The sequence below is a fragment of the Eudoraea sp. genome (assembly GCF_039969275.1).
Taxonomy (GTDB): Bacteria; Bacteroidota; Bacteroidia; order Flavobacteriales; family Flavobacteriaceae; genus Eudoraea.
In genome coordinates this window covers 230685-288355 of record NZ_JBDVOC010000007.1, presented here as the reverse complement: position 1 = coordinate 288355, position 57671 = coordinate 230685, and the positions used below count along the sequence as shown (strand labels likewise).

The following is a 57671-nucleotide window of genomic DNA, read 5'->3' as shown; positions in this document are numbered from 1 at the left end:
AAATCGTCTGCAATATCGGCTATAGGTCTTCGTATATAACCACTCTCATCAACACTACCAACCAAAAATTCAGCTATGGCCCATTCCTGGTCATTAAGATTTACGGTATTTAATTGATTAATCAGGTATTGATTGAACGAGATACCAGCCGCATAAGGAATGCTCTTTTCATCATCATCCGGGCTGTAATTATTAGCCCTCGTACGATAATCGGGTACTTCGTCATCGCTTAAATAGTCATCAATATTAATATCTTCTGCTGCTATACTTTCACCATCTGATTCCCCTTCATAGTCTTCACTAAAATCATCTTCTAATGAACTCTTTTCTTCTTTGCCTCTCTCTAAGGCCGGATTTTCCTCAAGTTCCTGATTTAAACGTTGTTCAAATGCCTGCGTAGGAAGCTGAATTAGCTTCATCAACTGAATCTGTTGAGGAGATAGCTTTTGCGATAATTTAAACTGTAAGTGTTGTTTTAGCATAAGCTTGTATTCTTTTCCTATCTATAAAGTTAAAGAATTAATATCATGTAATGACTTAGCCGTTAAAACTCAGCATTTTGAGGTGTTCTTGGAAAAGGAATCACATCTCTTATATTCCCCATTCCCGTAGCAAATTGTACCATTCGTTCAAAGCCAAGTCCAAATCCACTGTGAATAGCAGTTCCAAATTTCCTTAGATCAAGATACCACCAAAGTTCTTTTTCATCGATCCCTAAAGCGGCTATTTTTTCTTTTAAGACATCCAGTCGTTCTTCACGCTGAGACCCTCCTACAATTTCACCTATTCCAGGGAATAGAATATCCATGGCTCTTACTGTCTTCCCGTCTTCATTCAAACGCATATAAAACGCCTTTATTTTAGCAGGATAGTCAAATAAAATAACTGGGCATTTAAAGTGTTTTTCTACTAAATAGCGCTCGTGTTCACTTTGTAAATCTGCACCCCATTCGTCAATTTGGTATTGAAATTTTTTCTTTTTGTTTGGTTTGCTATTCCTTAAAATCTCGATTGCTTCGGTATATGTAATTCTTATAAATTCATTATCCACCACAAATTTCAGCCTATCTATAAGCGCCATTTCACTTCGTTCCGCCATAGGTTTTGTTTTCTCTTCATCGAGAAGCCGTTTTTCTAGGAATGCTAAATCCTCTTCACAATTTTCTAGCAAATAGGAAATGATATTTTTAATAAAATCTTCTGCCAGATCCATATTATCTTTAAGATCATAAAAGGCCATTTCAGGTTCAATCATCCAAAACTCGGCAAGATGTCTTGAAGTATTCGAATTTTCTGCCCTAAAAGTAGGGCCAAAAGTATATACTTTACCCAATCCCATGGCATACGCTTCGGCTTCAAGCTGCCCTGAGACAGTTAGATTGGTTTCCTTACCAAAAAAATCTTCCTTATAATTTACCTCCCCATTATCTGTCAATGGTGGGGTTTTAGGATCTAATGTGCTAACTCTGAACATTTCACCTGCCCCTTCTGCATCTGAACCTGTAATTATTGGAGCATGAAAATAATAAAATCCGTTTTTTTGAAAATACGCATGGATCGCAAACGAGAGGGCAGATCTGACGCGCATAACGGCTGCAAACGTATTCGTACGTATCCTTAAATGAGCCTGCTCCCTTAAAAATTCCATTGAATGCTTTTTGGGTTGAATAGGATAGGTGTCCGGATCAGATACTCCATGAACAAAGATTTCATGCGCTTGAATCTCAACGTTTTGGCCTTTACCCAAGCTTTCTACTAAGACACCCTTTATTTTTAAAGCAGCACCTGTTGCAATTTTCTTTAGTAAGTCTTCATTGAATTGATCAAAATCTACCACACATTGGATATTGTTAATGGTGGAGCCATCATTTAAAGCGATAAATCGATTGCTTCTAAATGTTTTGACCCATCCATTTACTTCTACCTCTTGTTTTAACGGTTGTGACTGAAGTAGCTCATTAATGCTGTATGATTTCATATGAGATCAATTCTAAATTTGAATGGCAAAGATAACTTTTTGGTAAAAATATTTAGCTCTAAACCACTTATAAAATACATGTAGCGAACCAACGACTCAATCTTCCGATCTCCTTATGGGCAACTCTTCTTTAGGAAGAATATCTATTTGAGGTTTTTTGAGGACTTCTTTGTTTGCGATACTGCGTTCTAATGAAAGAAGAAGTGAAGGGAGCAAAATTAAATTGGCTAACATGGCAAAGAGCAATGTAGCAGATACCAATGCACCCAGAGCAACAGTTCCCCCAAAACTTGAAATTGTAAAGACGGAAAAGCCAAAGAAAAGGACAATAGAAGTATAAAACATACTAACACCAGTCTCGCGTAAGGCGGCATAAACCGATTTTTGAATTCGCCAATGGTTAGCGGACAGTTCTTGCCTGTATTTCGCCAGAAAGTGAATGGTGTCATCTACTGAAATTCCGAAGGCAATACTAAAAACTAATATCGTCGAAGGTTTAATTGGAACGCCAACAAAACCCATCACCCCGGCGGTAATAGCCAGGGGTAAAAGATTGGGAATTAAAGAAATGACTATCATTCTGAAAGAACGGAATAGATAAGCCATAAATAGCGCAATTAAAAGAATAGCAAGGGATAAAGAAAGCACTAAATTCTTTACCAAATATTTGGTGCCTTTTAAAAAAAGCAAAGCCTTTCCGGTCACATATACATTAAAACGATCGGCCGGAAAAACCTTCTTGATTTTATCTAGCATCGATTTTTCAATTTCTTCCATCCTGTCCGTCGGTACGTCTTTAATGAAAGTGGTAATCCTGGCAACCTGCCCTGTACTATCAACAAAATTCTCAACTAAGCCTTCATTTCCTGGAGATTTTCGGGCTACATCCATAATAAAATTGTATTCCTGCGATGTGGGTAATTGATAATATTTAGGAATTCCGCTATAAAAAGCCTGCTTGGAATATTTTACCAAATTAACCACGGATATTGGCTTCGATAATTCCGGGGTCTCATCAATCATTTCCCCCAACTCATTCATTTTTTTGAGTGTGACCGGTTTTAGCACCCCTTTTTTCCTTTCTGTATCTACAACAATTTCAATAGGCATAATACCGTTGAACTCTTTGTCAAAAAATTGAATGTCTTTATAAAACCCGGTATTTTTAGGCATATCTTCAACGAGATTCCCGGAAATTTTAATTTGATAAATCCCAATGATACTAATTATTAATGCTAGCAAAGAGATTGAATAAATAGCTATCCTTTTTTCCCGAACTATATGCTCCATCCAGTTTACAAAAGCATCTATCCATTTTTTGTTGAGGTGTCTCAGATGCTTTGTTTTTGGAGGGTACATAAAACTATACACGATTGGTATAATAAGTATGGAAAGCATAAAGATGCATAGTATATTTATAGAAGCTACTATACCAAACTCGGTTAAAAGTTTACTGTCCGTAATAATAAAGGTTGCAAAACCACAGGCCGTGGTAACGTTGGTCATGAGTGTTGCATTACCAATTTTTGATATTACCCTTTTTAAGGATAAAGCCTGATTCCCATGTTTTTTAACTTCCTGCTGATATTTATTGATTAGAAAAATACAATTGGGAATCCCAATTACTATAATGAGAGGTGGAATCAGCGCTGTTAGAACCGTAATTTCATATTTCAAAAGTCCCAGGATCCCGAAGGCCCACATAACTCCAATTAGTACTACACACATTGAAATTAGCGTTGCACGTATACTGCGGAAAAAGAAAAAGAAAATTAAGGAAGTAACAATAAGTGCCGCTGCAATGAATATTCCTATTTCGTCAATGATATGTTGAGTATTCATTGTTCTTATATAGGGCATTCCTGAGACCCGAACATCCATTTTGGTTTCCTTTTCAAAATCGGTAATTAGTGTATGAAGGTCCTTTAGAATAAAATCTTTTCGAACGGGAGTGTTTACAATATCCTTGTCCATATAGACAAGTGTTCTTATGGTTCCCGTTTCTTTATTGTATAACAGGTTATCATAAAAAGGTAAATTATTGAACATATACTGAGTTAGACTGTCCACCTCAATATTATTGAGCGGATTCTGCTCAATTAACGGTCGAAGAATAAATTTTCGTTCTTCCTTGTCCCTTATAAGTTCCTTAATATTATCTACAGATACCACATAGTCTACCTCGGGAAAAGCTGCCAATTGTTTACTTAATCTGTTCCATCTGTTAAAATTTTCAACTTCGTAAAGTGAACTGTCATTTATAGCAAAGGCAATAGTATTTCCTTCTTCACCAAATTTTTCAAGAAAATCTTCATAAGCAAGATTCAGTGGGTGATCATCGGGGAGTAGATTCGCTTCAGAAGTTGAAAATTGCATATTCTTCCATTGAAACGCCAAAAAAACAGTGACAGCAACAATTAAAAAGAGGATAAGAATTCTGTTTCTAAGAATAATTCTACCAACCTTTCCCCAAAATCCTCTTGTAATCTTCGTGACCATACTGTTATTTATGAATCCAGATTTTAAATACAACCAGAAAGTAATTAAAATTTAATGTGCTTCTTGCGAACAACTAGTTCTGATGCCGTATTCAATTAGAACAAACTTTATTTACTATTGTATTTTTAATCGCGGCAAAGGTAAAAAACAAGGAGGACTGTACCTAGAAACGCTCTATAAAATAGTAAATACCATCATGTGTATCACAAAGCGCTATTTGCTAAAGAATTTATGTAAATTGAGGGGAAGTAAAATTACTCCTTTAAAATAAAATAGGTTTAAAGAAATGATGCCATGTCCGATGAGAAAAACTATAGTAGAATTGCCATTATACTATATCGGGTATTAATAGTCATTTGTGCTATTATCGTTATTGCTGCGATTATTGCAATTTATTTTGGAGGATAGATTAAACTTCCACAAAGGCTAAGGTAATAGCGTAAGGTTAATGACCTATAATCGTGTGGTATGCATTTGGTAAAATCAAGAATTAGACTTTCATGATCTCTGTTTCCTTTAAATGAAGTACACTGTCTATTTTTTCCGTGTAAGCGTTGGTCATTTCCTGAATATCAATTTCCGCGTTTTTTTCAAGATCTTCAGAAATGCCCAGATGTTTTACTTCTTTATTAGCTTCCTGTCTTGCGCTACGAACACTTATTTTAGCTTCTTCGGCTTCTGATTTTGCTTGTTTAACTAATTGTATTCTTCTTTCCTCGGTTAGGGGAGGAACATTAATAATTACCATCTCTCCGTTGTTCATGGGATTAAAACCTAAGTTGGCATTCATAATGGCTGTTTCTATTTCGGTCAGCATACTTTTCTCCCATGGTTGAACAGATAGTGTTCGGGCATCAGGAGTATTCACATTTGACACCTGCGACAAAGGAGTCTGCGAGCCATAGTATTCCACCATAACTGACGATAACATCGAGGGGTTAGCTCTCCCTGCCCTAATTTTAACTAATGCCTTTTCCAAATGTAATATGGCCCCGTCCATACTTTCTTTGGTGGCCTCTAAAATAAATTTAACATCTTCGTCCATAATAAATTTTTATAACTTATTTACACAAATTATACCAAACTAAAGATCTACTACCGTTCCAATATTTTCACCAGATACTATTTTCATAAGATTCCCTTTTTTGTTCATATCAAAAACGACAATTGGAAGATTGTTTTCCTGACTCAGGGTAAAAGCAGTTGAATCCATTACTTTTAAACCTTTGGTAAGTACATCATTAAAGCTAATAGTATCAAATTTAGTAGCAGTTTTATCTTTTTCAGGATCACTGGTATAAATACCATCAACTCTTGTTCCCTTTAAAATAACGTCGGCTTCAACTTCAATCGCTCTTAAAACTGCAGCAGAATCCGTAGTGAAATATGGGTTTCCGGTACCACCTCCAAAAATAACTACCCGTCCTTTTTCTAAATGGCGCATTGCTCTTCTTCTGATAAAAGGTTCTGCAACTTCGTTGATCTTTATTGCAGATTGTAATCTGGTTTGTACACCATTGTGCTCCAAAGCACTTTGTAGCGCCAGACCATTGATGACTGTTGCCAGCATCCCCATATGATCTGCCTGAACCCTGTCCATGCCGTTACTTGCCCCGGCCAGACCTCTAAAGATATTTCCTCCTCCAATGACAATTGCTACTTCAACGCCTTGTTCTACGACTTCCTTAATCTCTTCTGCATAGGCTGCCAGTCTCATCGCATCTATCCCGTATTGCTTGCTGCCCATTAGTGCTTCACCACTGAGTTTTAGAAGTATTCTTTTGTATAACATATTGTCTTAAGCTGATTTGCAAACAAAAATAGTCAAAAATATTTATGAGAACTCTTCGTTATTAGGTTTAATGTTCATCTTAATTATTTCCTAATAACCAGCATGATCTAGATTAATTTTAATAATCTTGCTTTTTAATTAAACTATCTCAGGTACAAATGAAGAAATTAATTACCCTATACGTTTTCCTTGTATTATTATATGGCTGTGGCACTTCAAAATCTGTGTTATCAGCGGATAAAGCAGTTATTGAAACAACAATAGATTTGGTGAATGTTAATGATGACAGAGTAAGTGTAACTATCAATCCGGGGTCATTTAGTAAGCAAAGCATTTCCTTTTTTATTCCAAAAACGGTTCCCGGGACTTATAGTGAGGATGACTATGGCAAGTATATTCAGGAGCTTAAGGCTATTGATTATCAGGGTAATGAACTTTTGGTTAGTTCTATCGGAACCAATGAATGGAATATCTCCGATGCAACGAAATTAGATAAGATCACTTATTATGTTACAGATACTTATGATACTGAAAGCGAATTAAACGATCCGGTATTTTCTCCTGCTGGAACTAATATTTTAAAGGGCAAAAATTTTGTGTTGAATCTACATGGTTTTGTAGGTTATTTTGAGGGATTAAAGGAAGTGCCCTATGAGTTAATTGTTTCTTCTCCTTCAGACCTGGTACCCACAACATCATTAATGAAAAAGGAGGATGAAACCAATAGTGTAACAGATACTTTTCTTGCTTCCAGATACTTTGAGGTTGTAGATAACCCAATTCTTTATACAAAATCAGACACAGCTACTTTTGTCATCAATGATATTACGGTTAATTTGAGCGTGTATTCTCCTAATAATGTTTATTCTGCCGCTGATCTGGAAGAGAGCATGGAACGTATGATGATAGCTCAAAAGGCATTTCTTGGAGAGATTGACGGGACTAAGGAGTATAATATATTATTGTATCTGTCTACATTAGACGAAAGGGATGCTTCCGGATTCGGGGCCCTGGAACATCATACTTCTACCGTTGTTGTACTTCCTGAGCAAATGCCAATTGAAGCTCTGGAAAAAGCGATGACAGATGTTGTTTCACATGAATTTTTTCATATTGTTACACCCTTGAATGTGCATTCAAAGGAAATTCAATATTTTGATTTCAATGATCCTAAAATGTCTGAACACTTATGGATGTATGAAGGGACTACGGAATATTTCGCCAACCTGTTTCAGATTCAACAAGGTTTAATTGATGAGGCTGATTTTTATAAACGAATTGTAGATAAAATATACAACTCCAGATCATATGACGATACAATGTCATTTACAACAATGAGCAGAAATGTTTTGGAAGATCCATATAGAGGGAATTATGCCAATGTATATGAAAAAGGAGCCTTATTAAATATGAGTTTGGATATTAGGCTTAGAGACTTGAGTAATGGAGAAAAAGGAGTATTGTGGTTAATGAAGGAGCTTTCTAAAAAGTATGACAATGACACGCCATTTGAAGACGATGAAATTATCGGAGAAATTGTAGATCTGACTTATCCTGAAATAAAATCATTTTTTGACACCTATGTTATAGGCAATACGCCATTGAATTATGATGCTATTTTGGCGTCAGTTGGCTTGAAGACGACAGACATGCAAGAGCGGAGTGGTTATTTTTTAAATGGGGAAATACCATTTATAGATATTGATCAAACTAATAATGATGCAATATTTATTAGAAGCGGTATTGAGTTAAATACTTTCTTTACAGGTCTTGGAGCACAGGGAGGTGATACTATAAGGAGTATTGATGGGATGCCAATTTCATTAGAATCCATTAGGCCTATTATTGGACAGAGTTTTGGATGGACATCCGATAGGGAAATTACTATGGTCGTTCAACGAGGCGAGGAAGAATTAACACTGCAAGGAAAAGTTGGGACACCAACTCTTAAAGTAACTACTATTGTGCCCATAGATAATTTGGAAAACACCTCACAATCTAAACTCAGGAAAGCCTGGCTCAAGGGCTAAGGCCTTTTCTGTATAGTTAAGATTTAGGTAAATGAAGTTTCTTGACTAGAAGAACAGGATTGGACTAAACTTATCAAATAAAAAAACCACTTTTATTTTTGAAAAGTGGTTTTTTTATTAAACATTAAATGGGTATTTTATCCTAAAGCTACCCTTTCAAAACCGGTGATTTTCAAATCAGCATTGACAGATTTGATGTATTGAGAAACACTCTGTTTATTATCCTTAATAAAATCCTGGTTAACCAGAGTATTGTCTTTAAAGAAACGTTTTAATTTTCCCTTTGCAATATTATCCAACATGGCCTCGGGCTTACCTTCCTGACGTAATTGATCTTTGGCAATTTCTATTTCCTTGTCAATAACGGATTGATCTACTGCAGATTCATCAAGTGCAACAGGATTCATGGCCGCAGCCTGCATGGCTACATCTTTCGCGGCAACAGCAGCCCCCTCAACCGCACTCGAAAGTCCAATCAATGTTGCAATCTTGTTACCTGCGTGAATATATGATCCCACAAAAGGAGCATTTAGTTTTCTAAAGCCACCAATTTCAATTTTTTCACCAATTACACCAGTCTGTTCAGTTAATTTTTCCTGTACTGATATACCATTGTAATTAGCATTCAGGAATTCATCTTTACTATCAAAATCAAGCGCAAGTTGAGCCAGCTCATTGGCCAGGGCAACAAAGCTATCATTCTTTGCAACAAAATCGGTTTCACAATTCAGGGAAATAATAACTCCACTAGTTTTGTCAGTATTAACCTGAGCTATAGCAGCTCCTTCAGAGGAATCTCTGTCTGCTCTCTTAGCAGCTACTTTCTGTCCTTTTTTTCGAAGGATTTCAATAGCTTTCTCAAAATCTCCTTCGGCTTCAACCAATGCATTTTTGCAGTCCATCATCCCTGCACCTGTGGTCTTTCTTAAATTGTTAACTTCTGAAGCGGTAATTTTTACCATTTTATTTTCTTTTTATAGAACACGAGTGTAAGTGTTCAGTTGTCAATTAATTAAACTATAATTATTCTACTCCACCTTTAGCTTTATCCTGCCAATCTTTCAATTCATCCCATTTCCCATCAGCAGCCATTTTTGCTTGTTTTGGCCAAGATTCTGGATCTAAATGTGCCATTCTAGAACTCGCTTCAGTCAGGATTTCCTTGATTTTTTCTGCTTTTGCTTTAGCTAATTTCGCATATGAATCAATACCTGCATTCGTAAGTGCTTCAGCTCCTTTTGGGCCAATACCTTCAATCTTTGTAAGATTGTCAGAGTCTACTTTCACAGTTTTTTTAACTGCCGCTTTTTCCTTTTTCTCGGTTACCGGCGCAGCATCTTCTATTGTTTGCTTAGGAGCATCTTTTTCAACAACGGCTTCAGCTTTTTCTTTTTTAGGTGCTTTAACAACTGCAGCTTTTTCTTCCTCTGCTTTTTCTATAACTGCTGTTTCGGCTTTGGCGGTAGTTTCTTCAGAGCCTCCTTCTTTTTCAGCTTGTTTTTCGGATTTACGCTCTTCCAGGCCTGCTGCAATTGCATTTGTAACTTCCGTTAATATAACATCGATAGATTTCGACGCATCATCATTAGAAGGAATTACATAATTAATGGGTCTTGGATCTGAGTTGGTATCCACCATAGCAAATATGGGAATATTCAATTTTTGGGCCTCTTTGACAGCAATATGCTCACGCATAGTATCTACAATAAACAAGGCACCAGGTAAACGCGTCATATCAGATATAGAGCCAAGATTCTTTTCTAATTTAGCACGAAGACGATCTACCTGCAAACGTTCTTTTTTAGAAAGTGTCATAAATGTTCCATCTTTCTTCATCCTATCAATGGAAGCCATTTTTTTTACTGCCTTTCTAATAGTCACAAAGTTAGTCAACATACCACCGGGCCATCTTTCTGTGATGTATGGCATATTTACGTTGGATACTTTGTCAGCAACAATATCTTTTGCCTGTTTCTTAGTGGCGACAAATAAGATTTTTCTGCCAGAGGCCGCAATTTTAGACAAGGCTTCATTAGCCTCTTCCAACTTGGCAACCGTTTTATATAAATTGATTACGTGAATTCCATTCCGCTCCATGTAGATATAGGGAGCCATATTTGGATTCCATTTTCGTGTAAGGTGTCCAAAGTGCACACCTGCTTCTAATAATTCTTTAACTTCAGCTTTCTTAGCCATTTTTAATACTTAGTTTACGTTCTTTTGAATTAGCAATGATGAAGTGGTATTCCTTCTTATCGGAAAGCCTCCAACATTTAGATGCTAAACTAAATTTAATCTTTACCTGCCTTTATAGATACCTTAAATACGGGTCACTATCAGGTTTAGATTTTTAATTGTCCCTTTAACAAGAGACTTTCAATGAACTTGGGTTAAAAATCCTGAATTCATTCCAGGACTATATATATTTTTATCGTTTCGAGAATTGGAATTTCTTTCTTGCTTTTTTCTGACCAAACTTTTTACGTTCAACCATTCTAGGATCTCTTGTAAGCAATCCTTCAGGTTTTAAAAATTCCCTGTTTTCTGCCTCAATCTCACATAGAGCCCGTGACAAGGCTAGGCGTACTGCTTCTGCCTGTCCTGTAATTCCACCTCCGTAAACATTAACGGTCACGTCATAGTTGTCCACGGTATTGGTTAAAGCAAAAGGTTGTTTTACTTTATACTGTAAAGTAGCTGTAGAGAAATAATCTTCTAATGTCCTTTTATTAACGGTGATGTTGCCTTTTCCTTCTGAAATATAAACGCGTGCAACAGCTGTTTTTCTTCTGCCTATTTTATGAATTATGTCCATCTAATTAAGGTCATTTAAATTAATAGCCTTCGGTTTTTGTGCTTCCTGGTCATGATCAGTTCCAGCATAAACTCTTAAGTTTCTAAATAGTTCGGCTCCCAATTTGTTTTTAGGAAGCATACCTTTAACTGCTTTTTCAACAATACTAGCAGGGTTTTTCTCTAAGAGTTCCCTGGCAGTGGTTGATCTTTGACCTCCGGGATATCCCGTATACCTAGTGTAGGTCTTGTCTTCCCATTTATTGCCGCTAAGTTGAATTTTCTCAGCGTTCACAATAACAACATTGTCTCCGCAATCAACGTGTGGCGTAAAACTTGGTTTGTATTTACCTCTTAAAATTTTTGCCACTTTAGAGGCAAGACGTCCTAATGTTTGGCCCTCAGCATCAACTAATAACCACTGCTTTTCAACAGTATTCTTATTAGCAGATTTGGTCTTGTAGCTTAATGTATCCACTACTTCTTTTTTTATTAATTAAACACTTCAATCCCGTTTAACGGGCTGCAAATGTACAACTATTAAGTTTAAATGCAAACCGTTATTTCTCTAATTTTTGAAAATAATTATGTCTGTTTAAATCTGATATTTTAAGCAAGATTTTGAGAATATTGTATAAAGTAATATATAAAGGATGTTAAACTAACCTTATAATTGTCCTCTAATCTAACCATCTAAATATACTATATAACCATTTTATACGTTTTTCAACAGATAAAACATTTGTAAACCCGAAAAAAATGAAACGTAACCTATTAACCCTTTTTGTTGTAACAGCTCTTTTATTTTCCTGCTCATCAGACAAAGATGATTCAAATCAGGATAATGGTATTGTTGGATCATGGGATCTGACCGCATTGGAAATTGATGACAGTACGGCGAGTGATGACGAAAAAAATGCCCGAGATATTTTAAGCTTTTTATCTGTAATTGATTGCTATATTATGACAATTACTTTTAATGCAGACCTAAGTGTAATTACGGAAAACTCAGGAAACTATCTGGAGATAAACGTAAATCCCGGAGGGACAGGGCTCGATGTTCCATGTCCAACAGAGAAAGACACCAGCGTAGATAGTTATATGTATGAAGGAGGAGTATTAACCTATATAGATGAGAATGAGGTTGAGACTACTGTGAATGCTGAGATTTCAGGAAATACTATGAGAGTGAATGCCACGGAATTAGATTTTGCTAATTTTGATGATGGTGGTGTTTTGATCTTTACAAAAAGGTAATAAGAAATTCAACTGAAAATAAAAACCCTTCGTTTCTTACGAAGGGTTTTTATTTTTTATAAAACTTGGTTTGTAAACTCTGTTCCTTTGATGAGATAGAAATTATATAAATACCAGGGTTAAGGGTGGCAATTGGAATATTAAGGGCATGGTTGCGAATTTCCCATCTATATTGTTGAATGATGTTACCGGAAATATCAGATATAAGGATATCGGCCTTTGAACTATTCTCCAGACCGAGTAGATTAACGACATTAGTTGCCGGGTTGGGGAAAACCTTAATCTCAGGTTGATAATTTTTATCGATCGAATTAACATCCTGCTGAGCATTTAAACCTAAAGTGCTCAAAACCAAAAAAAAGAGACAGACAGAAACTTTTGTCATGACTTAGTTTTATTTTGAAGAGATTAATTTTCTCGTTATACAAGACAAATAATCATATAAGAGAGTAATAATCTTAACCTAAAAATAAAACGGATAATTCTTGATTTTCGTATCAGTGGGCTTCCAGCCAATTTTCCCCTATACCCAGTTCTACATCTAAGGGCACAAGGAGTTCATAAGCGTTTTCCATTTCGGTTCTGATCATAACCTTGAGATCTTCCAGTTCTGGTTTAAAAACGTCAAATACCAGTTCGTCATGAACCTGTAGAAGCATATTGGTTTTAAAATTACCTTCCTTTAGCTTTTTATGGATATTGATCATTGCTATTTTTATAATGTCGGCTGCGCTACCCTGTATAGGTGCATTCACGGCGTTCCTTTCGGCAGCACCACGTACAACGGCATTACTTCCATTGATGTCCTTTAAATAACGTCTCCTGCCCAGCACCGTTTGCACATATCCATGTTCCCTTGCAAAGTCTATTTGATCACTAATATAATTCCGGAGTTTTGGATAAGTCTTGTAGTAAGTATCAATTAATTCCTTAGCCTCGGTCCGCGATAGTTCCGTTTGATTGCTCAATCCAAAGGCCGATACGCCATATATTATACCAAAATTCACAGTTTTGGCATTACTTCTCTGATCTCTGCTAACTTCATTCAGGGGGACATTAAAAACTTTTGAAGCGGTTGAAGCATGAATGTCTTCCCCATTTTTAAAGGCTTCAATCATTGTTGTTTCTTCACTTAGCGAAGCAATTATTCTAAGTTCTATTTGGGAATAATCAGCAGCTAAAAGGATATAATTATCATCTCTCGGAATAAAAGCTTTTCGCACTTGCCTGCCACGTTCTGTACGTATTGGTATGTTTTGAAGGTTAGGATTATTGCTGCTTAACCTTCCAGTGGCAGCTACTGTTTGCATATAATCTGTATGTACTCTGCCTGTACTCTCTTCGACCTGTTCGGGTAATGCATCAATGTAGGTGCTTTTTAACTTGGCCAGGCCTCTGTAATTTAAAACATCTTTAATTATTTGGTGTTCTTTGGCATGATAAGAAAGCACATCTTCCGCTGTGGAATACTGACCTGTTTTTGTTTTTTTGGGCTTGTCTGCAAGTTTTAGCTTATTGAACAAAATATCACCTAACTGCTTTGGGGATGCAATATTAAATTCTTCACCGGCTTCCTTGTAGATCTTGACTTCCAGATTTTTTATATCATTTTCCAAATCTTTTGAAAGAGAATGAAGAAACTCCTTATCCAGGTTTATTCCCTCTAATTCCATATCTGCCAGGACATTTACCAAAGGAATTTCAATGTTTTTGAAAAGCTCTTCTGTTTTAGCTTCCTCGAGTTCTTTTGCAAACTGCTTTGCTAACTGAAATGTTATGTCAGCATCCTCTACAGCATATTCCGTTTGTCTTTCTAAACTAACCTCGCGCATGCTCAGTTGGTTTTTACCTTTTTTTCCTATAAGCTCAGTTATAGATATTGGGGTATAGTTCAGGTAAGTTTCTGATAACACATCCATATTATGACGCATATCCGGATTTATCAGGTAATGCGCTATCATGGTATCAAATAAACTTCCTTTGACAGAAACATTATATTTGTTAAGTACTTTTATATCATATTTTAAATTCTGTCCAATTTTCTCTATGTTTTCAGCTTCAAAAAAAGGTCGGAGTTGTTCAATTAATTCCTGAGCATTTTCTCGTTCTTCTGGGAAAGGAACATAAAAACCTTTACCGGCTTCCCAGGAGAAGGCAATTCCTACCAGCTCGGCTACGAGAGGGTTTAAAGAAGTTGTTTCCGTATCAAAACAAACTACAGCTTGTTTCATTAAATTTTGAAGGAATAACTTCATACCCATTCCTGGTGAGACACTCTGATAAACATGAGGTACATCTTTAATTGTTTTTCTGCTGGAAAATTCTTTTAAAGTAGCAGGAGTATCGCCATCACTTCCAAATAGCGAAAACTGACCACTTCCGGCAGCCTGGGGCTCTTTTTTTTGTTTTGGTTCCTCATTGTTGACTTTCTCAGTTACAATATCAGATTCCTCTGAGAAAATCCTCAAGAATTGTTCTTTAAGCCTTCTAAACTCTAATTCCTCAAATATTTTCTGTACTTCTTCACTATTGGGTTCAGAGAGTTCGTAATCCCTGGCGTCAAAAGTAACATCACAAGTCACGCAAATAGTTGCTAACTTTCTTGAGAGTCTGCCCAATTCGGCATTTTCTTCCACCTTCTCTTTCATTTTCCCCTTCAGTTTATCCGTGTTCGCAAGCAGGCCTTCAAGGGTTCCAAATTCGGCAATAAATTTTTTTGCGGTTTTATCGCCAACTCCTGGAAGTCCGGGAATATTATCACTGGCATCCCCCATCATTCCCAAATAATCAATTACCTGTTCGGGACGTTCAACTCCAAATCGATTTTGTATTTCCGGGATTCCCCAAATTTCAATTCCGTTGCCCATACGGGAAGGGCGGTACATAAAAATATTTTCTGATACCAATTGCCCGAAATCCTTGTCGGGTGTAACCATATATATTTTGTACCCTTCCTTCTCGGCCTGCTTGGCTAATGTGCCTATAATGTCATCTGCTTCCAGACCGGATACTTCTACGCAGGGAATATGCATGGCTTTTAGAATATCCTGAATTATAGGTACAGCCACCCTTATAGCATCGGGAGTTTCATCGCGGTTTGCCTTATAATCTGCAAATAACTCTGTGCGTTCCGCACTGCCGTCCTTATCGAAACAGACAGCAAGGTGGTCTGGCTTTTCTCGCTTAATAACATCAAACAAGGAATTTACGAACCCCATAATAGCCGAGGTGTCCATTCCTTTAGAATTTATCCTGGGGTTTTTAATCAGGGCATAATACCCCCTAAAAATTAATGCGTATGCATCCAATAAAAAAAGTCGCTTCTGGTCTGCCATTGTTAGTGTTCTTGTAGGATTTCAAAACTACAAAGTTTAAGTGCTTTAGTAAAGTATTTAAGTGCTTATATAGCTGCTTGCTCTATTATTAACATGTCCTTTTTCAGAATATACCCTGTAGGTAAAGCCCGGCTGTATGCAATACCCTCCGGTTTCTCCTTTTTTGTTAATGGCAATAAAGCCAATTTGGAAATCCAGTTTCCCCTTATTTTTCGATATGATGCGTTTTACCCCTTCTTCACAAGCCTGTTGGGGTGTTTTACCCTGCCTCATTAATTCAACAATAAGGAAACTCCCTACTGTGCGAACAACTTCTTCACCAACCCCTGTTGCAGTAGCCCCACCAACTTCATTATCAATAAATAAACCAGCTCCAATAATTGGAGAATCGCCAACCCGCCCCGCTATTTTATATGCCATCCCGCTAGTCGTGCAAGCACCTGCGATATCTCCTTTACTGTCAATTGCGAGCATCCCAATAGTATCGTGATTTTCTATGTTTATAACAGGCTGGTATTGCGAAGTTTTTTTCCATTCTATCCATTCTTCCTTCGATTTCTCAGTAAGCAAGTTTTCTTTTTTAAAACCCTTTTCGTAGGCAAACAATTCCGCCCCTTTTCCTGCAAGCATTACATGAGGTGTATCCTCCATTACCTTTCTTGCAACTGAAATGGGATGGACTATATTTTTAAGGTATACAACTGCTCCACAATTACTGTCTTTGTCCATTATACAGGCATCCAGAGTAACATTTCCTTCACGGTCCGGTCTACCACCCTTACCTACAGATTGATTATTAATATCTGCCTCTTCAATCATTACACCTTGTTCAACTGCATCTAAAGCGGTGCCGGCATCTCTGAGCACTTGCCAGGCTTTATTTGTTGCATTGGGCACATCCCAAGTTGCAATTACAATAGGTTTTAATATTTCATTAACCGATGGATGCTTCTTATCAGTTTCGCAGGCGGATAGTAAGGAAGCGGAAAAGATTCCGGCTGTACTTAAGGAAGAACTTTTTAAAAATTTTCTACGTTTCATCTGTCTAGGTTGCTTATTTTTATATGCCTAAATATATGAAATGATCGTAGAAGTATGCTCTAATTCCTATCAATCTGCTGTCAATGCAGAGGAAGCAGGAGCAGACAGAATTGAGCTCTGCGCCGAATTAGCAGTTGGAGGAATAACACCGTCCTTCGGTCTGATAAAGAAGGTGTCAGAAAAACTTAGCATTCCCATTCATGTTTTGATTAGACCACGAAGTGGGGATTTCACTTATTCCGAAGACGAATTTCAGATTATGAAAATAAATATAGCACTCTGCGCAGATCTCGGTGTTTCTGGAATTGTTTCAGGAGTTTTGCATTCCGATGGGACGCTGGATAAAACACGAACCGGGGAATTAATTTCTGCAGCCGGAGATTTACAATTTACTTTTCACCGGGCATTTGACTGGGTATTCGACCCTGTAAAGACATTACTGGAACTTGAAGATTTAGGGGTTGACAATATTTTAACATCCGGAGGAGGGCAATCAGCTGTAGAGGCCATAAATCAGTTGGTCTTGTGGAGAGAGAAAGCGAAAAAATGTGTTATAATGCCGGGAGGAGGAATACGAGAACACAACGCATTGTTTTTTAAAAATAAAGGATTTGAAGCCATTCACCTTTCGGGAATAAAGTTTAGTAAAACACTTGAAAAAAAGCCTGAACTTTCTATGAATAATGCCTCTTATCTCAGAGATGATGAAATAGCCCTTACGGATCCCAAGATTGTTCGTGCAATAATTCAAAGCACAAAATAAAGGTAAAGATGTAAAGCGAACCTCCGTTAAAGAAATATATTTGTAAAAAAAGGCATATGATACGCTGGATTATTTTTGTTATTATTTATTTTATTTTGGGCTTCTATACCTTACAAGCCTTGAAGACCGCAACAAGGTTTCCCTGGGTATATTATGTATTTATTGCCATATCGTTAATAGTACTTGGGAACTTTATTTTTCAATTTACCTGGGGTGAAACCGCGGGCCGGGTTTTAAGCAGGCCTAAAAGTTATGCTTTCGGTTTTTTGGTAGCCATCCTTACCTTCAAAATTATTACGATTATATTTCTTTTTTCTGAAGATATTTTCAGATTCGTTGCAGCGGGGTATCAGAAATTTTATGGTACAAACAGGGAGTTCAGCCTGCCGGAGAGACGGAGGTTTTTAAGCTTAATTGCCATGGGTATTGCAGCAATTCCTTTTGGGGCACTACTATACGGCATGTATAGAGGGAAATACAATTTTAAGGTATTGAAATACAAAATGGAATATGAAGATCTACCTGCGGCTTTTGATGGATATCAGATTACTCAAATTTCAGATATTCACAGCGGTAGTTTTGACAATAGAAGAAAAATCGAATATGCTGTTAATTTGATTAATAAGCAAAAGAGTGATGTTATTTTGTTTACCGGAGACATGGTAAATAATAAGGCGGAGGAAATGAAACCATGGGCCACATTGTTTTCAAGCCTTAGTGCTGTAGATGGGAAATATTCAATTCTTGGGAACCATGATTATGGCGATTATGTAATCTGGGATACTGAAGAGGAAAAGATGAAAAACTTGGATGAACTTAAATTGATGCAAAAGGAAATGGGTTTTGATCTCTTGTTGAATGAGAGCAGATATCTAGAAAAAGAGGAAGATAAATTGGCTTTAATTGGGGTAGAGAATTGGGGAAGAGGAGGATTTAGAAAGTCGGGTGACTTAAAAAAGGCAGCTTCCGAAATTGGCAAGGATGATTTTAAAATCCTATTAAGCCACGATCCATCTCATTGGGAGGATGTAGTTTTAAAAGATAAGTACCATTATCATCTCACGCTAAGTGGTCATACGCATGGGATGCAGTTTGGCATTGAAATTCCAGGATGGGTTAAATGGAGTCCGGTCAAATGGCGATATAAATATTGGGCCGGTATTTATGAAGAACTGGGAGAATTTATAAATGTAAACCGCGGATTTGGATTTATAGGCTATCCGGGAAGGGTGGGTATTTGGCCGGAAATCACCGTTATTACTCTGAAAAAGAAAGAATTAACTTGAATTTAACTCTCAAGTAATGCCCAAAATTAAGGGCATACCGGATTTTTTAACATTTTTTCATACATTTGATCTATAACCCAATGTATTTTATATGTCCAAATTTGGTGAACTTATAGATCTAAATATCCCTGTATTACTTGATTTCTATGCGGAATGGAACGATCAATCTACTTCCATGCACCCTGTTCTTAGGGATGTTGCAGCCGCATTAGGAGATAAAGGAAAGGTCATAAAAATAGATGTAGATAAGAACAAGGAACTATCTCAAGCACTTAGAATTAAAGGTTTGCCAACCCTGATGATCTATAAAAAAGGGGAAATGGTTTGGAGACAAAGCGGTGAGCAAGATGCAAATACCCTTATTGGGATACTTAACGAATACCTATAAATAGTAACTGTAAATTTATATCAATATTCTTCCGGGTGAAGAATTAGTTACACATTATTAACCCTATCCAGTGCTTTTCAGGAATCATACTCAGTCATCTGAAAATGAATCTTGTTCAACTTCCAAAGTATCGTTCATATCCGGATTCGATTGCTCCCTTAAAGGCGGTTCTTCTAGTACTTCATCTTTATAAAAATGACTGAACCTGTCTATATGCTCATTAAAAATTAAGGTTTCTTTCTCTGCCATCTCCCGGTCATTATTTTCGATAAGAATATCAATGTTTCTTCTGTAAGCTTCCATATCGCCAATAATATCTTCAATATTATCATATTGTTCATCCAAGGGTATGCTTGAATAATAGTCTAATCGATCCTGATAAATATTCCTTAATTTATAGAATAAATCCCTGGCCTTCTGTGTTTCTCCTACCTTATAATAACCATCTACATAAGGTTCGACAAAAGCATAAAAACTGTAGTATTCTACAGGCATGTTTGTCATAGCAATGTTAATTACATCTTTTGCTTTATCTATTTCGTTTTCATTTATTAGAGCTTCTGTCAATCGAGCAAGATTGCCCCGGAAAGATAAACCTTGTGTTCTGGTTTGTGGATCATGATAGATATCTGAACTTCCTGAATTGCCCCAATCCCATCCTTTTACGATATCGTACATCAGTTCTGTATCTATTCGCCCCATCTCAAAAGAACTTTGATTTTTCGTTTGGATGGGCACTAATTTATAGGCCAATCCCTCCAGCTGTAGATATTCTTTCATCCAGATGTATTCTGCTTTGTCAAAACTACCGCCTGAAAAGTATATTGGACGTTTCCAATCATTATTAGCAATGATGTCTAACATCATAATCCTGTTTTTCGGCAAGGCACTTTTAGGTAGGTCAATATCTATATAATCAACAATCAATGCTGTATCTTTTTCTTTAACCAGTCCACTTTCAAGTACATTTTTCTTGTTAACGGGGACTCTTATTTTGTTAGTTGGATAATATACAAGGTCTAACGTGCTCTCAGAATATTCACTTACATCTGCACCTTGTTTTTCAAGTATATACTTGAATTTTGTCTGAGGTTTATTGCTCCCTACCCAATTCATAAAATCTTTGATGTTCCATCGTTTTTCAGCTAAACCAGGAAGACCCTGATAATAAATAACATCCCTGTTGCCATATCTATACAGATCATGCGTCAGTTGAGATGGTATGGGGTCACTTTTATAAGCCTTTCGTTTCATTTGATCCACATACCAGTCTGTAGCAAAAAGGCTGGTACAAATAATACGTATATCGGTTCGGTATCCCTCAATTTCCTGCGCATACCAAAGTGGAAAAGTATCATTATCTCCAATTGTGAATAACATGGAGCCCGCATCTTCCTGACAGGAATCAAGATACGCCTGCGCACTGGTTCGGGCCGTAAAGCGGTTAGAGCGGTCGTGATCATCCCAATTCTGAAAGGCCATAACCCCGGGGACAGTCAAAAGACAAATCACAATAACTAACGGTCCAAGTACCTTTGGGGTTATCAACTTTTTAAATTCTTCATAAAGGCCATATACACCTAAACCTATCCACAAGGCGAAAATATAAAATGAACCTACAAGAGAATAATCCCGTTCGCGTGGCTGAAAAATATAAGGATTTGTGTAGAATTGAATCGCAATTCCCGTAAAAATAAAAAACACAAAAAGAGCCCAGAATTGCTTAGGGTTTTTAGTGAGTTGGAAAACCAAACCTATGATCCCCAGGATTAAGGGCAAAAAGAAATACGTATTTCTGCCTTTATTTTCCAATACCTCCTGAGGGAGATTTTCCTGACTCCCCAAACGCAGACTGTCAATAAACCCAATCCCGCTTAACCATTCACCATTACCATTATAACGACCCTGTAAATCATTCTGCTTTCCAACAAAGTTCCACATAAAATAACGCCAGTACATATAACCAAATTGAAACTGAACCATATATTTCAAGTTCTGCCAAACGCTTGGAGGTTCTACTTCCAAATACTCTCCAAACTGCCTTAAGAAACCAATGTATTGTTCTTCATCTATTTCGCCATTGGCAAGACCAGATTTAACCTGGGTAACGGCTTTGCGTAACTCCTCATTAGATGTCTTCATCCTAAAATTCAACGGACCGAAATATTTCATGTAGTTTTCAGCATTCTGATCGCTCCACATTCGCGGTAATATGCCCCTGTGATCTTCGTTAGGGCCCTGCATCGCATTCTTGTATTTATTTACAATAATGTATTTGCCCAGCTCTTTATCTTTTTCATATTTGGGTTTATCATCCTTCTCAGGACCTGCAGGGGCAAACGTGTCGGAATAATAAGTGCCATAAATTGGGCTGTCTACCTGAGGGTATTGTTCTCTGTTGTAATAGGCGAGCAATGAGCGGGCATCTGACGGATTATTTTCGTTGACAACCACATTGGCATTCGCCCTGATTGGTAGCATTAGCCAGGAAGAAAAACCAAGGAATAAATACATAGCACAAAGCACAATCGTATTGGCTATCCTGAAATTATTTTTTCTAGTATACCGCAATCCAAAGTAAAAGACGCCAATAAAAACAAAAAGCATAATCAAGGAACCGGAATTAAAGGGCAGACCAATACTATTGATAAAGAAGACTTCGCTCCAGCCAAATAATTTTAGAACGTAGGTCAATGAAAATTTATAAACCAACAATAAAATGGCAACAACAATGATATTAGCTAAAAGAAAATTCTTAATGGTAGTGGTCTTATATCTTTTGAAATAGTACAACAAACCAATGGTGGGGATGGCCAAAAAGCCCATAAATTGAATGCCAAAGGTAAGCCCTACAACAAAGGAAATCAGGATCAGCCAGCGATTACCCCTGGGGTCCTGCAGGTCATCAGTCCATTTTAACCCCATCCACAACAGCAGCGCCATAATAAAACTAGCCATTGCGTACACTTCAGTTTCTACGGCATTAAACCAAAAACTATCTGAAAAAGTAAACGCCAAAGCGCCAACTAAGCCACTGCCTAAAACCGCTATGGCATTGCTGTTGGTAAACTTTTCTTTTTTGGATATTAACTTCCGTGTAAGATTGGTAATTGTCCAGAACATAAACAAAATAGTAAATGCACTGGAAACCCCGGAAACATAATTTACCATTCGTGCAATCTGGTCTGGTTCTAAAGCAAACATGGCAAAAAAGGCCCCAATCATCTGAAGTAATGGTGCTCCTGGTGGGTGTGCTACCTGCAATTTTGCGGAGGTTGTAATGTATTCTCCGGCATCCCAAAAACTGCTCGTAGGCTCAACCGTAATAGTATAAGTGATAAGGGCTATAAAAAAAACGACCCATCCAAGGATGGTGTCCCATTTCTCGAAGTTCTTTGAAAACATGTATAATGAAGTTTACCAGTCTCGGCGAATTTACTAATTAAAATAGATATGGGCTTATAATTTTGTCAAACCTTTAACAGGAGGCTGCGGTTCTTTTTTTGATCGATTGTATCCAAAATATTTGTGCAAATAAAAGTTTGTCTTAAATTTGCAGGCTCTTATGCACTAATGGCCTATGGTGTAATTGGCAACACAGCTGGTTTTGGTCCAGTCGTTCTAGGTTCGAGTCCTAGTAGGCCAACTAAAAATGAAAAACAATCCCAACCCTTAGTCAGAGTTGGGTTTTTTGTTTTGGAGCCTTATTCTAATTCTTCGGGAAGTGGAGGTTCATTCTGTATTTGAGCTTCATTTTCTTTAATAATTTTGTTGACTTCTTGCAATTCATCTATTTCCTTGTCCTCCATATCCAAAAGGGTACTCATTTTTTTCTTATCCTTAATCATGGCCCAGGTCATAATAAGACTTGTGCCTATAATCACAAAAAGTAGAATCCCCGGTTCAAATGTGGCTACCTGAGCTTCTGTCGGAATTGCATAAAACAGGAGTATTGTAATAAGCCCTCTTGGAGCAATAAACAGTTGTGGCAGAATATCGCTACCGATAAAAGTTCTTAAGATTACAAATCTGATAGCATAGATAGAAAGAATAATAAGCACACTAACCATGGCTACCTGAAAGTTTAATAAGGATGCTATGGCGATGGTCAATCCAAAAATAACGAAAAAGAAAGTGCGCACTACAAATGCCGTTTCGAGGGTCACAATATGAAGTTCATGATAAATGCGATGTGCTTTTTCATACTCAAGAAAGTGAGATAGTTTTCCACCAAAGAACAACTTCATATTAGCAATTACTAAACCGAATATCAAAATAATAAGCAGAGAAGAGAGATGTAATTGTTTGCCGATTGCATATAAAAGAAGCAAGACAGCGATTAACAGGAATAGTTTGGCCTGGCTTTTAATTTGTTGAAAAATAAGAATAATTGCATAACTCGCAATAAGTGAGATAACTATGGTGAGAAGAATATTAAGAGCGAAACCTCCGGCCCCTGAATCCTCCGCAGGATTTAACCCGCTGATGAGGAAATAGAACATCATAATTCCCATAATGTCAGAAAATGTACTTTCATATATATGGAATTCCTTTTTCTTTTCGGCAAGCTCACTAACACTTGGAATAATAATAGCGCTGGATAGAATGGATAGAGGTGTCGCATACAACCATGCAGCCTGCATAGACATATCGGGGATAAATTGATGTAAAATTAGGGCGGCTACCCAAGCAGAACCTATTAGCCCTGTGAGGGCTATAGCCATAGATTTTAAAATAGGAACGAGTTTTTCCTTTTTTAATTCAAGTTCAAGAGCAGCTTCAAGGACTATCATTATAAGACCAATTATACCCAGAACTTCTAATGCAGGAAAGAAATCAACTTCTTCGGAGGTAAAAGTTTTAAGTACAAACTGCAAAATAAACCCAAGAAGTATAAGCAATAAGACAGACGGAATATTTGTTCTTTTTGATATACCATTGAATAGAAAAGAAAGAATAAGTATTACCGATGCTTCAATAATAAGGTTGTAGGAGTTAAAGACGTCCATTTAAATGTTGATTAATTCGATTAGTTTTAATTCGTATAAAATAAAGTTACTATTATTAGTGAAACGTTGGAGATATTGCTTTAAGTATATACTATAAATGAAATAAGCTTCTGTTTTAAAATCAAAAAAAATTGTATATTTGCGCCACTGAAAGGATATAATTGTATTCATGAGGGGACAAATTGTCCCCTCTTTTGTTACTTATGGTTATGTTTAAAGCACAAGTTGAAGAGCTTTTGGGAAAAGCACTGAAGGAGAATGAAACCCTGTTTTTAATTGATTTTTCAATTACACCGGATAATACTATTAAGGTAGTTCTTGATGGGGATGAAGGCGTAAATCTGAAGGATTGTATGGCCATAAGCAGGGCTATTGAACACAATTTGGATAGAGAAGAACATGATTTTTCAATAGAAGTTACCTCATCTGGTGCCGCGGAACCCATTGTAATGGCCCGCCAGTATCCTAAAAATATTGGCAGGAAGTTAGTCGTAAAAACAGCGACCGGAAATTTCGAAGGCGACCTTACCGAAGCAAACGAGGAGACTATAACCCTGGAATGGAAAGCACGAGAACCTAAACCGGTGGGAAAAGGAAAAATAACCGTTCAGAAAAGAAAAGAAATTGCCATTTCTGAAATCGAAGAGGCAAAAGTTAAATTAATATTTTAATTACAGCGCAAAATGGAAAATATTGCATTGATCGAATCTTTCTCGGAATTTAAGGATGATAAGTTTATAGACAGGGTAACCCTAATGGCGATTTTGGAAGACGTTTTTAGGAATGCTTTAAAGAAGAAATTTGGCTCCGATGAAAATTTTGATATCATTATTAACCCTGATAAAGGAGATTTGGAAATATGGAGAAATAGGATTGTCGTGGAAGATGGGGAGGTAGAAGAACCAAATGAAGAAATATCCCTATCAGAAGCTCGTAAGATAGAACCGGATTTTGAAGTTGGTGAAGATGTTTCTGAGGAAGTAAAGCTTATAGATCTTGGAAGAAGGGCAATTTTAGCCTTGCGCCAAAACCTGATATCCAAAATTCACGAACACGACAATACGACCATTTATAAACAATTTAAGGATCTTGAAGGTGAGATTTATACAGCTGAAGTTCATCACATAAGGCATAAGGCAATTATTTTGCTGGATGATGAAGGAAATGAAATAATTCTTCCCAAGGATAAACAAATACCTTCGGACTTTTTTAGAAAAGGAGATAACGTTCGGGGAATTATAGAAAGCGTAGAGCTTAAGGGCAACAAACCAATGATCATCATGTCAAGAACTTCACCAATTTTCCTTGAGCAATTGTTCTTCCAGGAAATTCCAGAAGTATTTGATGGGCTAATTACCATAAAAAAGGCAGTAAGAATTCCAGGTGAAAAAGCAAAAGTAGCAGTAGATTCATATGATGACAGGATAGATCCAGTAGGAGCATGTGTGGGGATGAAAGGCAGCCGTATTCACGGGATAGTACGCGAACTTGGAAATGAAAATATAGATGTGATTAACTGGACAAATAATCCTCAGTTAATGGTAACCCGTGCACTTAGCCCCGCACGTGTTTCTACCGTAAACTTAAATGATGAAAAAAAGACTGCACAAGTTTATCTAAGGCCTGAAGAAGTTTCAAAGGCCATTGGAAGAGGAGGTCATAATATACGTCTTGCAGGTCAACTTACAGGGTATGAGATAGATGTGTTCCGGGAAGGTGTAGAGGAAGATGTGGAGCTAACAGAATTCTCTGATGAAATTGAAGGCTGGATAATTGAAGAACTTAAAAAAATAGGTCTTGATACCGCCAGAAGTGTTCTGGAGCAGGATGTAGACGATTTGGTAAAACGTACCGACCTGGAGGAGGAAACTATTTCTGACGTTGTACGTATCCTAAAAGAAGAATTTGAAGATTAAGCTATATATTAGCAACGTAAAAGTAGAGAGTAAACAGTATTTATGGCAGACAATGCAACAATAAGGCTTAATAAAGTCTTGAGAGAACTTAATATTTCTTTGGATAGAGCGGTGGAATATCTTGCCTCTAAAGGACACAAGGTGGACGCAAGACCTACCACAAAGATTTCTGAAGACATACATCAGGTTCTTTTAGACGAATTCCAGACGGATATGAGCAAGAAAGTTGCGTCGCTGGAAGTTGGTGAAGAAAAGCGCAAGGAAAAAGAGGCTATAAGACTGCAGTTGGAGCAGGAGCAGGAAGAAAAAAGACTTGAAAGAGAAAAAAGGGCTGCTTCAAGGGAGGTAGTGAAGGCAAAGGTTGAACTTTCCGGACCTAAACAAGTAGGTAAAATTGATCTTGAACCCAAAAAGAAAGTTAAGCCCGAGATTAAGAAGACCGAAGATAAACCAACCCCAAAGGAAGAGGTAATTGCTGAGGTAAAGGATGAGGTAGCAACCGAAGAAGTAAAAGAAGAAATAAAACCTGAAACGGTTCCGGAGATAACACAAGTTGATGAGAAGGCTCCGGAGGAGGAAAAACCAGAGGAGCCCAGTTCAATTGCTACAAAGTATAAAAAGCTTTCCGGACCAAAGATTATGGGAGATAAAATTGATCTCTCTAAGTTTAATAAACCAAAGAAAAAGAAAGAAGCTGCTAAGGAAGAACCTTCCGAAGCGGAGAAACGCAAAAGACGTAAGCGGATTATTAGTAATAATGGTCCGTCAGGCGGTGGCAGAGCGAGAACAACTGCTAAAAAAGGACAACGTTTTACCTCTACTCCAAAGGCTGAGCCTACGGAAGAAGAAGTACAAAAACAGGTGCGTGAAACTCTTGAAAAACTTCAGGGCAAATCCAAAAAAGGAAAAGGAGCGAAATATAGAAGGGATAAGAGAGACCAACACAAACAGCAGACAGAGAAAGATCTGGAACAACAAGAGCTGGAAAGTAAAATACTTAAGGTCACTGAGTTTGTGACCGTTGGAGAAGTTGCTACCATGATGGATGTTGGGTCTACAGAGATAATTTCTGCCTGTATGTCTCTTGGGATTATGGTTACCATGAATCAAAGATTGGATGCTGAAACACTTTCCATTGTTGCAGAAGAATTTGGTTACGAAGTTGAATTTATTACAGCAGATCTTGAAGAATCTATTGAAGAAGAAGTGGATGCGCCTGAGGATTTGAAGCCCAGGGCCCCCATTGTTACAGTAATGGGTCACGTAGATCATGGTAAAACATCATTGTTAGATTACATTCGGGAGGAAAATGTAATTGCCGGGGAGAGTGGAGGAATTACACAGCATATTGGTGCCTATGGTGTTACTTTATCAGGGGGTCAGAGAATTACCTTTTTAGATACTCCGGGCCACGAAGCATTTACTGCTATGCGTGCACGTGGAGCGCAGGTAACAGATATTGCAATTGTCGTGATTGCCGCAGATGATGACATTATGCCTCAGACCAAGGAAGCCATCAGTCATGCACAGGCCGCAGGTGTTCCTATAGTTTTTGCGATTAACAAAATAGACAGACCTACAGCAAATCCTGATAAGATTAAAGAAGGTTTGGCTGCTATGAATTTACTTGTAGAGGATTGGGGTGGAAAAATTCAATCTCATGATATCTCTGCAAAAACCGGCGATGGTATAAAAGAACTTTTAGAAAAAGTGCTTTTGGAAGCAGAACTTTTGGAATTAAAGGCTAATCCAGACAGATTGGCTTCCGGTACTGTAGTAGAGGCATTTCTTGATAAAGGAAGAGGGTATGTCTCCACAATTTTGGTACAGGGAGGTACTTTGGAAATAGGTGATTACGTCTTGGCGGGAACATGTAGTGGCAAGATTAAAGCAATGCAGGATGAACGCGGTAAGGCTGTTAAAAAAGCCGGCCCTTCTACACCAATTTCAATATTGGGATTAGATGGTGCACCTCAGGCAGGGGATAAATTCAACGTGCTTGAAGATGAAAAAGAAGCAAAGCAAATTGCATCCAAAAGGAGCCAGTTGCAACGCGAACAGTCGGTAAGGACACAACGTCATATTACGCTCGATGAAATTGGTAGACGAATTGCATTAGGTGAATTTAAAGAGTTGAATATTATTTTAAAAGGAGATGTCGATGGATCTGTGGAAGCATTAACGGATTCCTTCCAGAAATTGTCAACGGATGAAATACAAGTCAATATTATTCATAAAGGAGTAGGAGCAATTACAGAATCTGATGTATTATTGGCTTCGGCATCTGATGCAATCGTTATTGGATTTAATGTGAGACCCATGGGTAATGCCAGGGATATTGCCGATAAAGAAGAGATTGATATAAGGATGTATTCTATTATTTATGATGCCATTAATGATCTTAAGGATGCAATGGAAGGCATGCTATCTCCGGTAATGAAAGAAGAGATTACGGGTACCGCAGAAATTAGAGAAACCTTTAAAATATCCAAAATAGGCACCATTGCGGGCTGTATGGTAACTACTGGTAAAATCTTTAGAAACTCGAGTATTCGTCTTATTAGGGATGGTGTAGTAATATTTACGGGAGAACTATCTTCTTTAAAAAGGTTTAAGGACGATGTTAAAGATGTGGCAAAGGGATATGATTGTGGACTTCAGGTAAAGAACTATAATGACATAAAAGAAGGAGATATTGTGGAAGCCTTCGAGGAAGTAGCGGTTAAGAAAAAGCTTTAACCTGAAATAGACTTAAATGATGATAATAAAACAAAAAACGACCTATTTGGTCGTTTTTTCTGGTTTTAATAAAAGTGATTCAGGATATTTTATCCGAACCTCTTTAAATTTACGTTCCGCATCCAACTTAGATCTAAACTGACCAATCTGAACTCTGTAAGTAGGGGAATCAAAAATAATTTTCGCTTTTAAGTCAGGAAAATCAATGTCTACCTTCTGTTTAAGTTCTTCTGCTTTGGTATATGAGCCAAACCCAACCTGAATTGTATAGAAATTGGATTTTGAATTACTTATCTTATATACTTCAAGCAGGCGGGTGATGTTGGCGTCTTGTTCAATATTAATTTCACCGTTTTGTGCCACCCCGTAACTAATGCTCCCAAGAAGTATTACTGAAAAAATAATTGTTTTCATAATGTTAACTTTATAGATGTCAAACATAATATGCAAAAGTAATTTATTGAACATTAAACAAAAGATTTTATACTTATTTAGAATTAATATAAATTATAAATTATAAAACCCTTAACATTTCTCAAATAAAGTCAAAGTCTTATTTTTGTCGCAATTTGAGCGGCGATAAATTACCTTTTTGTCTTATACTTGTAGTAATTATCGTGCCAGAATTAAGATAGAAATATTTTAAATATGAAAAAGGTTTTGTACCGCCATCAGATTTCTAAACTTTTCACGTGCACTCTTGTAGTTTATCTACTCCTATCCTATTCTCTTTTTGCCCAGGAAGAAAGCCCGGATCAAAGCACTGCATCCGATACTGAAGTTGCCGCTGAGGCTGGTGATTCAGGCTCTGGTGATATTGCAAAAGGGAAACAATTATTTAATCAGAATTGTGCAGCTTGTCATGCGTTAAATCGAAAAATGACTGGGCCGGCATTAGCTAATGTTGAAAGCAGACTTGCCGAAGATGAAGGATTAGATAAGGAATGGTTATATGCATGGATTAAGAATAGTGCCGGGATGATTAGTTCCGGGGATGCTTATGGAAACAAAGTGTATGCTGAATACAATCAGGCTGCGATGACTGCTTTTCCTACGCTTTCCAATGCCGACATTGATAATATTTTGGCTTATACAGCTGCTCCACCTCCAGCACCGGTTGCAGCTGCTACCGCAACTACCGCGGGCGAGGGAGGGAGTGATTCTTCCGGGATTACCAATGAAATTATTTTGGGAGCCCTTGTGCTGGTTTTTGCCTTGCTGGTGATGATGCTGTTTTTAGTCAATAATACTTTGCAACGCATAGCCGAGGCTAACGGCGTTGCAATTGAAAAGGATAAAGCTGTTAAACGAACTCCATTGTGGAAGGCATTTGCCCATAACCAATTCCTGGTGCTCGTATCTTCTATTTTCCTGTTATTGGCGAGTGCATACTTCGCTTATGGTTGGATGATGCAAGTGGGTATTGACCAGGGTTACGCACCAATTCAACCCATCCATTATTCACATAAGGTGCATGCGGGAGATAACAAAATTGAGTGTAAATATTGCCATTCATCCGCTAGGGTATCTAAACATTCTGGAATTCCCTCTTTAAATGTCTGCATGAATTGTCATAAATCTATTTATGAATATAAAGGGAACCCTGAAGGTCCAAGTCCTGAAGATTTGGCTAACGGGTATACAAATGAATTCTATACAGGTGAAATTAAGAAGTTGTATAAGGCTGTCGGTTGGGATGAGGAGAATCAAAAATATACAGGTGAAAGTCAGCCGGTTGAATGGGTAAGGATTCATAATCTTCCGGATTTGGCTTACTTCAATCACTCTCAACACGTTTCCGTTGCAGGTATTGAATGTCAAACATGTCATGGTCCTGTGGAGGAAATGGAGATCATGTATCAATATTCTACATTGACAATGGGTTGGTGTATTAATTGCCATAGAGAAACAAATGTTAAGGTAGAGGATAACGCTTATTATGCTAAAATACATGAAGAGTTATCCAAAAAATATGGCGTTGAAAATCTTACCGCTGCTCAAATGGGTGGTTTGGAATGTGGCAAGTGTCACTATTAGAAATAAATAAGCATCTAATTACAGATAAATAGTATGGCATCAAAAAAGTATTGGAAAAGCGAAGCGGAGTTAAATCCCAACGATTCCATCGTGGAGACGCTAAGACAAAACGAATTTCCGGAAGAAATACCAGTTGATGAATTTCTGGGAGATAAGGAGAATTTGTCTGCCAGTACAACAAATAGACGAGATTTTCTTAAATATGTGGGGTTTAGTACTGCTGCAGCATCTTTAGCAGCTTGTGAAGGTCCGGTAAGAAAGTCCATACCCTATGTTATTAAGCCTGAGCAAATAATTCCAGGCATCGCTAATTATTACGCAACCACTATAGCTAATGGCTATGATTTTGCCAGTATTTTGATAAAAACACGGGAAGGCAGACCAATTAAAGTGGAAAATAATAAGGCTGCAAAAACAAATGGCAATGGCAATGCCAGAATACAAGCGTCTGTTCTTTCTTTATATGACAGTACGAGATTGCAAGGTCCATTAGCCAATGGAGAACCTGCAGAGTGGACTTCATTAGATGCTTCAGTAAAAAATAAGTTAGAAGGATTAAAAGAATCAGAGAAGCAAATAGTATTGCTCACTCAGACTTATGCAAGTCCGTCTACGTCAAAATTGATAAGTGAGTTTAAGGATGTTTACGGGAACGTAAATCACATTGCTTATGATGCTATAAGCGAAGATGCTGCTTTGTCTGCTTTTGACTCTAAATTTGGAGAAAGGGCATTGCCGACATATGATTTTGAAAAAGCCGAAATCATTGTTTCTTTTGGCGCAGATTTCCTGGCTGATTGGCAAGGTGGAGGTTATGACAGTGGCTATTCTAAAGGACGTATTCCCCAAAATGGAAAAATGTCCAGACACATTCAGTTTGAATCCAATATGTCTCTTACTGGGGCAAATGCAGATAAGCGAATTGCAATAAAACCATCAGAACAGAAAAAGGCGCTGGCGAGTTTATTTGGTAAGCTAAATAATAGTTCAGTTAATGTTGATCTTAGCGATAATATCAGCAAAGCCGTTGACGATGTTGCTGCTGAAATAAAGAAAGCAGGAAATAAAGCGGTTGTAGTAACAGGATTGGATGATGTAAACGCCCAGGCAGTTGCTTTGTCAATAAATGAGATGCTAAGCAGTAATGCTTTTAACCCAAGGATGCCAAGATATATCAGACAGGGAAATAGCCAGGCTGTTAATAAACTCATTCAGGATATGAATTCCGGAAAAGTAGGAACTTTGATTATGGATGGTGTTAATCCTATGTATACACTACCTAACGCTTCTGAGTTTGCTGAAGGGGTTTCAAAAGTAGATTTATCGGTTACTTTTTCTACAAATTGGAATGAAACCACAGAAATTACAGAATTTACCGCAGCATCTAATCACTTTTTGGAATCCTGGGGAGATGCCGAATTAGTGAAAGGACACTACAGTCTTATACAGCCTACCATAAAAGAACTTTTTGATACCAGGCAATTTCAGCAGTCACTCCTTCAATGGATGGGTAGTGAATTAAATTATTACGACTATATAAAAGAGACATGGAATTCGGGCATCCTTGGGGATGCTTCCTGGAATAAAGCACTTCATGATGGTGTTTTTGTAATGGAATCAAATACGGAAGGAGAAACTTCTACCACAAATGAAAGCTCTGTTGGTCAGGAAATGGATCAACAAGCCGAAGCTAATACAGCAATAGCACCAATTTCTTCCGCGGTAAGTTCACTGGCCAATTCATCTGCCGATGGAATGGAACTTGTTCTTTATCCAAAAATTGGAATGGGTGACGGTCAGCAGGCTAATAATCCTTGGTTACAGGAATTTCCAGACCCCATCACCAGGGTCTCATGGGATAATTACGTTACTGTATCCAAAGCAGATGCCTCCTCATTAGGCCTGATAAATGAAAATGTAGCGAATGGAGGTCTGAACGGAAGTTATGCCAAACTTACGGTTAACGGTATCTCACTTGAAAATGTTCCGGCTATAATTCAACCAGGTCAGGCGGCTGGTACAGTGGGCCTGTCATTTGGTTTTGGCAGGCAAGTAGGTATGAAAACTGAAATGCAGACCGGTGTTAATGCATTTGCGTTATATCAGGGTTTTAATAGTATTCAAAATGTTACTCTCGAAAAGGCAACAGGAATGCATGAGTTTGCATGTATTCAGCTCCACAACACCCTTATGGGCAGAGGTGATATCATAAAGGAGACGACCTTAGAGATATTTAATACAAAAGATCATTCGGAATGGAATCATGTACCTCAGGTATCCTTGAACCATCAGGAAGTTCCTGCTACTACGGTTGATCTTTGGGATAGTTTTGACAGGTCTATAGGACATCATTTTAATATGTCAATAGATTTGAACGCCTGTACAGGTTGTGGTGCCTGCGTTATTGCCTGTCACGCTGAGAATAATGTGCCTGTTGTTGGTAAAGAAGAGGTTCGCAAATCAAGGGATATGCATTGGTTGCGAATAGACAGATATTATTCCTCAGAAGATACTTTTGACCAGGACAATACCAAAAAAGATGAATTTTCAGGAGCTTCAGAGACAAAGTCAGGCTTTGAAGAAATGGAGATTGCTGCGGTTAATCCGCAGGTTGCATTTCAGCCTGTAATGTGTCAGCATTGTAACCATGCACCTTGCGAGACCGTTTGTCCGGTTGCAGCAACTTCACATAGTCGTCAGGGTCAAAATCATATGGCGTATAACCGATGTGTGGGCACCAGATACTGTGCCAATAACTGTCCTTATAAAGTAAGGAGGTTTAACTGGTTCTTGTTGAATAATAATGATGAGTTTGATTACCATTTCAACAATGATCTTGGTAAAATGGTTATTAATCCAGATGTTACCGTGCGTTCCAGAGGGGTAATAGAGAAGTGTTCTCTTTGTATCCAGATGACCCAAAAGACAATTCTTGATGCCAAACGTGAAGGAAGAGAAATTGTAGATGGTGAGTTTCAGACCGCCTGTTCAAATGCCTGTAGCAATGGAGCAATAGTGTTTGGCGATTCAAATGACGAGGAAAGCCAGGTTACAGAATTGAAGAAAAATGACAGGATGTACCACTTATTAGAGAGTGTGGGAACCAGACCAAATGTGTTTTATCAGGTTAAAGTGAGAAACACAAATGAAGCATAATCAATTAAGGAAGAATACAACTATAATAAAACTATATGGCGTCGCATTACGAAGCACCAATACGTAAACCCTTAGTTCTTGGGGACAAAGGCTACCATGATGTATCGGTAGATATTGCAGCTCCGGTTGAAGGACGGGCTAACAGACAATGGTGGATTGCTTTTTCCATTGCATTGGTAGCACTCCTTTGGGGTATAGGTGCTATAATTTACACAATTTCTACAGGTGTTGGAGTCTGGGGACTCAATAAAACAGTAAACTGGGCCTGGGATATTACCAACTTTGTTTGGTGGGTTGGAATAGGACATGCGGGAACTCTAATTTCTGCAGTGCTGTTACTATTCCGACAAAAGTGGAGAATGGCAATTAACCGATCTGCGGAGGCCATGACCATATTTTCTGTAATCCAGGCAGCACTATTTCCGGTAATACATATGGGTAGACCATGGTTGGCATATTGGGTGGTACCTATTCCTAACCAATTTGGTTCACTATGGGTTAATTTTAATTCCCCCTTGTTATGGGATGTTTTTGCAATATCAACTTACTTATCTGTTTCATTGGTTTTTTGGTGGACAGGATTACTGCCTGATTTCGGTATGATCCGCGACAGGGCCGTAAAACCTTTCCAGAAGAAAATTTACGGTCTGGTAAGTTTTGGGTGGACCGGTCGTGCTAAGGACTGGCAACGTTTTGAAGAAGTTTCCCTTGTCCTTGCTGGTTTGGCAACACCACTTGTACTTTCTGTACATACCATAGTATCTATGGATTTTGCAACTTCTGTGATTCCGGGATGGCACACTACCATATTCCCTCCTTACTTTGTTGCAGGGGCTATTTTCTCTGGGTTTGCAATGGTTCAAACCCTGTTAATTATTATGAGGAAAGTAAGTCACCTTGAGGATTATATTACTGTTCAGCATATTGAATTGATGAATATAGTAATTATGATTACCGGCTCTATAGTTGGATGTGCGTATATTACAGAACTTTTTATTGCCTGGTATTCAGGAGTGGAATATGAACAATATGCTTTTCTAAACAGAGCAACAGGACCGTATTGGTGGGCCTATCTTTTAATGATGAGCTGCAATGTTTTATCACCGCAGATTATGTGGTTTAAGAAAATTAGAACCAGCATAATAATTTCATTTATTATTTCCATCGTAGTAAATGTAGGTATGTGGTTTGAAAGATTTGTGATCATTGTTACTTCATTACACCGCGATTATTTGCCGTCATCATGGACGATGTTCTCACCAACTTTTGTGGACATTGGAATATTCATTGGTACCATTGGTTTCTTCTTTGTACTCTTTTTGTTATATTCAAGAACCTTCCCGGTAATTGCACAGGCTGAGGTAAAATCAATATTAAAATCGTCAGGAGCCCGTTATAAGGCGCTTCGTGATGCAGGGAAACCATTATATACAATTAGGAAAAATGGAATTGTAAGAGAAACCATTGTTAACAATAATCAGGAAACTTCAGTCTCTTCAGAATCAAATCAGGAAGATAGCTTACTTAGTTCACTAGGTAGTTTTGATTCAGGCACTCAGGATCCGGACGATCTTAAAAAAGTAAAAGGGATTGGTCCTTTAATGGAAAAGACCCTCAACAAATTGGGAATTTTCAGCTTTTTACAAGTGAGTAAAATGACCCAAAAAGAATACGATTTGCTTGATTCTCTTACCGACGCATTCCCTGGCCGAGCTCAGAGAGATGATTGGGCAGGGCAAGCAAGAATGTTTTTAAACAACGATAAATAATTATGGCAGCTACTGTTATCCACGCATACTATGATGATGATGATGTATTGATGCACGCCGTTAAAAAGGTTAAAGCTGAAAGACATCATATCGAGGAGGTCTATTGTCCGTTTCCCGTACATGGTTTGGACAAAGCAATGGGCTTAGCCCCAACCAGAATAGCAATTACATCCTTTATGTATGGCTGCTTGGGATTAATTGTTTCTATTGTTATGATGAAATTCATAATGATTGACGATTGGCCAATGGATATTGGGGGCAAACCCAGCTTTAGCTATATAGAAAATATGCCTGCCTTTGTACCAATTATGTTTGAATTAACGGTCTTTTTTGCGGCACATTTAATGGTGATCACATTTTATTTACGAGCTAGGTTGTGGCCATTTAAAAAGGCTGAGAACCCTGATGTGAGAACAACAGACGCACATTTTATCATGGAAATTGAAGTACATAATAACGAGTCCGAATTAAAAGATTTGTTGTTAGATACGGGAGCAGTAGAGTTGAACATTATTAAAAACAGTCATTAGAGAATGAAGCGTTTTATAAAAATAGTAATGATTCTGGCAGTAATTGGATTTGTTGCTGCTTGTGCAGATAGTAATAATCCGAATTATCAATATATGCCAAATATGTATGAACCAATAGGCTATGAGACTTATCAGCCTGTTGATTTTCTACCTAATGGATCTGAAGCTATGACCCCTCCGGAAAATACTATTCATAGAGGATGGTTGCCTTATGAGTTTGGCAATGATCTGGAGAGCAAGGAAATGGCAAGATTGCAAAAAAGTCCGTTGGATTCTTTGCAAATGGAAGCTAACCTTACAAAAGGCAAGGAACTTTATACTATATATTGTGGCATTTGCCATGGTAACCAGGGTAAAGGACAGGGAACTCTTGTGAAAAGAGAAAAAATACTAGGTGTACCCAGTTATGAAGATGCAGCAAGGAATATTACTGTTGGAAGCACCTATCATACTATTTATTACGGGTTAAATTCCATGGGATCCTATGCAGGACAACTTGATTATGAAGAACGTTGGCAGGTATCTGAGTATGTAATGCAATTAAAACAAGACTTAACAAAATAATACATAGACCTTTAATATGTACACGTTTTCAAACAGATTAAAAATAGCTTCTTTTATTCTCATGGCCGTTGGGGTATTGGGAATTGGCATTGGTTTTGTATCCGCACCTGGAACTGTAGACGAAGCCAAAGCTATGGTAGCCGCTCATGATGACGGTCACGGAGATTCACACGGGGAGGAAGCATCCCATGCAATAGCCTCCGATCATGGAGAGGCGGCTGATCACAGTGATGCTCATGATGAGCACTTGCTGCATCAATTACAAAACAGACCTTGGTCTGCCTTATATGTGGCAGCTTTCTTTTTCTTTATGATCGCCTTAGGGGTTCTCGCTTTTTATGGTATTCAAAGGGCTTCACAAGCTGGCTGGTCACCTATGTTATTCAGGGTAATGGAAGGAATTACGGCCTACCTTGTTCCGGGAGGAATAATCGTATTTGTTATTCTGGTACTTTCTGTATTGCACTTTAATCATATGTTTACTTGGATGGATGCTGACGTTGTAGCTCATGATAACTTGCTGCAAAATAAGTCTGGGTATCTTAACCCTACTTTCTTTCTCATAAGAGCCGCAATCTTCCTTGGAGGATGGATTGGTTATCGTGAAATATCGCGAAAGCTTTCTATTGCACAGGATAATTCTGATGATAATTCCAATTTTAAAAAGAACTTCAGATTCTCTGCCGCTTTCCTGGTATTTTATCTGATAACAGAATCCATGATGTCCTGGGATTGGATTATGAGTGTTGATCCTCATTGGTTCAGTACCTTATTTGGCTGGTATCTTTTTGCGAGCATGATAGTTTCCGGCATAACTGTAATTGCTATGGTAACCATCTATCTCAAATCAAAAGGATATTTACCTGATGTTAATGACAGTCATATTCATGATTTAGCTAAATTCATGTTTGGTTTTAGTATATTCTGGGCCTACCTCTGGATTAGTCAGTTTATGTTAATATGGTATGCAAATATTCCTGAAGAAGTTACCTATTTTGTTACGAGGATTGAAGACTATAATCTGCCATTTTTTGGTATGGTAGTAATGAATTTTGTTTTTCCATTGTTACTGCTAATGAACAGTGATTACAAAAGAGTGAATTGGTTTGTAATTATGACGGGTATCGTGTTACTTGCAGGGCATTATTTAGATATATTCAATATGATAATGCCTGGTACGGTGGGCGACCAATGGTATATTGGGATTCCGGAATTGGGCGCTATCCTCTTTTTCGCAGGAGCTTTTATTTTCTGGGTGTTCCGAGCATTGACCCATGCTCCCTTGCAACCTAGCCGTAATCCTTTTATAGAGGAAAGCAGGCATTTTCATTATTAGTAATTTTAAAGTATAATTTCAATACATACGATGACTACATTATTGATCTTAATTGTTTTAGTACTAGTGGCAATTGCAATTTGGCAAATGACCAAAATCTTTGAATTGTCCAAGCTAAAGACTGTAGATTCACAAGTGGCGACCGATAAGGATAATAAGTATAATGGTTACTTGTTGTTCGCTTTTTTGATATTTATTTATGGGATAACCATATTTAGTTTTTATAAATATACCAAAGTCTTATTGCCTGAAGCAGCTTCAGCACATGGAGGGGATTATGATTACCTGTTGCTTGTTTCATTTATTATTATCTTTTTTGTACAAACCCTTACTCAGGCTTTATTACATTATTTTGGATATAAATATCGCGGGGAAAAAGGGAAAAAGGCCTTGTTCTTTGCAGATAATGACAGGTTAGAATTCATATGGACGATAATACCGGTGATTGTATTAGCCGGATTAATCTTGTGGGGTTTATATACCTGGACCAACATAATGGATATCAATGACGAGGATGACCCACTAATCGTGGAACTCTATGCACAACAATTCAATTGGACTGCAAGATATGGTGGGACTGACAATGTATTAGGAGGTGCCAATGTTAGAATGATTGATATTGATAAGGCAAATGTTTTAGGATTGGATGAATCTGATCCTAATGCCTCTGATGACGTAATCGTGAAAGAATTACATCTGCCTGTTGGTAGAAAAGTAAATTTCAAAATGCGCTCTCAGGATGTATTGCACTCCGCCTATATGCCTCATTTTAGAGCTCAGATGAATTGCGTACCTGGAATGACCACGGAGTTTTCTTTTACACCAACCATAACTACTGCCGAGATGAGGATGAATCCGGATGTAGTAGATAAAGTAAAAAGAACAAACGAAATTAGAGCAGAACGAGCAGCTAATGGAGAGGACAACTCCGATCCATGGGAATTTGATTATATCCTGCTGTGTAATAAAATTTGTGGTAAATCTCACTACAATATGCAGATGAAGATAATTGTAGAAAGCGAAGAAGATTATAATGCATGGATAGATAGTCAGCAGACATTTAGTCAGACTATGGCATCAATGCAATAAATAGAGCTATACAAAGAGAAAATTAATATAAAAAAAATTCGATTATGTCTGTTACTGCACATGCCCATATTGATGATCACGCAGATGATCATGTACATCATCATAAAGAGACATTTGTAACAAAGTATATCTTTAGTCAGGATCATAAGATGATTTCAAAACAGTATCTTATTACTGGTTTGATCATGGGTTTTATTGGCATTGCTATGTCTCTTTTATTCAGAATGCAATTAGCCTGGCCTGGAGAATCATTTCCTATTTTCGAGGCATTATTAGGAGGTTGGGCACCCGGTGGAGTTTTGGATGCAGATATGTACCTTGCATTGGTTACCATTCACGGCACTATAATGGTATTCTTTGTCCTAACAGCCGGTTTAAGTGGTACTTTTAGTAATCTTCTAATACCTCTGCAAATTGGTGCAAGGGATATGGCCTCCGGTTTCCTGAATATGTTATCGTATTGGATGTTCTTTGTATCCAGTGTAGTCATGATTATTTCACTTTTTGTGGAAGCCGGGCCTGCAGCTGCAGGATGGACTATCTACCCGCCGCTTAGTGCACTGCCAATGGCACAGCCTGGATCGGGGATGGGAATGACACTTTGGTTAGTCTCTATGGCAATCTTTATAGCGTCTTCTTTATTAGGATCATTGAACTACATTGTCACGGTAATCAATCTAAGAACCAAGGGGATGTCTATGACAAGGCTTCCTTTAACCATTTGGGCGTTTTTCGTAACCGCGGTAATTGGTGTAGTATCTTTCCCCGTGTTACTATCCGCTGCTTTACTTTTGATAATGGACAGAAGTTTTGGAACATCTTTCTTTTTATCCGATATTTTTATTCAGGGTGAAGTCTTGCATTATCAAGGAGGCTCCCCGGTATTATTTGAGCACTTGTTTTGGTTTCTTGGGCACCCAGAAGTATACATAGTGATATTACCTGCTCTTGGTATTACCTCTGAAGTTATGTCTACAAATGCGCGTAAACCAATATTTGGTTATAGGGCAATGGTGGCATCAATTTTGGCAATTGCGTTTTTATCTACTATTGTATGGGGTCATCATATGTTTATTTCGGGAATGAACCCATTCCTTGGCTCCGTATTTACCTTCACAACCCTCTTAATAGCTATCCCATCTGCGGTTAAAGCATTTAATTATATAACCACCTTATGGAAGGGAAATTTGCAATTAAATCCTGGGATGCTTTTCTCAATAGGATTGGTGTCAACCTTCATTTCCGGAGGATTGACCGGTATTATCCTTGGGGATAGCACATTGGATATCAATGTTCACGACACGTATTTTGTTGTAGCTCACTTTCACCTGGTAATGGGTATTTCAGCCTTGTATGGATTATTTGCCGGAGTATATCACTGGTTCCCTAAAATGTTCAAAAGAATGATGAATAAGAATTTGGGCTATGTACACTTTTGGATTACTGCAATCTGTGCATATGGGGTATTCTTTCCCATGCATTTTGTTGGAATGGCAGGGGTCCCAAGGCGTTATTATGAAAATACGGCCTTCCCTATGTTCGATGAACTAACAGATGTAAATATTCTTATTACTGTTTTTGCACTGATAGCCGGTCTGGCTCAATTAGTCTTCTTATATAATTTCATCAGTAGTATTTTTTATGGGAAACCTACTGAACAGAACCCATGGAAATCTAATACACTGGAATGGACGGCACCAATTGAGCACTTCCACGGAAACTGGGAAGGTAAGATTCCAGAGGTACATAGATGGGCATATGATTACAGCAAAACTCAGGATAATGGGGAATATGTCATCCCGGGTCAGGATTTTGTCCCTCAAAATATACCACTTCAACAGGATGAAGAGGAATTGAATCATTAAAGAGTAAATTGTTAACTCATATTTATATGGCCCATCTTTTGATGGGCTTTTTTATACTCGTAATGGAGGATTATGTATAAGGCTTTTATAAAATAATTAGCTTGACTTATTTTTAGCGGGAATAATTATTAAATTCGCTATCGTGAAGAACATTATCATATTTTTTTTAGCATTCACTACAATAGCTGTAAGTGCCCAGAGAAAACCTAAAATTAAAGGAAATAAATCCATAGTGGAGGTAAATGAAGATTTACCCTTCTTTAATGCTATTGAAGTCAGGGATGATCTTGAAATATTCTTAAAAGAGACCACTATTCCGGGATATTCAATTTCCGCGGATGATAATTTGATAGATATTTTGAGGTTTGATGTAGTAGACAGTACACTTGTAATAAGGTCATTTTATAAGATTACGACTAAAAAGCAGCTGGAGATTACGGTAAACTTCAATGAACTTGAGAGCATAATATTACAGCAAGGCAAGATTATAACAAAAGATATGATAAATTCTGATAAACTGAATATCAGTACTTATGGATCTTCTAGACTTGAGTTAAATGCCAAGGCCTTCAATATGAATATTACTATGGAAGGTAATAGTGCTGGCGATTTTAATCTGCAATCTGATTCTTTAGATCTAATGTTAAGAGATAAAGTAAATCTTAATTTATACGGTATAACGGGTAAAAGTAACATTGAGATGTATAATAATGCCTCAGCAGTGGTGGAGGGAACTGTGGATACTTTGAATATTAAGTTGTATGGAAGCAGTAACCTCAAGGCTGAAAAAATGGAAGCGGGAGTAATTAGTGCTGGTCTGGAAGAGACTACAAGAGCAAGATTATACGCTTATAAAAGTATAGAGCTTTCATCCAGCGGTGCTGCAAAGACCTATTTGTGGGGTAATCCCAAGATAAATTTAAATGAATTTCTGAATACCTCGGAATTATATAAGAGGGAAGATTAGTATTTAGTGTAAACTGCAAACAAAAAAACCCCATCGCCTATGGCGATGGGGTTTTTAACTAAACTCAAACTTGTCAGGACTGCAAGGCATGGTCTACGCTTGGCCCTGCCTCCACAATCTTGGCGTTTACGTTTGCTGCAAACTTTTTAAAATTTTCATTAAAAAGCCCTACAAGTTTCTTCTTAACTTCCTGATATTGCTCCTTATCTTCCCAGGTATTCTTTGGTATGAGAATTTCAGAAGGTACATTTGGACAGCTAAGTGGAATTTGAAAACCAAATTCCTCATCTTTCACAAATTCAACATTGTCAAAATCATGATGGTGAATTGCATCAATCATTGCACGGGTATACTTCAGGCTCATTCTTGAACCTACACCATGTGCTCCACCAGTCCATCCGGTATTAACCAACCAGGCTGTTGCTTTATGATCTTTTATTTTTTCTGCCAGTAATTCAGCATATTTATTTGGGTGCCACATCATAAATGCTGCTCCAAAACAAGCACTGAATGTTGCCTGTGGTTCTGTTACACCCATTTCCGTACCGGCTACCTTAGCCGTATATCCAGAAATAAAGTGGTAACTGGCCTGTTCAGGAGTTAATTTGCTCACTGGAGGCAAGACACCGAAAGCATCACAGGTAAGGAAAATAATATTTTCCGGATGGCCAGCAACACAAGGTATTTGCACATTGTCTATATAGTGAATTGGATAGGAGGCTCTCGTATTTTGTGTTATAGTAGTATCCGTATAGTCAACTTTCCTGCTAAACTTATCGTAAACAACATTTTCCAGAACGGTACCAAATTTAATGGCGTTAAATATATCCGGTTCTTTTTCTGCTGAAAGATTTATAGCTTTAGCATAACATCCTCCTTCAATATTAAAAGTACCATGGTCTGTCCAGCAGTGCTCGTCGTCTCCAATTAATTTACGTTTAGGATCAGCACTTAAAGTGGTCTTACCTGTTCCTGATAAACCAAACAATATAGTAACATCATCCTTCTCGCCTACATTGGCAGAACAGTGCATTGGTAATACATTTTCCAAAGGCATTAAATAATTCATAACAGAGAAAATACCTTTTTTCATTTCTCCGGCATACTGTGTTCCAAGAATTACAATTTCCTTGCGTTCCAAATTAAGGTCCACACTAGTTTTAGAAGTCATTTCAGAAGTGTACCTGTTAGCAGGGAATCCACCCGCATTAAGGACAACATAATCGGGTTCTCCAAAATTTTCCAGTTCTTCAGCTGTTGGCATGATTAACATATTCTGCATAAACAGAGCATGATAAGCTCTTGTGCATATAATCCTAACTTTAATTCTGTATTTTGGATCCCAACCGGCATACGCATCAACTACAAATAGATGATCGCAAATATTCAAGAAATCTAAAGCGCGTTCATGGTTTACCATAAAGGTATGTTCATCCAAACCAATATTGATATCACCCCAGTCAATATTATTTTCAGAATCAGGGTGTCTCACGATTCTTTTATCCTTTGGACTACGACCTGTTTTTTCGGCAGAGTAGGTCATTAGTGCACCTACGTCTGAAATAGCCGTTCCCTTTTCTAATCGCAATCCTAATTCATAGAGGACAGGAACACTACTGTTCCTGTACACCTGCTCCGTTTCTATCCCGTATTTTTGAAGATTAAATGTTGTTTTCATCGTTTTTTTATTTTTGAATATTGTACTTTCCTAAGCATTGATAATTTAGTAAAAATTCATAAATTCTATGCAAAGAAGACAATAAATTTTTGTAAAAAAGCTGATAAATATCATGTGGTTTCACTGAATTGTCAAATTATAAAGAAGTAGGAACATTTTGTGATATTTACCCCTTTTGTTTTTTAGTATCTTTGATAATATGAACGATAATCTTGATCCTACCGGCTCCACATTTTCACAAGAGGAATTGGATATTGAACGGGCATTAAGGCCCATTACTTTTGATGATTTTACAGGTCAGGAACAGGTTTTAGAGAACCTTAAGGTTTTTGTACAGGCAGCCAACCAGCGAAATGAAGCCCTGGATCATACTTTATTTCATGGCCCTCCCGGGTTAGGAAAAACTACCCTGGCACATATCCTTGCCAATGAATTGGGAGTTGGAATCAAAATTACTTCAGGACCAGTTTTGGATAAACCCGGGGATCTTGCAGGACTACTAACCAATCTGGATGAACGCGATGTTTTGTTTATTGATGAAATTCACAGACTAAGTCCAATAGTTGAAGAATATTTGTATTCTGCAATGGAGGATTATAAAATTGATATCATGATTGAGACCGGCCCAAATGCCAGGTCGGTCCAAATAAATTTGCATCCATTTACACTAATAGGTGCTACCACGCGCTCAGGTTTATTAACCGCGCCTATGCGTGCCAGATTTGGAATAACAAGCAGACTTGAGTATTACAGAACTGAATTACTATCTACTATTGTATTGCGGAGTGCAGATATTCTAAAAGTTCCTATTATGGATGATGCGGCAATCGAAATTGCGGGAAGAAGCAGGGGAACACCAAGAATAAGTAACGCCCTGCTAAGGAGGGTAAGGGATTTTGCTCAGATAAAAGGAGATGGAAATATTGATATGGACATATCCAGGTATGGATTAAAAGCCCTGAATGTAGATACCCACGGATTGGATGAAATGGATAACAAAATCCTGACTACGATTATCGATAAATTTAAAGGTGGCCCGGTGGGCATTACTACCTTGGCTACTGCAGTTTCAGAAAGTGCAGAAACAATAGAAGAGGTCTACGAACCTTTCTTAATCCAGCAGGGATTTATTATGCGTACTCCAAGGGGGAGAGAAGTAACAGAACTGGCCTATACCCATTTGGGTCGAATAAAAGGAGGTGCACAACCAGGTTTATTTTAGCGCGACTTTTAAATGTAGAAGGCGTTTTACTGGCATTTTTGGTCTGTAGAAATTTATAAGTTGAATACAAAATCCTGAAACATGTCACTATTTGGAAAAAAAGAAGTACCCCCAGAGCAAATTAATGTTAAAGGAAGGAAACTGAAATGTACAATATGTGCACATGATAGATTTTATTATCGAAAAGCGCAATTGAATACCAAAATGGCCTCTTTATTAGATATCGATTGGGCAAATAAAAATGCCCATTGCTATGTATGTGAGAATTGCACCCATATTGAATGGTTTTTGGAACAAAAATGAAAGACCTCCCGACCATCTCTCAATTCCAGGTTTTTAAAAACAGAAAGACAATTCTTAAAAACCCCTTGCCTTTCCATCGGGCGAATTTTGAGAAATATGGCGATATCTTCAGGGTTAGAGTAGGTTTTCGGAAAGCTGTAGTTTTTACTCGTAATGCCACCATAATTAAACATATACTTCAAAAGCAACACAGGAAGTATCAGAAATCTGAACTTCAAACGGTCGATCTGGCAAAATATATTGGGCACGGAATTCTTACTTCTAATGGAGAACACTGGCGTGTACACCGCCGCATGGTACAACCTGCATTTCACAAAAAAAAGCTTCAGGGTTTATTGGGCATCATGAAGCAGGCCATTGATTCTGAATTAAAAAGAATTGAACCTGGTACTACTCAGGATGTTTTCCCTCTAATGGGCGATTTGGCATTCCAGGTGGTTGCACAAGCTCTTTTTAGCCGCTCAGACATTCAAAGAAACATGAAACAACTTCAGGATTTTACGGAGCGTAACCAGAAGATGTTAATTAAAGAAATGAGGCAACCTTACCTTAAATGGTGGTTTAAAATAAGCGGAGAAATTAAAAAACATCTTGATCTTTCTGAACAGGGAAGGGATATCCTAAATCAGATTATTGAAGAGCGCCTGGCTTCCAGGGAAAACAAGGATGATCTATTGGATATGCTATTAAATGCAACCTACGAAGACGGTACGCATATGCCCAGGCGGCAATTAATAGATGAAGTCCTCATTCTATTTACCGCGGGTCATGAGACCACTGCCAACGCACTTGGTTTTACTCTTTTTCTCCTGGCAAAACACCCGGATATCCAAAATAAAGTTTTACGGGAGGTTGAAAATATAAACATGGAAGTTGATGACCTGATGCAGTGCCTGTCTCAATTAGCTTATACAAAACAGTGTATTGAGGAAGCTTTAAGACTCTATCCTCCTGCATATGTTATTGATAGGACTGCCATCGCTGATGATGTTGTTAAGGGACGAAAATTTCCCAAAAACACTTTGGTTTTAATGTCTATATATGAATTACACAGGTCATCGGCTTTTTGGGATTCTCCCGAAGAATTTAACCCGGACCGATTCGATATTGCTTTAAAAAAGGACTATTCTAATTATTATTACCCATTTGGAGCGGGGCCAAGAATGTGCGTGGGGAATAATTTTGCGATGTACGAAATGATTCTCACCGTAGCGCAAATCGTTAAGAAATTTCAAATTAGCACGGACCTTAGAACAGTTGAAGTCAATCCCCTCATCTCATTGAAACCTGTAACAGTCCCTCTCTTATTTGAACAACGATAATTTACCTCATCTTGCTGATTTAAGAATACCTTACAAAATTACATTTACTTCTTAAAATTCGCTATCTTATAGGAGTTGTCGAACCAAAAGCTAAATAAAAAAACTAAGTGCTCCCTCCTTAAAGAAATTCCAGATGGCTAGTGAACTTTCAATAGATCAGGCGTTTATTAAAAAACTCACCGACTTATTGGAAGTAAATCTTGAGAATGAACATTTCGGAGTGCAACAATTAGCTGAAAAAGTTGGTCTAAGCCGCTCACAACTGCACCGAAAACTTAAAGCGATTACAGGCAAATCTGCAAGTAGATTTATTCGTCAGTACAGACTTAGGAAGGCCAAGGAAATGTTGACTGATAATGTAGCAACCGTATCAGAGATAGCTTATCGAGTAGGTTTTAGTAGCCCTACTTACTTCAATACATGTTTCCGCATCTATTACGGTTATCCACCAGGAAAAGTAAAGTATAGGAACAAGGACGCGGATCCGGAAACTTCAATCAATGAAATATTGGTGGAGGGTATTAAACCTCCTGTTATTAAAGATTTTGACAAAGTTGTGGGCAAGCCCTTCAAGAAAAGATTTGTCTTAGTTCCTTTGTTGGTGGCTATACTACTCTTTTTACTCACATATATCATTTATTTGCGCATTGATATAGCAAATACGACAAGGGATTCTACAAGCTCAAATATAGATAAATCAATTGCAGTTCTTCCATTTAAAAATTATAGTGGTGATCCTGATATGGATCCATTTTGTGAAGGCATGACCGATGAGGTTATCTCAAGACTTACTAAAATCAAATCCTTCACTAAAGTTAGCTCCAGAACATCCATATTGCTATATAAGGATACCAACAAAAATATTCCGGAAATTGCCAGCGAATTGGGTGTTACCCATATTTTGGAAGGTAGTTTCCAAAAATCCGGTAATAATATAAAAGTGAGTCTTCAATTAATTGATGGCCCGGCGGATAATCATTTTTGGGCCGATGAATATACAGGAGATTGGAATAGCAATGATATTTTTAAAATCCAGGCGGAAGTAGCGGAAAATGTTGCAAGAAATATGGACGTTCAGATTTCGGATAGTGAATTTGAGGCTATACAAAAAATTCCAACGAACAATGAAGAAGCCTATAGAAGTTATCTTTTAGCAAAATCTCAAAAGCACAAAGAGAACAAAAGTTCATTGGCAAGTGCCATTCCATTGTTTGAAAAAGCAATATTATTGGATAGTGATTATATTGAGTCCTATATTGGATTAGCAGATGTATGGATGACAGGTGGATTGGTCTGGGGGTTATATCCCGAACAGGAAGCTTGGGCCAATGGTAAAAATGCGCTGGAAAGGGCTCAGAAAATAGACAGTAATTATAGTGGGTTAGAGGATATGTTGTATACGGGCTATTTTTATTATGATTGGGATTTTGAACGAGTTGAACCCTATTATCAACGTCGTCTATCAAATTTTATTTTTGATAGAACGCCTGCAATTGTAGCTGATTATGCAATAAAGACCGGAAGATCTAAAGATGCGATTATGGCAATGGAAAAATGCATTGCTATTGACCCATCGATTGGGATATTTTATACATTTAAAGCTGAGGCTTTAATGCTATTAGGAAATAGAAAGGAGGCTATTGACCTAATGAACGCTACCAATATGCTTTTTAACGATAATTGGTGGTATCTGCGTGAATCAGCTAAATTACTGTACTATTTAGGAGAATATGGCAAATCAAAAGACCAACTTGAAATATTGAAGAACAATTATCCCGATTATCCGCCTATTCTTATGTGGTTAGATGGAGTTTATTCTTATATGGATGGAAATAAAGATAAAGCATCAAAGCATTTGCAAGAACTGGAAAATGAATATGCAAAAGGATCTTCTGGCAGCCCGGCATGGTTCATTGCACTATACTACTGCACGCTCCAGGACTATGAAAAGACATTTATGTGGCTTCAAAGATCCTATGACCGGCATGAAGTGGAACTTACCTGGTTCCGGGAGGAATCCTTATTAATCCCACTTCATAATGATCCACGATATAAAGATCTATATGATAAAATTGGATTTTCCAATTTAAAGTATTCCTCCGCCGAAAAATAGGTTTTCTCAAACCTGACATCAAATATTTTATAATCCCAATTTAAAGCAAGTAATATGCCTCCCTGCAACATAAGTTATAGGATTACATTTATGTTGTATGAATACCCAAGAAATATTAAAGTAATTACAACATACTGATTATGCGATCAACCCAGAATTAGATCACCTTTAATAGTGAATTAATCCTCTTCTATTTAAGGTATAAAAACAAAAACGGTCGCCTTGCTTGTAATTGGTATTATATTCATTATAACAGCATATTTAAACCATGATTCACGGGTTGTTTATGTAACAGCAAAAGTTGACTTAATCAATAATTGACCTTGAGATTATCTTAAGTATGATGCCTGGGTCTGGTAGCAATTTATTTCTGAGCAATATTGGTATTGGGATCGAAACACAATGTATTCCTATAGTAAAATTGAATTTAGTCCGTAAATGCATTAAAACATTCCAGGTTTATTTGAACTTGTTTAACTACGGCTGTGAGCCTATGATCCTTAATAAAGAAGGAACATATACCTGAGACTATTAATGTTTCATGACCTCCCCCTGATTTTTCAACAATCTTAATATCATTATTATGAAAACAATTATTAAATTTTTATTTACGCTTGTACTTTTATTCACATTTTCCTGTAGTCAGGAATCGACGCAAGATCCACTTCCTGCAGATTTGGATGCTGTTTCCGCAAAGGCATCTAGTAAACAAACAGCACCAATCGGAGGTCTTGCTGATATTACAGGTACTGCAACTTTGCATAGAAATAAAAATGGCATAACCGTAAATTTTAAAGCTGAAGGCTTGTATCCCGGGGCTTATACAATATGGTGGGTAATCTGGAACAATCCTCTGGAATGTACAGAAGGAAATTTGTGTGGCGAAGCGGATTTTGGAACTCCAAACGTGGATGTCGAAGTAATGTATGCTGGCGGACATGTTGTTGGTAATAATGGGAAGGGCAATTTTTCAGCACATTTGAATGCAGGAGATGACACTCCCGAATCAATGAATGAGGCTTTTGGACTTCCAATCATCGGAGGTTTGCGAGTTGGGAATACCTTTGATGCAGAAGTTCATGTAGTTTTAAGAACTCATGGTCCCGCCGTACCAGGTTTGATCAATGACCAAATCAGTTCGTATAGAGGCGGTTGTGATAATCCATTCCAGTATGCTCCCTTCACAGTATATCCTAATACAATTGGAGAGTGTGGGGATATAGCAGCTGCTGTTTTTCCACCAGCACCACAATAACACCAGAAAGACCATTAAAATTATTTATTCTAATGGTATTTTAAAGATGTCTTATCTTGGGGCCATGAAAAACCCGGGTAACAGTCAATTAATAAAAACCGAAGCTAAACGCCTCGGTTTTTTGTCTTGTGGGTTTTCCAAAGCAGATTTCTTGGAGGAAGAGGCGCCGAGATTAGAAAATTGGCTAAAAAATAAAATGCATGGCGAGATGCAGTATATGGAGAACCATTTCGACAAACGTCTGGATCCTCGCCTGTTGGTTGATGGTGCCAAATCGGTAATATCACTCTTGTTAAATTATTATCCGCAGGAAACTCAAAACAAAAACACCTATAAAATATCCAAATACGCATACGGCCAGGATTACCACCATGTCATCAAATCCAAATTAAGACAACTTCAGGAATTTATTTCAGAAGAAATAGGAGAAGTGAACGGTCGTGCCTTTGTAGATTCGGCCCCGGTACTGGACAAGGCATGGGCAGCCAAAAGCGGTCTGGGCTGGATGGGGAAACATTCTAATCTTCTCACCCAACAAATAGGTTCTTTTTACTTTATTGCCGAGTTAATAGTGGATCTTGAACTGGAATATGATTCCCCGGTCACTGATCATTGCGGCAGCTGTACTGCCTGCATAGATGCCTGCCCAACAGAAGCCATTGTTGAGCCTTATGTAGTAGACGGCGGCAAATGTATTTCCTATTTCACTATTGAACTTAAGAATGAGATCCCTAATTCGGTAAAAGATAAGTTTGACGATTGGATCTTTGGTTGTGACATCTGCCAGGATGTATGTCCGTGGAACAGGTTTTCCAAAGCGCACCGGGAACCCCTTTTTAATCCGCACCCGGAATTGTTCTCTATGACCAAAAAAGACTGGGAAGAAATCACTGAAGACGTTTTTAAAAAAGTATTTCAAAAATCAGCGGTAAAGCGTACCAAATTTTCAGGTTTGCAGCGAAACATTGAATTTCTAAAATAAAGTACCAGAGAACTACATCGTTTTCGTTGTTAAATTGCCTGTTTTTTATTTAAGATTTTATTAAGACCTCTTATAAAATGCTATATTGAAGACTTATTTGGTAAAACAAACATTATTGTCAGTTATTTAAAGATGTGCAAATACCTATGCAACAGAGTTTAAAACTAATTTTACTACTTCAAGTTTATGATTAAAATTAGAAAACCTGAATTAAGTTTTTGGCAAATCTGGAATATGAATGTCGGGTTTTTTGGTATTCAATTCAGTTTTGGACTTCAGCAAACCGCCATAAATCCAATATTTTCATTCCTTGGAGCGCATCACGAAGAACTTCCTTTGTTAAATCTTGCCGGACCGGTAACAGGTCTGTTGATTCAGCCATTGATTGGTGCAATTTCAGATAAGACATGGTCCCCGCGTTGGGGAAGAAGAAAACCTTTTTTTCTAATTGGAGCTATAGCGGCAAGTTTATGCCTGTTTGCATTTCCTTTTAGTCCTAGTCTATGGTTTGCAGTTGGTTTATTATGGATTTTGGATGCGGCCAATAATACTGCGATGGAACCGTATAGAGCCTTTATTGGAGATAAGCTTCCTGACAATCAACTCACTTATGGTTTTCAAATGCAAAGCCTATTTGTTGGAGCAGGAATTACTCTGGCAAATTTTTCATTATTTCTGTTCCAGGATTGGTTTAGCGTTCCAATTGAAAGTGGTAGTCTATGTGGCACCGATGCAGAAATGGTAACAGCAATACCTAAATGGGTATATTATTCCTTCTTCTTAGGTGCAATTGCTTCTGTAACCACAATATTATGGTCTGTCTGGAAAACACCGGAAATACCTCCGAGCGATGAAGAACTGGCAATTATTCAGGAGCGAAAGAGTCAAAAGTCTGGTGTCAAAAAATTATTTGAGCCCATAATAGAAATATTACATGCGGTTGGCGATATGCCAAAACTCATGTGGAACCTGTCTGCCGTATATTTATTTCAATGGTATGCCTTATTTGTATATTGGCAATTCATTACACCTATGCTTCGAACAAGTCTTTTCGGTATCAGTAATGATGATACGGAAAAATTTGATACCATAATGGAAGCTTGTAAAACCGGAGCGGAAATAAGTCCAGGCGACGTGTCTTTTGCTGAAAATATTCAATTGTTATCAGAACAAGCATTGGCGCAAACAGGTCTGATGAACGGAACCTACAATATGGTGACCATGCTCGTGGCTTTAATTCTGGTTCCAATTGCGAGAAAATACACCTCAAAACTGGTGTATGTGTTTAGCTTGATATTAACTGGTATAGCAATGTTGAGTATGCCTTTTATTAAGGATCAATATGTATTGCTTGTGCCAATGATTTTATTTGGAATAGGTTGGGCCGCAATGATGGGAATTCCTTATGCAATGGTTTCAAAAGTTATCCCTGAAGAAAGAAGAGGTGTTTATATGGGAATTGTAAATATGATGATAGTGATCCCAATGTTAATTCAAACTATTTCTTTTGGATTCATCATTAAGTATGGACTGAATAATAATGCAATTAATGCCATTATTTTTGCAGGAGTATTTTTTATCATCGCCGGGGTTTTAGCTACAAGATTGAAAGTAGCATCAGAGAAGGGAAAAGTATAATGATTAAAATATCCCCTTAAACAAAGATTTAGGTGTTCCCATTCCATGGATATTTCTTATACGGAATAGTAATATTTTGATATATATTAACTGCGTTTAGCTGTATTTGCTAACGAGGTTTCCCTTAAATTTGTGAGACAAATCCATTTTATGGCTGAAGAGAAAAAAAGAAGAGAGGCATTGATCTATCATGCCAAACCTACACCGGGCAAAATTAAAGTTGTTCCTACGAAACCTTACGCCACCCAACGCGATTTGGCTCTTGCCTATTCTCCCGGTGTGGCCGAGCCTTGTCTGGAAATTAAAAAGGACAAGGAAAAAGTTTATAAATATACAGCAAAAGGAAATATTGTAGCTATTATTTCCAATGGTACAGCTGTCCTGGGACTCGGAGATATTGGCCCGGAGGCTTCCAAACCAGTAATGGAGGGGAAGAGTTTACTATTTAAAATTTTTGCCGACATAGATGGTATTGATATAGAACTTGACACAAAAGACGTAGATAAGTTTGTAGAAACCGTAAAGATTATTGCACCCACTTTTGGGGGAATAAATCTGGAGGATATTAAAGCTCCTGAAGCTTTTGAAATTGAAAGAAGATTAAAAGAAGAGCTTGATATACCGGTGATGCATGACGATCAGCATGGAACAGCAATAATTTCGGCTGCAGCATTGTTAAACGCGCTGGAAATAACTAATAAAAAAATAGAAAAGGTAAAGATCGTTGTTAGTGGAGCTGGTGCCGCTGCGGTTTCATGTACCAGACTATATAAAGCCTTTGGAGCGGTAGCAGAGAATATTGTTATGTTAGATAGCAAAGGTGTAATTCGCCAGGATGCAGAAAATCTCTCCCGGGAAAAACGGGAGTTTGCCACAAAGAGAAAGATAAATACCTTGGCCGAAGCTACTAAGGATGCCGATGTTTTTATAGGACTCTCTATTGCTGATATTCTGACTCCGGCAATGCTTAATTCGATGGCAAAAGATCCAATAGTCTTTGCTATGGCCAATCCGGACCCTGAGATAAAGTATAAACTGGCATGTAGTACAAGAAATGATGTTATTATGGCTACCGGAAGATCTGATCATCCCAATCAGGTGAATAACGTTCTAGGTTTTCCATTTATATTTCGAGGGGCACTAGATGTTAGAGCAACTAAAATTAACGAAGCCATGAAAATGGCTGCCGTCACAGCTTTATCTGATTTGGCCAAACAACCGGTTCCTGAACAAGTTAATATTGCTTATGGGGAAACCAGATTAACTTTTGGCAAGGATTATATAATCCCAAAACCCTTTGATCCCAGACTTATAGCGGAAATTCCACCAGCGGTAGCCAAAGCAGCCATGCAAAGTGGTGTTGCCAAAGAACCTATTGAAGACTGGAACAGGTATAGGGAAGAACTCCTTAAAAGATCCGGAGATGATAATAAGGTGATGCGACTTTTGATGAATAGAGCCAAGAGTAATCCAAAAAGAATTGTTTTTGCCGAAGCGAATCATCTGGATGTGTTGAAAACTGCCCAAATTGCCTATGAAGAAGGGATAGCGACCCCTATCTTATTGGGAAATAAAGAAGTCATCACGGAATTAAAAAAGGAGTTAGAGTTTGATGCCAATGTTTTGATAATTGATCCAAAAGATGAAGATTCAAAACCGAAAAGAAAAAGTTATGCTGCTAAATTTTTTGAGGCTAGAAAAAGAAGTGGTGTTACTTTATATGGGGCAACTACTAAAATGCGGGAACGTAATTATTATGGGGCAATGATGGTCATGGAAGGCGATGCAGATGGTATGATTTCCGGTCATTCCAGGGCATATTCCAATGTAGTGAAACCAATTTTTGAAGTCATAGGAAAAGCAAATAATGTTTCAAGGGCTGCAACGGCCCATATTATGATTACCCAAAGAGGTCCATTAATCCTTTCAGATACATCTATAAATATTGATCCTAATGCTGAAGAATTGGCGGAGATAACGCAGATGACAGCTAATCTGGGTACCGCCTTTGGTTTTGATCCTGTTTTGGCCCTGTTGTCTTATTCTAATTTTGGTTCTTCCAACCATCCTCACGCCGTTAAAGTAAGAGAAGCTGTTAAGATATTACATTCAAAAAACCCGCAATTAATAGTTGATGGAGAAATACAAACCGACTTTGCACTTAACAAAAAACTTCGAAAAAGCCAGTTTCCCTTTTCCTCTCTGGCGAATAAAAAAGTGAATACATTAATTTTCCCTAATCTTGAATCTGCAAATATCACTTATAAATTACTTAAAGAGCTTCATGCTGCAGAATCAATTGGGCCAATTATGCTGGGCCTTAGAAAGGCGGTTCACGTTTTGCAATTGGGAGCCAGTGTAGAAGAGATGGTAAATATGACTGCCGTAGCAGTTATTGATGCCCAGGAGCGTGAGAAAAGGCGGAAAGTAAAAATGGGATTGAGCAACGAGACGGATTAATAAACCATTTCAACACAAACAAAATATAAATGATTACCCATTTAAAAGGTAGGCTTGTAGAAAAGAATCCCACTTACGTGGTAATAGAATGTGCAGGCGTCGGCTATTTCGTAAACATTTCTCTTCATACTTTTTCAAAAATTTCAGATTCTGAAAGCATTCAGCTTTACACGCATTTACAGATAAAGGAAGACTCACATACCCTATACGGATTTGCGGAAAACTCTGAAAGAGAAATATTCAGGTTATTGTTGTCCGTTTCGGGAATAGGATCAAATATTGCGAGAACCATGCTTTCTTCACTTACACCCGTACAGATTAAAAATGCAATTGCCTGTGGGGATGTTCCTACAATACAGGCGGTTAAGGGCATAGGCGCCAAAACTGCTCAACGTGTAATTTTGGACCTAAAAGACAAGGTTTTAAAAATCTATGATATTGACGAAGTTTCACCAAATTCAAACAATACAAATAAAGAAGAAGCGTTATCTGCTTTAGAGGTTCTCGGGTTTGCCCGAAGGCAGTCAGAAAAGGCTGTTGACAAGGTTTTATCCCAGGACCCCACTCTAAGCGTAGAGGACATTATAAAACACGCGCTTAAAAATTTGTAAATAAGTTTGAAAACAGGGGCAAAATCAATTCTTAAATCATATTCATTTAAGCTCTTTTTACTTTCCTTCATTTTCCTGGGAGTTATAAATACAATTCAGGCTCAGGAAACTAATGAACAGGAGACAGATTCTGTACAGATTGATTCTGTTCAGACGGGATTTGCTTTGGGCAGAATTTTACTTGAAAATCCTAATAGCATTGTTTCCAAATACACCTATGATCCCAAGCTCGACAGGTATATCTATTCTGAAATGGTGGGAGATTTTGATATTAGCTATCCTATTATACTTACACCTGAACAGTATTTAGATCTTGTACAACAAGAAAACATGAAGTCCTATTTTAAAGAAAAAATAGATGCCTTCTCAGGAAAAAAAGCAGGCTCTGAAGAAGCGCGAAAAAACCTGCTTCCTAATTTCTATGTAAATAGCGGATTTTTTGAAACCATATTTGGAGGAAATACTATTGAAGTAATACCCCAGGGGTCTGTTGCAATGGACCTGGGCGTTATATGGCAAAAAAATGATAATCCGGCACTTTCTCCAAGAAACCGGACAAATCTCTCATTTGATTTTGATCAGCGTATTAGTTTAAGCTTGTTAGGAAAAATTGGTGAGCGTTTGCAGGTAACGGCTAATTATGACACCGAAGCTACTTTCGATTTTCAGAATTTAATAAAATTAGATTATACACCCACAGAAGATGATATCATAAGAAAAATTGAGGTTGGTAATGTAAGCTTCCCTCTTAACAGCTCCTTGATTAGGGGGGCACAAAGTCTTTTTGGTGTAAAAACTCAATTGCAGTTTGGCAGGACTACTATAACTGCAGTTTTCTCTGAACAGCAATCTCAAAATAGTTCAGTAGTAGCTCAGGGAGGCGGTACCTTGAATGATTTTGAATTATCTGCCTTGGATTACGATGAGGACAAACACTTTTTTTTAGCCCAATATTTTAGGGATCAGTACGATGGGGCTTTAACCAATTATCCTTTTATCAAAAGTCAGGTTCAAATTACACGTCTTGAGGTGTGGGTCACAAACAGAGGTCAGCAAACACTAAATGTAAGAAACATAGTTGCCCTGCAGGATTTGGGTGAGGCCCTTAAGGAAGATACCAGAATTGGACTGGCAAATGGTGAACCGGCAGGTTTTTTTAATACCTCAGCTTCCAATCAGGAATTACCCAGAAATAATGCGAATGACTACGATCCTCTATTAATTGATAATGGAGGGGTGCTAAATTCGAATATAAGGGATATTGCTACAGTTGATGATGGTTTTGACATAAATACCGGATATCAGGTTAATCAGGGATTTGACTATGCTATTTTGGAAAACGCCAGAAAACTTGAAACGGGAAGAGATTTCCAGTTTGATTCTCAATTGGGATATATTTCTTTGAACCAGCGTTTAAGCAATGATGAAGTTCTGGCTGTGGCCTTTCAATATACCTACGATGGTCAAATATTTCAGGTTGGTGAATTTGCCAATGGCGGAATAGATGCCACTACGGTTACTCCAGGTGTAGAAGTTCCGCAAATTAGCAATAATACGCTTGTCCTGAAACTACTAAAAAGCAATATTACCAATGTGAGCGACCCTATCTGGGATCTAATGATGAAAAACATATATGCTACTGGCGCTTTTCAATTAAGTCAGGAAGATTTTAAGTTAAATATCTTATACTCAGATCCAACCCCCAGAAATTATATTTTACCCGTGGTTGAAGGTCCGGGATCCGGATGGCCCGATGAAAATTCTCCTGAAGGGGCTTTGCAGGATAGAATTCTTCTGGATGTTTTTAATCTGGATCGCCTAAATACTTTTAATGATGTTCAGAGAGGCGGAGATGGTTTCTTCGATTTTGTTCCCGGTATTACAGTAAATACTCAAAATGGCCTGATACTTTTCACAAAAGTTGAACCTTTTGGTGAGTTTTTATTTG

43 protein-coding genes and 1 tRNA gene (2 of these 44 cut by a window edge) are annotated in these 57671 nt (G+C 37.7%); 28 read left to right on the top strand and 16 right to left on the bottom strand.

The window, feature by feature from the left end; translation table 11 throughout:
* The 5 genes from rpoN to pyrH all read right to left on the bottom strand — a co-directional run.
* A protein-coding gene (rpoN, locus tag ABJH90_RS05845) for an RNA polymerase factor sigma-54 (protein ID WP_348137469.1) crosses the window boundary here: on the bottom strand, nt 1–482 show its 5' end (the start). The gene continues 976 nt to the left of window position 1, outside the view; 482 of the gene's 1458 nt are visible here — the first part of the coding sequence; its start codon is at nt 480–482; its stop codon lies off the left edge, out of view.
* A gap of 62 nt (nt 483–544) precedes the next feature.
* Nucleotides 545–1978, bottom strand: a complete 1434-nt coding sequence (gene asnS, locus ABJH90_RS05840) for an asparagine--tRNA ligase (protein ID WP_348137467.1) — start codon at nt 1976–1978, stop codon at nt 545–547.
* 96 nt (nt 1979–2074) lie between these two features.
* Entirely contained in the window at nt 2075–4477 is a 2403-nt protein-coding gene (locus ABJH90_RS05835; protein WP_348137465.1) for an MMPL family transporter, read from the bottom strand.
* 490 nt (nt 4478–4967) lie between these two features.
* Entirely contained in the window at nt 4968–5522 is a 555-nt protein-coding gene (gene frr, locus ABJH90_RS05830) for a ribosome recycling factor (RefSeq protein WP_348137463.1), read from the bottom strand.
* A 39-nt stretch (nt 5523–5561) separates the two neighbouring features.
* Entirely contained in the window at nt 5562–6269 is a 708-nt protein-coding gene (gene pyrH / locus ABJH90_RS05825) for a UMP kinase (protein WP_348137461.1), read from the bottom strand.
* A 158-nt stretch (nt 6270–6427) separates the two neighbouring features.
* On the opposite strand from pyrH, the gene ABJH90_RS05820 reads away from it, so the two are divergent.
* On the top strand, nt 6428–8299 hold the full coding sequence (locus tag ABJH90_RS05820) for a peptidase M61 (RefSeq protein ID WP_348137459.1): 1872 nt from the start codon (nt 6428–6430) through the stop codon (nt 8297–8299).
* A gap of 137 nt (nt 8300–8436) precedes the next feature.
* Here the strand turns inward: ABJH90_RS05820 and tsf are convergent, their stop codons facing one another.
* From tsf to rplM, 4 genes are all read right to left on the bottom strand, one after another.
* Nucleotides 8437–9261 carry a translation elongation factor Ts gene (gene tsf, locus ABJH90_RS05815; RefSeq protein ID WP_348137457.1) on the bottom strand — a complete coding sequence of 275 codons (825 nt, stop codon included), beginning with the start codon at nt 9259–9261 and terminating at the stop codon, nt 8437–8439.
* A 61-nt stretch (nt 9262–9322) separates the two neighbouring features.
* Nucleotides 9323–10495, bottom strand: a complete 1173-nt coding sequence (rpsB, locus tag ABJH90_RS05810) for a 30S ribosomal protein S2 (RefSeq protein ID WP_348137454.1) — start codon at nt 10493–10495, stop codon at nt 9323–9325.
* A gap of 232 nt (nt 10496–10727) precedes the next feature.
* Complete coding sequence (gene rpsI, locus ABJH90_RS05805) at nt 10728–11114, bottom strand: 30S ribosomal protein S9 (RefSeq protein WP_348137452.1); 387 nt, start codon at nt 11112–11114, stop codon at nt 10728–10730.
* Nucleotides 11115–11570, bottom strand: a complete 456-nt coding sequence (gene rplM, locus ABJH90_RS05800) for a 50S ribosomal protein L13 (protein WP_348137450.1) — start codon at nt 11568–11570, stop codon at nt 11115–11117.
* 281 nt (nt 11571–11851) lie between these two features.
* On the opposite strand from rplM, the gene ABJH90_RS05795 reads away from it, so the two are divergent.
* On the top strand, nt 11852–12349 hold the full coding sequence (locus ABJH90_RS05795; protein ID WP_348137448.1) for a hypothetical protein: 498 nt from the start codon (nt 11852–11854) through the stop codon (nt 12347–12349).
* Nucleotides 12350–12398: 49 nt separating this feature from the next.
* Here ABJH90_RS05795 and ABJH90_RS05790 read toward each other — a convergent pair whose 3' ends face one another.
* The 3 genes from ABJH90_RS05790 to ABJH90_RS05780 all read right to left on the bottom strand — a co-directional run bounded on the left by ABJH90_RS05790 (nt 12399) and on the right by ABJH90_RS05780 (nt 16725).
* Entirely contained in the window at nt 12399–12734 is a 336-nt protein-coding gene (locus tag ABJH90_RS05790) for a T9SS type A sorting domain-containing protein (protein WP_348137446.1), read from the bottom strand.
* A 112-nt stretch (nt 12735–12846) separates the two neighbouring features.
* Nucleotides 12847–15684: a DNA polymerase I gene (gene polA / locus ABJH90_RS05785; protein ID WP_348137444.1), complete on the bottom strand. Its 2838-nt coding sequence runs from the start codon at nt 15682–15684 to the stop codon at nt 12847–12849.
* 57 nt (nt 15685–15741) lie between these two features.
* On the bottom strand, nt 15742–16725 hold the full coding sequence (locus ABJH90_RS05780; protein WP_348137442.1) for a N(4)-(beta-N-acetylglucosaminyl)-L-asparaginase: 984 nt from the start codon (nt 16723–16725) through the stop codon (nt 15742–15744).
* Nucleotides 16726–16765: 40 nt separating this feature from the next.
* On the opposite strand from ABJH90_RS05780, the gene ABJH90_RS05775 reads away from it, so the two are divergent.
* The 3 genes from ABJH90_RS05775 (at nt 16766) to ABJH90_RS05765 (ending at nt 19162) form a co-directional block, all read left to right on the top strand.
* The gene (locus ABJH90_RS05775) at nt 16766–17488 is read left to right on the top strand and encodes a copper homeostasis protein CutC (protein ID WP_348137440.1); all 723 of its coding nucleotides are present in this window, start codon (nt 16766–16768) and stop codon (nt 17486–17488) included.
* Between the two features lie 56 nt (nt 17489–17544).
* On the top strand, nt 17545–18774 hold the full coding sequence (locus ABJH90_RS05770) for a metallophosphoesterase (protein WP_348137438.1): 1230 nt from the start codon (nt 17545–17547) through the stop codon (nt 18772–18774).
* A 91-nt stretch (nt 18775–18865) separates the two neighbouring features.
* Nucleotides 18866–19162 (top strand): thioredoxin family protein, encoded by a 297-nt coding sequence (locus ABJH90_RS05765; RefSeq protein ID WP_348137436.1) that lies wholly within the window; start codon nt 18866–18868, stop codon nt 19160–19162.
* A 90-nt stretch (nt 19163–19252) separates the two neighbouring features.
* Here ABJH90_RS05765 and ABJH90_RS05760 read toward each other — a convergent pair whose 3' ends face one another.
* The gene (locus ABJH90_RS05760; protein ID WP_348137434.1) at nt 19253–22567 is read right to left on the bottom strand and encodes a DUF2723 domain-containing protein; all 3315 of its coding nucleotides are present in this window, start codon (nt 22565–22567) and stop codon (nt 19253–19255) included.
* 169 nt (nt 22568–22736) lie between these two features.
* On the opposite strand from ABJH90_RS05760, the gene ABJH90_RS05755 reads away from it, so the two are divergent.
* A tRNA-Gln gene (locus ABJH90_RS05755) sits at nt 22737–22808 on the top strand.
* A gap of 58 nt (nt 22809–22866) precedes the next feature.
* Here ABJH90_RS05755 and ABJH90_RS05750 read toward each other — a convergent pair.
* Entirely contained in the window at nt 22867–24171 is a 1305-nt protein-coding gene (locus tag ABJH90_RS05750) for a cation:proton antiporter (protein ID WP_348137432.1), read from the bottom strand.
* Between the two features lie 209 nt (nt 24172–24380).
* Between ABJH90_RS05750 and rimP the strand changes: the two genes are divergently transcribed.
* Genes rimP through infB form a run of 3 tightly spaced genes read left to right on the top strand, consistent with a single transcriptional unit; the run spans nt 24381 to nt 28826 of the window.
* Nucleotides 24381–24842 carry a ribosome assembly cofactor RimP gene (gene rimP, locus ABJH90_RS05745; protein ID WP_348137430.1) on the top strand — a complete coding sequence of 154 codons (462 nt, stop codon included), beginning with the start codon at nt 24381–24383 and terminating at the stop codon, nt 24840–24842.
* A gap of 12 nt (nt 24843–24854) precedes the next feature.
* Entirely contained in the window at nt 24855–26087 is a 1233-nt protein-coding gene (nusA, locus tag ABJH90_RS05740) for a transcription termination factor NusA (RefSeq protein WP_348137428.1), read from the top strand.
* A gap of 42 nt (nt 26088–26129) precedes the next feature.
* Nucleotides 26130–28826, top strand: a complete 2697-nt coding sequence (gene infB / locus ABJH90_RS05735) for a translation initiation factor IF-2 (RefSeq protein WP_348137426.1) — start codon at nt 26130–26132, stop codon at nt 28824–28826.
* A 42-nt stretch (nt 28827–28868) separates the two neighbouring features.
* Here the strand turns inward: infB and ABJH90_RS05730 are convergent, their stop codons facing one another.
* Nucleotides 28869–29240, bottom strand: a complete 372-nt coding sequence (locus ABJH90_RS05730) for an SPOR domain-containing protein (protein ID WP_348137424.1) — start codon at nt 29238–29240, stop codon at nt 28869–28871.
* Between the two features lie 234 nt (nt 29241–29474).
* Here ABJH90_RS05730 and ABJH90_RS05725 point away from each other — a divergent pair, with 234 nt between their 5' ends.
* The 9 genes from ABJH90_RS05725 (at nt 29475) to ABJH90_RS05685 (ending at nt 42139) form a co-directional block, all read left to right on the top strand.
* Nucleotides 29475–30863, top strand: a complete 1389-nt coding sequence (locus ABJH90_RS05725) for a cytochrome c3 family protein (protein WP_348137422.1) — start codon at nt 29475–29477, stop codon at nt 30861–30863.
* Nucleotides 30864–30896: 33 nt separating this feature from the next.
* Nucleotides 30897–34019: a TAT-variant-translocated molybdopterin oxidoreductase gene (locus ABJH90_RS05720; RefSeq protein WP_348137420.1), complete on the top strand. Its 3123-nt coding sequence runs from the start codon at nt 30897–30899 to the stop codon at nt 34017–34019.
* Nucleotides 34020–34054: 35 nt separating this feature from the next.
* On the top strand, nt 34055–35788 hold the full coding sequence (gene nrfD / locus ABJH90_RS05715; protein ID WP_348137418.1) for an NrfD/PsrC family molybdoenzyme membrane anchor subunit: 1734 nt from the start codon (nt 34055–34057) through the stop codon (nt 35786–35788).
* Between the two features lie 2 nt (nt 35789–35790).
* Entirely contained in the window at nt 35791–36318 is a 528-nt protein-coding gene (locus ABJH90_RS05710; RefSeq protein ID WP_348137416.1) for a DUF3341 domain-containing protein, read from the top strand.
* 3 nt (nt 36319–36321) lie between these two features.
* The gene (locus ABJH90_RS05705; RefSeq protein ID WP_348137414.1) at nt 36322–36882 is read left to right on the top strand and encodes a cytochrome c; all 561 of its coding nucleotides are present in this window, start codon (nt 36322–36324) and stop codon (nt 36880–36882) included.
* A 16-nt stretch (nt 36883–36898) separates the two neighbouring features.
* The gene (locus ABJH90_RS05700) at nt 36899–38218 is read left to right on the top strand and encodes a quinol:cytochrome C oxidoreductase (protein ID WP_348137412.1); all 1320 of its coding nucleotides are present in this window, start codon (nt 36899–36901) and stop codon (nt 38216–38218) included.
* 30 nt (nt 38219–38248) lie between these two features.
* Nucleotides 38249–39307, top strand: coding sequence for a cytochrome c oxidase subunit II (locus ABJH90_RS05695; RefSeq protein WP_348137410.1), 1059 nt, complete (start codon nt 38249–38251; stop codon nt 39305–39307).
* Between the two features lie 44 nt (nt 39308–39351).
* On the top strand, nt 39352–41172 hold the full coding sequence (locus ABJH90_RS05690) for a cbb3-type cytochrome c oxidase subunit I (RefSeq protein WP_348137408.1): 1821 nt from the start codon (nt 39352–39354) through the stop codon (nt 41170–41172).
* Nucleotides 41173–41314: 142 nt separating this feature from the next.
* Complete coding sequence (locus tag ABJH90_RS05685) at nt 41315–42139, top strand: DUF2807 domain-containing protein (protein WP_348137406.1); 825 nt, start codon at nt 41315–41317, stop codon at nt 42137–42139.
* A gap of 73 nt (nt 42140–42212) precedes the next feature.
* Here ABJH90_RS05685 and pckA read toward each other — a convergent pair whose 3' ends face one another.
* On the bottom strand, nt 42213–43817 hold the full coding sequence (pckA, locus tag ABJH90_RS05680) for a phosphoenolpyruvate carboxykinase (ATP) (protein WP_348137403.1): 1605 nt from the start codon (nt 43815–43817) through the stop codon (nt 42213–42215).
* Between the two features lie 199 nt (nt 43818–44016).
* Between pckA and ruvB the strand changes: the two genes are divergently transcribed.
* From ruvB to sprA, 10 genes are all read left to right on the top strand, one after another.
* Complete coding sequence (ruvB, locus tag ABJH90_RS05675) at nt 44017–45039, top strand: Holliday junction branch migration DNA helicase RuvB (protein WP_348137401.1); 1023 nt, start codon at nt 44017–44019, stop codon at nt 45037–45039.
* A gap of 81 nt (nt 45040–45120) precedes the next feature.
* Entirely contained in the window at nt 45121–45342 is a 222-nt protein-coding gene (locus tag ABJH90_RS05670; RefSeq protein WP_348137399.1) for a hypothetical protein, read from the top strand.
* Entirely contained in the window at nt 45339–46664 is a 1326-nt protein-coding gene (locus ABJH90_RS05665; protein ID WP_348137397.1) for a cytochrome P450, read from the top strand. The genes ABJH90_RS05670 and ABJH90_RS05665 overlap by 4 nt, the downstream gene beginning before the upstream one ends.
* Nucleotides 46665–46797: 133 nt before the next feature.
* Entirely contained in the window at nt 46798–48777 is a 1980-nt protein-coding gene (locus ABJH90_RS05660; protein WP_348137395.1) for a helix-turn-helix domain-containing protein, read from the top strand.
* 583 nt (nt 48778–49360) lie between these two features.
* A complete protein-coding gene (locus tag ABJH90_RS05655) occupies nt 49361–50032 on the top strand; it encodes a hypothetical protein (protein ID WP_348137393.1) in 672 nt (223 codons plus the stop codon).
* Nucleotides 50033–50078: 46 nt separating this feature from the next.
* Complete coding sequence (gene queG, locus ABJH90_RS05650; protein WP_348137391.1) at nt 50079–51014, top strand: tRNA epoxyqueuosine(34) reductase QueG; 936 nt, start codon at nt 50079–50081, stop codon at nt 51012–51014.
* 189 nt (nt 51015–51203) lie between these two features.
* Complete coding sequence (locus ABJH90_RS05645; protein WP_348137965.1) at nt 51204–52652, top strand: MFS transporter; 1449 nt, start codon at nt 51204–51206, stop codon at nt 52650–52652.
* 150 nt (nt 52653–52802) lie between these two features.
* Nucleotides 52803–55112 carry an NADP-dependent malic enzyme gene (locus ABJH90_RS05640; protein ID WP_348137389.1) on the top strand — a complete coding sequence of 770 codons (2310 nt, stop codon included), beginning with the start codon at nt 52803–52805 and terminating at the stop codon, nt 55110–55112.
* 29 nt (nt 55113–55141) lie between these two features.
* The gene (gene ruvA / locus ABJH90_RS05635) at nt 55142–55723 is read left to right on the top strand and encodes a Holliday junction branch migration protein RuvA (protein WP_348137387.1); all 582 of its coding nucleotides are present in this window, start codon (nt 55142–55144) and stop codon (nt 55721–55723) included.
* 6 nt (nt 55724–55729) lie between these two features.
* Nucleotides 55730–57671 carry the start of a cell surface protein SprA gene (sprA, locus tag ABJH90_RS05630; RefSeq protein WP_348137385.1) on the top strand. It continues 5246 nt past the right edge of the window, so only the first 1942 of its 7188 coding nucleotides appear in the window; the start codon lies at nt 55730–55732; the stop codon falls past the right edge of the window.

Excerpts from the sequence above, each read along its gene's own strand:
- ABJH90_RS05820 (WP_348137459.1), top strand. The coding sequence starts at position 6,428 with ATGAAGAAATTAATTACCCTATACGTTTTCCTTGTATTATTATATGGC.
- ABJH90_RS05795 (WP_348137448.1), top strand. The coding sequence starts at position 11,852 with ATGAAACGTAACCTATTAACCCTTTTTGTTGTAACAGCTCTTTTATTT.
- rpsB (WP_348137454.1), bottom strand. The coding sequence starts at position 10,495 with ATGGCTAAGAAAGCTGAAGTTAAAGAATTATTAGAAGCAGGTGTGCAC.
- ABJH90_RS05765 (WP_348137436.1), top strand. The coding sequence starts at position 18,866 with ATGTCCAAATTTGGTGAACTTATAGATCTAAATATCCCTGTATTACTT.
- nrfD (WP_348137418.1), top strand. The coding sequence starts at position 34,055 with ATGGCGTCGCATTACGAAGCACCAATACGTAAACCCTTAGTTCTTGGG.
- ABJH90_RS05730 (WP_348137424.1), bottom strand. The coding sequence starts at position 29,240 with ATGAAAACAATTATTTTTTCAGTAATACTTCTTGGGAGCATTAGTTAC.
- frr (WP_348137463.1), bottom strand. The coding sequence starts at position 5,522 with ATGGACGAAGATGTTAAATTTATTTTAGAGGCCACCAAAGAAAGTATG.
- nusA (WP_348137428.1), top strand. The coding sequence starts at position 24,855 with ATGGAAAATATTGCATTGATCGAATCTTTCTCGGAATTTAAGGATGAT.
- tsf (WP_348137457.1), bottom strand. The coding sequence starts at position 9,261 with ATGGTAAAAATTACCGCTTCAGAAGTTAACAATTTAAGAAAGACCACA.
- ABJH90_RS05760 (WP_348137434.1), bottom strand. The coding sequence starts at position 22,567 with ATGTTTTCAAAGAACTTCGAGAAATGGGACACCATCCTTGGATGGGTC.
- ABJH90_RS05705 (WP_348137414.1), top strand. The coding sequence starts at position 36,322 with ATGAAGCGTTTTATAAAAATAGTAATGATTCTGGCAGTAATTGGATTT.
- ABJH90_RS05780 (WP_348137442.1), bottom strand. The coding sequence starts at position 16,725 with ATGAAACGTAGAAAATTTTTAAAAAGTTCTTCCTTAAGTACAGCCGGA.
- polA (WP_348137444.1), bottom strand. The coding sequence starts at position 15,684 with ATGGCAGACCAGAAGCGACTTTTTTTATTGGATGCATACGCATTAATT.
- ruvA (WP_348137387.1), top strand. The coding sequence starts at position 55,142 with ATGATTACCCATTTAAAAGGTAGGCTTGTAGAAAAGAATCCCACTTAC.
- rimP (WP_348137430.1), top strand. The coding sequence starts at position 24,381 with ATGTTTAAAGCACAAGTTGAAGAGCTTTTGGGAAAAGCACTGAAGGAG.
- pyrH (WP_348137461.1), bottom strand. The coding sequence starts at position 6,269 with ATGTTATACAAAAGAATACTTCTAAAACTCAGTGGTGAAGCACTAATG.
- ABJH90_RS05695 (WP_348137410.1), top strand. The coding sequence starts at position 38,249 with ATGACTACATTATTGATCTTAATTGTTTTAGTACTAGTGGCAATTGCA.
- ABJH90_RS05690 (WP_348137408.1), top strand. The coding sequence starts at position 39,352 with ATGTCTGTTACTGCACATGCCCATATTGATGATCACGCAGATGATCAT.
- asnS (WP_348137467.1), bottom strand. The coding sequence starts at position 1,978 with ATGAAATCATACAGCATTAATGAGCTACTTCAGTCACAACCGTTAAAA.
- ABJH90_RS05670 (WP_348137399.1), top strand. The coding sequence starts at position 45,121 with ATGTCACTATTTGGAAAAAAAGAAGTACCCCCAGAGCAAATTAATGTT.
- ruvB (WP_348137401.1), top strand. The coding sequence starts at position 44,017 with ATGAACGATAATCTTGATCCTACCGGCTCCACATTTTCACAAGAGGAA.
- ABJH90_RS05750 (WP_348137432.1), bottom strand. The coding sequence starts at position 24,171 with ATGGACGTCTTTAACTCCTACAACCTTATTATTGAAGCATCGGTAATA.
- infB (WP_348137426.1), top strand. The coding sequence starts at position 26,130 with ATGGCAGACAATGCAACAATAAGGCTTAATAAAGTCTTGAGAGAACTT.
- ABJH90_RS05790 (WP_348137446.1), bottom strand. The coding sequence starts at position 12,734 with ATGACAAAAGTTTCTGTCTGTCTCTTTTTTTTGGTTTTGAGCACTTTA.
- ABJH90_RS05655 (WP_348137393.1), top strand. The coding sequence starts at position 49,361 with ATGAAAACAATTATTAAATTTTTATTTACGCTTGTACTTTTATTCACA.
- queG (WP_348137391.1), top strand. The coding sequence starts at position 50,079 with ATGTCTTATCTTGGGGCCATGAAAAACCCGGGTAACAGTCAATTAATA.
- rpsI (WP_348137452.1), bottom strand. The coding sequence starts at position 11,114 with ATGGACATAATTCATAAAATAGGCAGAAGAAAAACAGCTGTTGCACGC.
- ABJH90_RS05700 (WP_348137412.1), top strand. The coding sequence starts at position 36,899 with ATGTACACGTTTTCAAACAGATTAAAAATAGCTTCTTTTATTCTCATG.
- ABJH90_RS05710 (WP_348137416.1), top strand. The coding sequence starts at position 35,791 with ATGGCAGCTACTGTTATCCACGCATACTATGATGATGATGATGTATTG.
- pckA (WP_348137403.1), bottom strand. The coding sequence starts at position 43,817 with ATGAAAACAACATTTAATCTTCAAAAATACGGGATAGAAACGGAGCAG.
- ABJH90_RS05660 (WP_348137395.1), top strand. The coding sequence starts at position 46,798 with ATGGCTAGTGAACTTTCAATAGATCAGGCGTTTATTAAAAAACTCACC.
- ABJH90_RS05720 (WP_348137420.1), top strand. The coding sequence starts at position 30,897 with ATGGCATCAAAAAAGTATTGGAAAAGCGAAGCGGAGTTAAATCCCAAC.
- ABJH90_RS05640 (WP_348137389.1), top strand. The coding sequence starts at position 52,803 with ATGGCTGAAGAGAAAAAAAGAAGAGAGGCATTGATCTATCATGCCAAA.
- ABJH90_RS05665 (WP_348137397.1), top strand. The coding sequence starts at position 45,339 with ATGAAAGACCTCCCGACCATCTCTCAATTCCAGGTTTTTAAAAACAGA.
- ABJH90_RS05770 (WP_348137438.1), top strand. The coding sequence starts at position 17,545 with ATGATACGCTGGATTATTTTTGTTATTATTTATTTTATTTTGGGCTTC.
- ABJH90_RS05835 (WP_348137465.1), bottom strand. The coding sequence starts at position 4,477 with ATGGTCACGAAGATTACAAGAGGATTTTGGGGAAAGGTTGGTAGAATT.
- ABJH90_RS05725 (WP_348137422.1), top strand. The coding sequence starts at position 29,475 with ATGAAAAAGGTTTTGTACCGCCATCAGATTTCTAAACTTTTCACGTGC.
- ABJH90_RS05775 (WP_348137440.1), top strand. The coding sequence starts at position 16,766 with ATGATCGTAGAAGTATGCTCTAATTCCTATCAATCTGCTGTCAATGCA.